Origin of the sequence: Gluconacetobacter aggeris (genome assembly GCF_014174395.1) — a bacterium.
GTDB classification, from domain to species: Bacteria; Pseudomonadota; Alphaproteobacteria; order Acetobacterales; family Acetobacteraceae; genus Gluconacetobacter; species Gluconacetobacter aggeris.
Genome location: NZ_JABEQD010000004.1, coordinates 1 through 57,531, shown reverse-complemented (window position 1 = coordinate 57,531; position 57,531 = coordinate 1). Strand labels below are relative to the sequence as shown.

Here is a 57,531-nt window from a genome sequence, read left to right as displayed (position 1 = left end):
CGGAATACCGAACAGCCCGATCAGCAGGGTCGCCAGGCTGGCACTGGCCACGGACACACCGGCGGCGCGGGCCAGGGCCGTGCGATCCACCCCCGACCAGTCCGCATCGCCCAGCCGCAGCAGGCCCGCGACGAACGGCGCCAGCAGCCACAGGCCGAGGAGACAGGCCAGAACCCTGACGGCACCGGGCATCCGCCGCATCGCCGGCCCGTCAGGAATGGATCAGCGGCCGCAGCAGCGCGGGCATCGCCGCGTCATCCCCAGCCAGGACCGGCGCCACCTTCTCCAGCCCATGCTGCCGCATGATCGCGCCCCCCGCCTCCCCCAGCAGGAAAGCGACGAACCGTGCCGCTCCCTCCGGGTTCGGCGCATTCCGCAGGATCGTGACCGAATAACGCGCCGCGAGCGAAAGCGCCGGCGGCAGGGCAATGGTGGGAATATGCAGGTCGGCGGTCTCCATCGCGTAGAAGAAACCGATATCGATCTGCCCGGATTGCAGGCGCCCGATCAGATTTTCTTCCGGCCGCACCTGCCCGGCCGCGCCGATACCCATGATCCGATCCGCAAGGCCGGGCTGGTGATAGAATTCCTCGGCCTGCCGGAGCATGCGCACCGTCAGCGCCCCTTTCGGGTCCAGCACCGGATCGGTCCGGCCGATGCGGATGCCGGGCTGTTGCAGGACCTCGTACCAGGGCCGCGTCCGCAACGCATCGACGAAGGAACTCCGTGGGTTGTAGCCGATCACCAGCGGCGAACGCGCAAACACGATATACCAGCGTACCCAGTTGCCCTGCGCCGCCCCCAGCCGGTCGTTCAGGGCCGGATCGGCGCTGATGAAGACATCGCCACGCCGCAGCCCGCCGCGGATCTGGTTGACCAAAGCCCCCGACCCGCCGGCATAGCCGCGAAAGATATCGTCACCGGTCGCATCGAAAGCCGGCCCGATCCCACGCTCCATCAGGTTCAGCAGCGATCCCGCATACAGCACGTCCACCGTTCGGCCGCCCCGTGCCCAGGCAGGCGCGGGCAGCATCGCCGCCCCCAGCAGCATCGTCCGACGTCGCATGCTCTCCCCCGCATTCTTGCAGGATACAGCATAGCACCCGGCATGGATTTGTCAGCGCATGGCGCCCGGCAGGTTCCAGCCATACCGCAGGGCCGCCAGCCGCAGGCCGAAGCAGACCAGCCCGCCCGCAACCGCCCCCCAGGCCACCGGCACCGCCAGCCGCCGGCAGGCGACGACCACCGCGGCACCAGCCAGGGCCGCCGTGGCATAGATGTCGGACACCAGGATCAGCGGCACGCGCGCCAGCAGCAGGTCGCGCATCACGCCGCCGCCCACGCCGGTCACCATGCCCATCAGGGCCGCGCCCAGCGGCCCGACCCCGCGCGACAGGGCCTTCTCGGCCCCCGCAACGGCAAACAGCGACAGGCCGGCGGCATCCAGCCCCGCCAGCACGGGTCCTCCCGGCGCAAGCCGCAGGGCCGGCGGCAGGACGAACACCACCAGACCGGCCAGGAAGGCCAGCGCCGGATAGCGCCAGTCCCGGATCGCGCTGGGCGGCACGGCGCCGATCAGCACGTCGCGGATCATGCCGCCGCCCAGCGCGACCACGCAGGCCAGCACCATGATGCCGAACAGGTCGAGATGCCGCGCCGAGGCGACCATCGCCCCCTCGGCGGCGAACACCACCGTACCCGTCAGGTCGGCAACCAGGACGACCGAAGCCAGGGTCGGGCGCATGTCAGGACCCGATCGCCCCAGACCGGGGCGGGAGACAGGAACGCACGCGCATCAGCACCTCGCCCACCAGATCCCGCCCCGGCTCTTCAGTGACGCGCCGCCAGGATATCGGCCAGCATGTCGGGCTTGCCCTCGATGCGCTCCAGATGCGGGTAGCGCAGCCCGCCATGATAGGGGACCGACACCGTCACGTAACGATCGCCTTCCTGCAACAGCAGCGCGATCGGCGCGGCATGTGCGTCCTTCGCCTCGACGACCGCATCACGCAGCACGTCGGGGTCATACGCCTCGCCATTCACTGCGACCAGCTTGGCATCGCGGGTCATCCCGGCCTGCCAGGCGGGGCTGCCCCATTCGACATTGGCCAGCGTGCCGCCCTTGCCGAGCATGATGCCCAGCGAGAAGCTGAAATCCGTCACATGGCGCATGGAGGCAACCGACGTGACATATTCGTTCGGCTTCTCGGTATAGACCAGCCGGTAGCCCCCGCGCGTCAATCCGTCCAGCGGCGCATGCTCCGACGTCCTGTCCAGCCGCTGGTGCAGGAACGTGGCCCAGTCATAAGGCTGGATGTCGTTCAGCGCCTTCACCACGTCGTCGAATTCATACGTGCTGGTCACGAAGCTGCCGTCATTGGTGCCGAAGAAGTGGCGGGCGACATCATCCAGCGAATGCCTGCCGCCCGAAAGCTGGCGGATCAGCGTATCGGCATCCAGCCAGACCAGTTGCCCTTCCGAATAATAATCCTCGCTCCGCTGCCAGCTCCGCCACGACAGCGGCGCGCGCCGTGCGATCACCGGGTCGTTCGTCGTGTCCAGCAGCGGCCGCCAGGTGCGTCCGCGCCTCGTGTCATACATCGCCGCCACCTCGGCCAGCGCCTCGGTCACCTGCGGCACCGTCATCAGGCCCGAACGCGCCGCCAGCACATAGCCCCAATACTGGGTCTGCCCTTCATAGACCCACAGGCCCGACCCGCGCTGGGGCGTGTTGAAGTTCGGCGCCCACAAATCGGCCGGCCGGCGATATTTGCCGTTCCACGAATGGGTATATTCATGCGCCAGCAGGTCGCGCGCCGCGAACGTCTTGTCCCAGTCCGTAAAATAGCCGCGCGGACCGCTGTTTTCGCTGGACTGGTGGTGCTCCAGCCCGATCCGCCCCAACTCCTCGGTCAGCGCCAGCAGGAAATCGTAATGGTCGTAATGGTGCGAGCCGTACAGCAGGTTCGCCTGCGTCACCAGCGCACGATGCACGCCGATCTGCGCCTCGGTCGCCTCCAGTTCCCCCGGCTTGTCCGCCACCAGGTTCAGCGTCACCGGCACGGCGGCCCCCGGCGCCAGGTCGATGCGGCGGAAATACCGCCCGGCGAACAGCGGGGAATCCACCAGCGTATTGAACGGCACCGGCTTGAAGGTCACGACATCGCCCGCCGCGGATTGCGCACGCAGCGCCGTCCCGTACTGCCAGCCACGGGGCAGGCGCAGGCTGGCTTCCACCGGAATCTGGCGCGTGAAATACCCGGCCGGGTACAGCGCCACCTGGTTCCACTGCACGTTCACGATCCCGGGCGTCATCACCACGCGCCCTTCCTCGGGCGAGACGGGCGACAGAAGCTGGAACGACACATCCAGCGCATGCACCCCCTTGGGCACATGCATATGGAACGCGCTGACCGTCACGCTGTCGCGCACCCAGTCGATCGTCGCACCGCCGGCCTTGACGACCAGGCCGCCGAACTGGTCGAGCGAGCCGGTCGGCGAATGGTCGCCCGGCAGCCACATCGGGTAGAACAGCGGCAGGTCCCCGCCGGTCGCCGCCAGCGCGGCCGGCACCGGCACGGTCTCATGCACGGTCATGATATGCCGCGCCAGGTCGGTGGCATCGACCGACAGCCGGATGGTGCCGCCGAACGGCACGTCACGCGGTGCCGGAATGGAATCCGGCAGTGCCAGAGGCTGCGGCTGGCTGTCGGCCGCCCGCGCGCGCGGCGAGAGCCCCGTCAGGCTGACGGTGGCCAGGGCCGTGGACAGGGAAAGGGCGAGAATGCGTTTGGAAAGCGGACGCAAATGGACAACCTTTCAGAATTTCGGGAAATCGCAGGCCGCGCCGGGACGCATTGCCCGGCAATCACATTCTGCAATGACATGAAATCCATCCTCCGTCACGCGGGCCTCCCGCGGCCGGCCGTATCGGGCGAAAGCCTTTTTCGGAAGATTACGGAAAAGGGATGTGAAATTTTCATGACAAATGCGGATTCCGCATTCTCTCGCGGAACAATATTAAATAACGATCATTTTGCTGTTATGTTTTTGAAAAAGTTTGTAATATTTATTCGACCGCCAGACTGCCTGTCGTGCCCGTCCCTCCTGGCCGCGCGCCTCGGCCGGATCGGCCCGAGCAAAAGCGAAAACCGTGCCTGACGTGATGCAGACAAATGTTTTTATGTCCTTTTTTTACTTCCCCCGCCCCAGATCCAAACCGGCCAGCAAGCCGTTCCGATGCCCGCCACCGGCCGCGCTTCACACCTGCCCGGACCTCACGCACCGACGACGCGGCCCTTGCCGCGCCCCCATGGACAATGATTCGGATCATCGCTAGTGGCTGCCCACGGTGTCGTGGCCCGATGGGCCCGGATCGCGCCATACGCCACGAGGATGCACGCCCTCCATCCCTGCACGCCCCCCGATCCGGTATCCGGCCAGGATGTCAGGAGACGCAACCGCCGGATCACCCCCTCCCGAAACGGCCCTCTTTTCCCCGTAATTCCATATTCTTGTACAGAAGCGGTCCCGGCCCGTTCCCCCTTCGAGGGATCAGCTCCCGCCTTCTCTGCCAAGATCTCAGGCTCAGGCCCATGCACCAGACCGCGCCCCTGATAAGAGACTGTCCGCCAAACCGCTCCACCTGGGTGCCGACGCGTGTTTCCGGTATCGTGGCCCCCACACGCCACCCGGCCGCGCACCTGGTCGCGGCGGGGGCCGTGATGTGTACCCTGCTTCTCGGGGCCGTCTCCTCCGCCATGGCTGTCGACGCCGCCATGGTCCGTAACGACCATGGCCAGTTGACGGTTGCGCCGGATTCTCCTCTGGCCGCGCGCCTGTCGGTAACGCCCGTGACGCTCGTATCGCCCAGCCGCACGATTCCCGTCCCGGGCGAGATCAGGGCCGAGCCGTCGCAGTCGCTTTCCGTGATGACGCCGGTGGCCGGCGCCATCGTCAGCCTGCCCGTGTCCGCCGGCGACCGCGTGACCCGCGGCCAGGTCCTGGCCGAACTGGCATCGGGCGACATGGCCCTGGCCACGGCCGATGCCGCGAAGGCCCGCGCCGCGCTGGACTATGCCCGCCGCGCCCTGGTCCGCGCGCAGGGCGTCGCCAGTGCCGGCGGGGCCGCCACGCGCGATGTGGAATCCGCCCGCAACGCCTGGCTCCAGGCCCAGGCGGAAGATGATCGTGCCACCGCACGCCTGGCCGCCCTGCACGCCCAGCCCGGAGAAGGCGGCGTGATCAGGCTGACCGCACCGATCGACGGCATGGTGTCGGCGGTCAATACCGGTGCCGGCGCGTTCGTCACCGACCCGACGGCGCCGCTGATGACGCTCACCGGCACGCAGCAGGTCTGGGCCGTCGCCGCCGTGCCGGAAAACCTGGCGGATGCGATCCATGTGGGGCAGCGGGTCGACATCGCCGTCCCTGCCCTGCCGGATCGGACGGCGCATGGCACCATCGCCGCGATCGAGCCCGTACTGCGTGCCGATACCCGCACGCTGCAGGCACGGGTGGTGCTGGCCAATGATGACGGCATGCTGAAGCCCGGCATGTTCGCAACCGTGACCATCCTGACCCCGCAGCCCCCGCGCATCATGGTCCCGCAATCGGCACTGCTGATGAACAACGATGCCGTTACGGTGTTCGTCGAGGTCGCGCCCCATGTCTACAGGCGGCGCGCGATCGAGATCATCTATGACGACGGCGATCTGTGCGGGGTCATCTCCGGCCTGTCGGCCGGCGATCGCGTCGTGACCCAGGGCGCGGTGCTGCTGAACGATGATTAACCGCTTTATCGCCACCTGCCTGCGGCAGCGACGCATCGTCTTTGCCGCCATGATGATCCTGACCGCCCTGGGGGCGATCGCGTGGCACCTGATCCCGGTCGAAGCCTATCCCGATCTGGGCGCGGTCAACGTCCAGGTCACGACCCAGGTCCCGGGCCTGGCGGCCGAGGAAATCGAGCAGGAAGTCACGATCCCGCTGGAACGGCTGCTGGCCAGCACGCCGGGACTGGTGGACAGCCGCTCCAGCTCGACCTTCGGCCTGTCGCTGATCACCCTGATCTTCCGTGACGGCACCGATGTCTACGCGGCGCGCCAGCATGTTTCGGAACAGCTTGCGCAGGCGACACTGCCCACTGGCGTCGTCCCCTCGCTGGGGCCGATCACCGGGCCGTCGGGCGAAATCTATCGCTACACGCTGGAATCCGACGGCCGGAATCTGATGGAACTGTCCGATATCCAGAAATGGATCGTCATTCCGGCACTGATGCAGGTCCCGGGCGTCGCGGCGGTCAACAATTTCGGCGGCTTCACCATCGAGTACCAGATCGTCCTCGATCCGCAGGCCCTGTTCCGCTACAGCGTCGGCGTCAACGACGTGATCGCGGCATTGCAGGCCAACAACGCCAATGCCGGCGGCGGCCGCGTCACGCGGGGCGACCAATCCTACATCGTGCGCGGCGTCGGCATGGTCCATACGCTCGCCGACATGGGCGCCATCGCCGTGACCCAGCGCAACGGCGTGCCGGTCCTGATCCGCGACCTGGGCGACCTGCAGCTCGGACACCAGGTGCGCGAGGGCATCCTGGGCCTGAACGGCAATCCGGACACGATCGAGGGCATCGTCACGATGCTCAGCGGGCAGAACCCGTCGCTGGTGCTGCACGATCTGCACGACACGGTCGCGCGGCTTCAGGCCCAGCTTGCCTCGTCCGGCGTCAGGATCGTGCCCATCATCGACCGCGACAGCCTGGTGCGGACCACGACCGACAAGGTCACGCACACGGTGATCGAGGGCGTGGGCCTGGTGTTCCTGATCCTGGTCCTGTTCCTGGGCAGCCCGCGCAGCGCCATCGTCGCCGCCGTCACCATTCCGCTGGCCCTGGCCACGGTCTTCGTGCTCATGCACCTGCTGCACATGCCGGCCAACCTGTTTTCGCTCGGCGCCATCGATTTCGGCGTGATCGTGGACGGCGCCATCGTGGTGACCGAGGCCATCCTGCGCATTCGCGAGGACCATCCCGACCACAGGATGGACGAGGGCGATATCCTCGCCGTGACCCGGCATGTCGGCCGCGCGATCGTCTTCGCGACCCTGATCATCGTCATCGCCTACGGCCCGCTCTTCGCCTTCGAAGGCGCCGAGGGCCGGCTGTTCCGGCCGATGGCCTTCACCGTCAGCTTCGCCCTGCTCGGCGCGCTGCTCTGCGCAACGACCCTGACACCCGCGCTGGCCTATCTGGCGATGCGCAAGCCGCACCGCCTGTATCACAACGTGCCGCTGGAAAAGCTGCACCATGCCTATCGCAGGGGGCTGGGCCACATGGTGGACCGGCCCTGGGCCGCCTACCTGGCCGGGGCGGTCGCCTTCTGCCTCGTGGTGTGGCTGGGTGCGCGCACGGGGCGCGAGTTCCTGCCGGACCTCGATGAAGGCTCGCTGTGGCTGCAGATCCAGCTTCCCTCGGGCCTGTCCCTGGAAAAGGCCAGCGCGATGGCCGACGAGATCCGCGACGCGATCCGCGCCTTCCCCGAGACCAGCTACGTGGCCACGCAGATCGGCCGCAACGATTCGGGCACCGATCCGTGGAGCCCCTCGCATATCGAGGCCCCGGTGGGCCTCACCCCCTATGCGACCTGGCCGCACAGCGAAACCCGCGTAAAATTCATCAGCCGCCTGCATGACCGGCTGGCGCAGATCCCCGGCATCAGCTTCGGCATCAGCCAGCCGATCGCCGACAACATGAACGATCTGGTCGGCGGCGCGCACAGCCCGCTGGTGCTGCGCGTCTATGGCGACGACCTGAAGGAACTGCGCCGGATCGGCACCCATATCGTGGACATCCTGCATCAGGTGCCCGGCACCGCCGACGCCTCGATCTTCCAGGAACCCGAAATCCCGCAACTGGACGTGACGGTCGACCGCGCGGCAGCGGCACGCTATGGCGTCAGCGGCACCGACATCATGAACGTGGTCCAGAACATGGTCGGCGACGCCCCGGTCGGACAGGTCTATGTGGGCGACCGCATCTACGCCATGACCGCGCACATGCAACGGCGGCTGAACAACAATCTGTCCGCCATCCGCCAGATTCCGCTGACGGGCCTGAACGGCGCACGCATCCCGCTCGGACTGGTCGCCCACGTCTCGCTCCAGACCGGCGAGGCCAATATCGCGCACGAGATGAACCATCGGCAGATCACGATCCGCGTCGATAACGGCCAGCGCCCGCTGTCGCAGTATCTCGCCGACGCCCAGGCCCGCATCGCAGGCCAGGTACATTTCGACGCCGCCCGATACCGGCTGGAATGGGCCGGCACCTTCCAGCAGGAAGAACGCGCCCAGGCCCGGCTGAGCATCGCGCTGGCCATCATGTTCGCGGTGATGCTGATATTGCTGTTCGGCCAGTTCGGATGCCTGCGCCAGGCGCTACTGGTGCTGGCGGTGGTGCCCATGGCAACCCTGGGCGGCCTGGTGGCCCTGAACCTGCGCGGCGAGACGCTGAACATCGCCACCGCCGTCGGCTTCATCGCCCTGTTCGGCGTCGCGATCCAGAACGGCATCATCATGATCTCGGCCATCAACCGGCTGCGCGACGAAGGCATGCCCCTGCGCGATGCGGTGCTGGAGGGGGCCGGCGAACGGTTCCGCCCCGTGCTGATGACGGCGACCGTCGCCAGCATGGGCATGCTGCCCGCGGCCCTGGCCACGGGCATCGGCACCGATGTCCAGCGCGGACTGGCCACGGTCGTCGTCGGCGGGTTGGGCATCGCCACCCTGCTGACGCTGTTCATCCTGCCCACCTATTATTGCGAGATGGAAGCCTGGTACGCCCGCCGCGCGCCACGCCGGAAGGGAGACCTGACATGACCGCCGCATCCAGCCGCCCGTGGCGGCACCTGCTGTGCGGTGCGAGCCTGCTCGCCATGCTGGCGGATCTGGGCGGATGCGCGGTCGGGCCGAACTTCCACCACCCGTCGGCCCCGGCCACGGATTTCGCGCAGGCCGGGCGCCCCACCCGCACCGACAGCGTGGCGGGCGCCGACGGGCAGGCCCAGATCTTCCATCCCGGCGCGGATATCCCCGCCCAATGGTGGGAACTGTTCCGCTCTCCGGCACTGGACCGGCTGGTCCGGCACGCGCTGGCCAACAGCCCGAACCTGGACGCCGCGCGCCATGCGTTGCGCGTGGCGCAGGAAAATCGCGCCGCCCAGGCGGGAGTCCTCTATCCGAGCATCTCGGCCAGCTTCAATCCGGCGCGCTTCAAGACATCGCGCACTTATTCGGCCGTGCCGAACAGCAATAGCTGGCTCTATACCGTTCACACGGCACAGTTGAACATCTCCTACCAGGCCGATATCTGGGGCGGATTGCGCCGCGGCATCGAGGCGTCGGGCGCCCAGCGCGACGCCGAACGCTACCAGCTCGAAGCCGCCTACCTGTCCCTGACCGGCGAGCTGGTCCAGGCGGCGATCGGCTATGCCGCCCTGCGCGCACAGGTCGACACGGTGCAGGAACTGATCGCCAGCCAGCACCAGATCCTGGACTCCGCAACGCGCCAGATGGCCCTGGGACAGATGGCCGAGGCCGATCTGGCGGTGCAGCGTGCCCAGCTTGCGCAGGACGAGGCGATGCTGGTCCCGCTGCGCCAGCAATTGTCGCAGCAGCATGACCAGATCGCGGCCCTGGCCGGCGACATGCCCGACGACCCGACGCCGGATTTCACGCTCGACGGCTTCACCCTGCCCCAGGACCTGCCCGTCAGCATCCCCGCCCGGCTGATCGACCAACGGCCGGACGTCAAGGTCGCCGAGGCCGGCTGGCACGCCGCCTGCGCGCAGGTCGGCGTCGCGATCGCCAACCGGCTGCCCAACCTGCAACTCAGCGCCACGCCGGGCCTGGCGGCGGCTTCGATCGGCCAGATGTTCGTCCCCGGCTACGGCCAGTGGATGATCGCGGGCATGGTCTCCCAGCCCCTCTTCCAGGGCGGCCAGTTGATGCATCAGGAACGCGCGGCCCGCGCGCAATATGAGCAGGCCGCCGCCCAATATCGCGCCGCCGTCGTCGCCGCCGTCCAGGACGTCACGGACAGCCTGAACGCCGTCAGCGCCGATGCCACCGCCCTGGTCGCCGACAGCAATGCCGAACGCGCGGCCACGCGCGGCCTCGACATCGCCCGGGCACGCGTGACCTATGGCGACGCCTCGCGGGTGGAGATGCTGATGGCCACCCAGACCACGCTCCAGGCCCGCCTCACCCTCGCCCAGGCCCGCGCGGCGCGCCTGTCCGACACGGCCGGCCTGTTCCAGTCACTCGGCGGCGGCTGGTGGAACCGCCATGACGCCCCACCTGCCCGAACCGGTTGGCCGCCATAAGGCACCCGCCGCCCCTCAACAGGTCAGAACACCGCCGATCTCCCGGCACACACCCTGGGTCGCACCTTCCCCGTCACGCACGATCCAGGCCCCCGGCCCGGTCGGCGTGACGGTCACGCCCCGGCGCTGCACCGCGATCCGCCGGTCGATGTCGTTCTGCAATGCCTGCTCGCGTCGCCATTGTTCCGGCGTCGCGGGGGACGACGCACCGCGCTGGCCCCGAGACGCATCCAGCGCCGCACGATCGCGCGCGATCGCCTGCTGCTGACGCGTCCGGGCGGCAAGGTCCTGCTGGCGGATCGCCGTCTCCGCCTCCATCCGCCGCCGCGCCCGATCGGCCGCCGATGCCACGCTGTCCCCCGGCACGATCCCACCCGGCAGGAATCCCCCCGGCGGAATACCGGGACGATATCCCTGCGCCCACGCAGCCGACCGCCAGGGCAGCAGCGCCAGCCCCACCATCAGGGCCAGCCCATACCGCCGCGACGGCTTCGCCCTCACGGCCGCGTCTCCGTGAAATGCGTCGCCAGCCAGCCGCGCATCAGCTCATAGGATCGCCGGGCCGCATCTTCATTATACCGGCACATGCCACTGGAGCCGGTCGCCTCGGTCTCGGTGAAGCAATGCACCGCGTGCCCGATCGCCACGAACTGCCACGCGGTGGGCGTCTGGCTCATTTCCCGCAGAAAAGCCGGCAGGTCGGGCATCGTCCACTGATCGTCCGCCCCGTTCATGACCAGCACCGAAGCCCGGATACCCCGCGCCAGAGACGGGTCGTCGGTGGCGAGATCGCCATGGAACGAGATCACCGCCCGCACATCCGCCCCGCTGCGCGCCAGGTCCAGCACCGCCGTGCCGCCGAAACAGAAGCCGATGGCCGCCAGACGCGAGAGATCGATCGGCGCCGATGCCGCCTGCCCCCGCAATTCCGCCAGCGCCCGCGCCATCCGTCGCCGCAGCAGCGCCCGGTCGGCCATCAGCGGCTTCACCGCCGCCTTGGCCTGCGCATCGTCGGCGGGGCGAATGGAGGCGCCATACAGGTCGGCCAGCAGGATGACATAATCATGCCCCGCGATCATCCGCGCCTTGTCGATGGCGATCGCATTCACCCCATGCCAGTTGGGCACCATGACCAGCCCCGGCCGATGGCCCGAAACCGCATCGTCATAGATCAGCACGCTATCGAACCGCACACCGTCCTGGGTCCAGGTAACGGGCCGCGTCACCATCCGCGCCACGGCCTCGCCCGGCCGTCCGCAGGCACCGGCCAGGACCAGACAGGCCAGCACAACAAATCCCCACCGGCACCGCATCGTTTTCCTCCCCATGCCAGGCCGTCACCGATCCGCGCGGCGGAAACCCTCGAATTTCCCAAGGCGCCGGCCATAAACGGCCTTGAGTCGAGCTTTCATGCGCATGGGGGCGCCGACGGAAACAGGATCGCGGCGGGCGGGATGTCCCGCCCGCCGCACGCACTCATTTCGCCGGCCCGACCACCGCGATCAACCGGTCCACGATCGTCGCGTCGGCCAGCGTCGACAGGTCGCCCAGCCCCTCCAGTTCATGGCAGGCGATCTTGCGCAGCAGCCGCCGCACGATCTTGCCCGATCGGGTCTTGGGCAGGTCGGGCACCAGATAGACCCGTTCGGGCACCGCATAGCGCCCGATCCCCTTGGTCACGGCCAGCGAAGCGGCCTCGGCCAGGTCCGGCACGGACGCATCGCGCGCCACCGCGAACACGACCAGCCCCTGCCCCTTGATATCGTGCGGCACGCCGACCGCCGCGCATTCGACGAAGCGATGGTCGGTCGCCACCACATCCTCGACCTCGGCGGTGCCGATCCGATGGCCCGAGACGTTGATCACGTCATCGATGCGCCCGGTGATCCAGTAATAGCCATCGGCATCCCGCCGCGCCCCGTCGCCCGAGAAATAATAGCCGGGGCTGAAGCTGAAATAGGTATGGCGGAACCGTTCGTGACCACCCCAGATAGTGCGCGCCTGGCCGGGCCAGGAGCGGGCGATGCACAGGCAGCCCTCCCCTTCGCCTTCGATCAGTTCGCCCTTGTCCGTCAGCAGCACGGCCTCCACGCCGGGCAGCGGCAGGGTGGCGGAACCGGGCTTCTGCGGCACCGCGCCGGGCACCGGGGCGATCAGGATGCCGCCCGTCTCGGTCTGCCACCAGGTATCGACGACCGGGCAGCGCCCCCGTCCGACAGCCTCGTGGAACCACACCCAGGCGTCGGGGCTGATCGGCTCGCCCACACTGCCCAGAAGGCGCAGGCTGTCCAGCGCATGGCGCTTCACCACCGCATCGTCGTCACGCATCAGCGAGCGAATCGCCGTGGGTGCGGTATAGAAGGTCGTGACCTTGTGGGTGTCGATCACCTCCCACCACCGCCCCGGCGCGGGATAGGACGGCAGGCCCTCGAACAGCAGGACCGTGCCGCCATTGGCCAGCGGCCCGTAGACCACATAAGTGTGCCCGGTGATCCAGCTGATATCGGCCGTGCACCAGAACACATCCCCCGCCCGATGGTCGAAGACCAGCTCGTGGGTGAACGAGGCCCAGACCATGTAACCACCGGTGGAGTGGACCATGCCCTTGGGCTTGCCGGTACTGCCGGAGGTATAGAGCAGGAACAGCGGGTCCTCGGCCTCCATCTCCGCCGCCGGGCAATCGGGCGCCGCCTGCGCCAGCAGCGGGGCCAGCGCCAGGTCGCGCCCCTCCTGCATCGGCACGTCCAGGCCGGTCACGGCCAGCACCAGCATATGGCGCACGCTGGGCACGCCCCGCGCCAGGGCCTCGTCCATCACCGTCTTCAACGCGATCCGCTTGGGCCCGCGCCGCGCCTCGTCGGCAGTGATCACCGCCACCGCCTCGCTATCGTTCAGCCGGTCGGCCAGCCCCTCGGCCGAAAACCCGCCGAACAGCACCACATGCAGGGCGCCGATCCGCGCGCAGGCCAGCATCGCCACCACGCCCTCGACCACCATGGGCAGATGGATCGCCACCCGGTCGCCCTTGCCGACTCCCAGCCCGCGCAGCACATTGGCCATCCGGCAGACGCGCTCGTGCAGCGCGCGATAGGTCAGGCGCTCGACCTGCGCCGCCTCCTGCCCCTGCCAGATCAGGGCGATCTGCTCGCCCCGCTCGGCCAGATGGCGGTCCAGGCAGTTGACGCTGGCATTCAGCCGGCCATCCGCGAACCAGCGGATCGACACATCGCCCGCGAAGGACGAGCCGGATGCGACCGTCGGGCGCTGCGTCCAGTCCAGACGCCCCGCCTCGCCGAGCCAGAATTGTTCCGGATCGCGCGCGGCGGCGCCGGTCATCTGACGCAGGCGGCCACCATCGACGCCGGCCTGCGCGGCGAAGGACGGTGGAATCTGGAAAATTTCTTTGTCTGACACTGTATTTTCAATCCGCCTGTCTGATCGGTTCGAATGCCGATTTCTTGGTTGGGGGAATGTACATTTCCCAATATAGAGAATTCATCTCCGCTGCACGAGCCCCATTTCAGAGCCAGACCGGAAATGTTGTCCGAGGAGTGGGTACAGGCTCTATCACCGTGAGCGCATCCGTTCCGTCGGGTCACCCTCCTCCGTTCGGGCGTTCCGGCCCGGTATCGAGCGTAAACGGCAGCGCATCCCGCCGGTTGATGTCCAGCGCCAGGCGATGATGCAGCGGCGGATGCGCGCGCGACCGGCATTCGGTCCAGTCGCATAGATGACAGGAAATGCCGACGGGAATGGCCGGCGCCTGCAGATTCAGCCGGTCGGAATACACGATTTCCGAGGCGCGGGTAATATCGCACCCCATGGCGATGGCATGGACCGGCTGCACGTCGTTCCAGCCGGTCGAAATGCCCGACACCGTCCGCGCGAAGCACAGGAACGTCCGCCCGTCGGTAAACTGGGCCACCTGCGCCTGCGTCACGCCGGGCGTGGCAAAACAGGTATTGGCATTCCATTGCGGGCAGGAATGTCCCTGCCGGGCCACCGGAAAACCGCAGGCGGAAAAGCTCTTGGTGATATTGCCGGCCGGATCGGTGCGCACGAAGAAGAACGGCACCCCCCGCTCGCCCGGCTTCTGCAATGTCGACAGGCGCTGCGCCGCCTGCTGGTACGACACGCCGAACCGCGCCGAAAGCAGGTCCAGGTCGTAGCGCAGCCCCGCCGCCGCCGCCAGAAAGGGCGAATAGGGCATCAACAAAGCGGCGGCGGCATAGTTCACCAGACCGATCTGGATCACGATGCGGGCATCCTGCGTGCTGGGCGCGATCTCGTGCAGCAGCGCCTCGATCACCTCCCGCCCTTCCAGCAGCATCAGTTGAAAGGCCAGTTGGAATCCCCGGCTTTCCCGAGGCAGCAGGTCGGACAGCAGCAGCAGCCGGCTGTCCGGGTCATAGCGGCGGAACGCCCCGTCCAGCGCCGTGATGCGCACCACGATGCCGTGATGCTGGCGCAACCGGGTCGCGATCATGTGGTTGCTTTCCGACGGCGCTACACCCTCGCCATCCGGCAGGCGGGCCGTCCGCGCCATGTCCGCGCGCACCTGCTCCGCCACCTCTTCCAGTTGGGGAAAATGGTTCAGCCGCTCGTCATAGACCAGCCGCGCCTCGTCCTGCGGCAGGATGACGCGCGTGCCCGTCGGCAGCATCAGCCTTGTTGCGTCATGATGGGCGGCCCGGAACGCCTGGTGCAGCGTCAGCACCGCGCGTGCCGCCTCGGGCTGCGCCGCCAGCGCCGCGATTTCCTGCGCCGGCACGCCATGCGCCCCCAGCAGCGGATCGGACAGCGCCTGGTGCAGCAGCCCCTCCATCCGCTGCTCGTCCACGCCCGACAGCGCCTCGATCGAGACATCCAGCGCCCGCGTCAGCTTGATCAGCAGCGACGCCGTCACGCTGCGCTGATCGTGCTCGATCAGGTTGAGATAGCTGGGCGAAATGCCCAGCCTTACCGCCAGCGCCTGCTGCGACAGGGACCGTTCGGTCCGAAGCCTGCGGATGATACGACCGATGCGGGTCGAGGACATGCTTATTTACCCGTTTTTACAAATACACAGATCAGTATGTAAATGGTTTTACACCATTCATGTCTTGGCGTCTTCTTTTGTCTGGCGTCGACTTCCCGGCTCTCCTTAACTGACGGCACAGGATGATCGAAGAGGAAGATTCGTCAATGCACGTCGAATCCATCGCCATGGCCAAGGCCGATCGGAACCACGCCACCGGCCTGCGGCCGATGCATGATGCCCGGGCGCCCCTTCGGTCCCGCGGCCCGCTCCATGTCCGCCCCCCAACCGGCATGACCGCATTCTGAACAGAGAACAAGCCGGGCCCGACCCGGTCCGAACCATCCTATCAAGGGGAACCGCCATGTCCCGCCGCACGATTGGTCAGATTCAAGTCGATCACGCCCTCGATGAATTCGTCACGAACGAGGTCCTGCCCGGGACCGGCATCGCCCCCGACCGGTTCTGGGCCGGCCTGTCCGACATCGTCGCGCAGTTCACGCCCAAGGTGCTGAACGCACTGGCGCGGCGCCGGCTGCTTCAACAGGCCGTGGACCAGTTGCTGACCGCCCCGGGTTTCGATCCGGCGGATATCGATGGCCAGATCCGCGTGCTGCGGACAACCGGTTACCTGGAGCCCCAGCCGTCCCATTTCGAGATCACGACCCGCGATGTCGATGCCGAAATCGCGCATGTCGCGGGTCCGCAACTGGTGGTCCCCGTCACCAATGCCCGCTACGCGCTCAACGCCGCCAACGCACGCTGGGGCAGCCTGTACGATGCGTTCTACGGCACGGATGCCGAGCCGTTCGGCCCGTCCGGCATACCGGCGCGCGGCTATGACGAACAGCGCGGCGCGCAGGTGATCCGGCGCGTGCGGCTGATTCTGGATGAAATCACGCCCCTGTCCCAGGGCAGCCATGCCGATGCCACCCGCTATCACGTCGCCGACGGGCGCCTGTTCGCGACCCTCGACGGCATTGCCCAGCCGGTCGAACTGCGCCGCCCCGCCCAGTTCGCGGGCTTCCAGGGCGCGGAAGAGGCGCCGGATGCGATCGTGCTGCGCAATCACGGGCTGCATATCGAACTGCGCTTCGATCCCGCATCGCCCATCGGCAGCCGCGATCGCGCCGGCATCGCGGACGTGATCGCGGAATCCGCGCTGACCACCATCATGGATTGCGAGGACAGCGTCTCGGCCGTCGACGTCGCGGACAAGATCCTGGTCTATCGCAACTGGCTGGGCCTGATGAAGGGCACGCTCACAGCCTCCTTCCCCAAGGGCGGGCGGATGGTGGAGCGGCAACTGGCGCCCGACCGCCGCTACACCGCGCCCGACGGCACGTCGCTGGTGCTGTCGGGGCGCAGCCTGATGCTGGTGCGCAATGTCGGGCACCACATGTTCACCGACGCGGTGGTGGACAGCACCGGCCACGCCATCCCCGAAGGCGTGCTGGACGCCGCGATCACCGCAGCCATCGCGCTGCACGATCTGCGCGGCAACGCGCCGACCATCAACAGCCGCACCGGCTCGATCTACATCGTCAAGCCGAAGATGCATGGCGGGGAGGAAGTCGCGCTGTCCAACGCCCTGTTCGATCGCGTCGAGCAATTGCTGGACCTGCCGCCCAACACGATCAAGATGGGCATCATGGACGAGGAACGGCGCACCAGCGCCAACCTGGCCTCCTGCATCCATGCCGCGCGCAACCGCGTGGTGTTCATCAATACCGGCTTCCTCGACCGCACGGGCGACGAGATCCATTACAGCATGCAGGCCGGCCCGGTGGTACGGAAGGGCGAAATGCGCGCCGAACCGTGGATGACCGCCTACGAGCAGCGCAACGTCGCCATCGGCCTGGCCTGCGGCCTGAAGGATCGCGCGCAGATCGGCAAGGGCATGTGGGCGATGCCGGACCGCATGGCCGACATGATGGACCAGAAGATCGCCCACCCCCGCGCGGGTGCGAACACGGCATGGGTGCCCTCGCCCACGGCGGCGACATTGCATGCCCTGCACTATCATTTTGTCGATGTCCGCGCGGTGCAGACGCGGCTGGAGAGCACGGCGCCGGCTTCATTGCAGTCGCTGCTGACGCTGCCGCTGGCCCGCCAGATCACCTGGTCGGCGGCCGAACGTCGGGCGGAGCTGGACAATAACCTGCAAGGCATCCTGGGCTATGTGGTGCGGTGGGTGGATATGGGGATCGGCTGCTCCAAGGTGCCGGACATCAACGATGTCGGCCTGATGGAAGACCGCGCGACGCTGCGCATCTCCTCGCAGCATGTCGCCAACTGGCTGCGCCACGGCGTGATCTCGGAAGAGGATGTCCGCACGTCGATGACGCGCATGGCCGCCATCGTCGACGCGCAGAACCGGGGCGAGGAAGGCTACCGCCCGCTGGCCGACAATCCCGACGGCCCGGCCTTCCGCGCGGCGGCCGAACTGGTCTTCACCGGCGCCACCCAGCCCAACGGCTATACCGAGCCGACCCTGCACCGCTGGCGCCGCGTCGCCAAGGCGCAGGCGGCGGAAAGCCAGGGCGCATCCGCTCTGGAACAGACGGGCGCCTGAACAATCCTACCTCTGCCCCGTCCGGATCTCTCATCGGGACGGGGCAGACCATTGGATCGGGGCCGCGCGATGGTTAGCCGTCGATCCCAGGGCATCCGGCATGACAGGCAAGCCCGCTCACGGGCCTCGAAACCCCTGAACATCCGGTCTTTTTCAAAAGGCCCTGCCGACCGGCGATCCCGGCCCCTCCAGGGCCGCCAGCAGCCCCGTTGAAGACGCCCGGCGATTATCCGCCTGGGCCTCAGGATGCCGCCCGTATGGCCGTCTCTTCAGTTGTCGCCAGATTTCAGCATCGCGATTGTAGAAATCCGGATGGAATTGCAAGACCCCGTCAGCATCCGGAAGCGCGGTCAGATAGACCACGAATACGGGCACGGGCACGGGTAGCGCATTGCGCGTGGTCGTGCCCTTCGCGATCCCCTGATTGATCACGTCGAGCGGCTGCCGCATCAGCAGGGCGGCGAAGTCGCGGGGGTTCTGTACCCGGATGCATCCATGGCTGATGCGACGGTTATCGCGCTTGAAGAGATCCTGATCCGGCGTATCGTGCAGATAGACATCGAACCGATTGGGCATGTCGAACATGATCAGTCCGAGCCCCGCATCGGGTCCCGCTCGCTGCTCTATTTCGCCATTGGCAAGCATGACCATCTTGTTCCGCGCCAGATAATCGGGGTCGCGGCGGATCTTCGGCAGAATCTCCCGTTCCACGATATCGCTCGGAACAACCCATGGCGGATTATACAGGCTTGCATCGATCAGGGCATGAAATTCAGGACTCTGGTTACGTTCCACATCCTGGCCGACAATGACCCGCGTGGAAAAGACCGGCCGATCGGCCCGATAAAGGACCAGTCTTTCCTCGGCCACATTGACCAGCACACGATCTGGCGGCAGGGATCGCGGCAGCCAGCGTTGACGTTCGAGATTCACCGCGATCTTGCGCAAGCACCCCGCCTCACCGCTGTCGCGGCCCGCGGGGGATCGGCGGCATGTGCGCAACGCCTGGCGCAACGCCCGATAGGTCGGTGTCGATGGCGCCAGCCCGTCAATGGCTGCCGCCGGATCGGGGCTGTCGATCGCGGCATCGAGCCTGGCGGCCACGTCAACCGGTTCCGGCGTCAGCGCCTCATCGTCTTTCCGGCGTTCCACGGGCACGGCCCCCCGGGCCAGGGCGTCGCCATATGACAGGAAAGCATCGGACAGTAGCAATTCGCGATCAAGCGGCGATAAATTTGTCCCCTGCCGCAGCAGACCGGCATGGAACAATTCAGGGTCGAGACCGTTCTCTCCGGCACGCAGCACGGCCTTCAGGAGTGAACTCGCCTCTGCCTGCCGAGCTGTCCATACGGGCTCGAAATCATGGCGCGCGTAGAAACGCCGCAGCAGCACGACATTCACCGGTTCTCCGGCGACAGTCAGTTGCGGCGTGCTATCGATCAGATTGCCGAGTTCGGTATTGGCATGCTCCGGATTCGTGCCACACGCCGCAAGCGCGCATGTCACGGCGAGGCCGAGCAGGCTGCGCACGACCGTGCCGCGGGTGGAGATCTGCGACCGAACGAGGGTCATTGACGTCTGCCGACCTGACCTGACCGTACACCATGGTACCCGCACGAAACATGACTCCAAAATCGTCGCGGATCACGCAAATAGTAGTTTGACTTTTTGTCAAGAGGTGCTGCTAATTACCCGTTATCTTCTGAAATTCCAATTGGGAGGTGCCTGATGTTCGCGGTTTCTGAAACATTGTCCCGTCGTAAGCGTCTGCGTGCGGTCGCTATGGTTGCCGCAGCGCTGCCTGTGGTGCTTCTGGCGGCGTGTGCCGAAGACAAGCCCCCGCCGCCGCCTGCGCCGGTCGAAGCTCCTCCTCCGCCGCCGCCACCTCCCCCGCCGCCGCCGCCCGTTCCGCCGGCACGCGGCTAAGCCTGTCATTTTCAACGATCTGGCTTGTCTGGGCTTCCGCCTCTCCACGGAGAGGCGGAAGCTTATCTCCATCCGGCATTCCAACGCAGAAACAAACCCGCAGGACTATTCGGTCAGCCAGCCGATAAGGCGGCCGCAGTAATGTGGCGGCATGGTAACGACCCTGCCGATAGATACAGATAATGCACGGATGGGTCAGGGCAAAGAAGCCCCCGCCGTGACAGGCCACCATCATGCGCGGCGGCCAACCTCTCCATTTCGTGAAAAACGTCCCTCCTGCAGGATGACGCGGCGCGTCCCATTTCCAATGGCGTCGCGCGATTTGGCACATGCCGGGCGCGCGGACCTCAATGGGGACGACATCCATGATCGTCGAACCGCCCTTTCACGCCACGGGCAGTCACAAGATCCCCGAGGCGCTCGTCACGGCCCTGCGTGAGCAATCGGAGCCCCTGCCCCCGCTGGAGGAGCCCGAGTCCTTCGGCGCGTTTTTCGATCGCTTCGCCGACGCCCGGGTCGTGCTGCTGGGCGAAGCCACCCATGGCACGTCGGAATTCTATCGCGCGCGGGCCGCCATCACCCGCAGGCTGATCGAACATCACGGCTTTACCATCGTCGCGGTCGAGGCCGACTGGCCCGACGGCAGCCGGATCGACGATTACGTGCGCCATCATGCGCCCCGTCCCTGGCGAAACCCGTCCTTTACACGCTTTCCCACATGGATGTGGCGCAACGAGGAGGTGGCGGCCTTCGTCCGCTGGCTCCATCATCATAACGAGCCCCTGCCTGGCGAAAGACGGGTCTCGTTCCATGGCCTCGATATCTACAGCCTGGATGAATCCATTCACGCCGTCCTGGCCTATCTCGACAAGGTCGACCCCGAGGCGGCCGCGTCGGCGCGGCAGCGCTATGCCCGTCTCGTGCAATGGCAGCATAATCCGGCCCTTTACGGCAGGGCGGCCGGCCGGCAGACGCACAGCGCCTCCGAAGACGCCGTGGTCGCGCAGTTGCGCGATCTGCTGCGCAACCGCCTCCGCTACCTTCAGCATGATGGAGAAGCCTGGTTCGATGCGGCGCAGAACGCGCGGATCGTGCGGGCGGCGGAGCAATATTACCGGATCATGTACCGAGGCGCGAACGAAAGCTGGAACCTGCGTGACCGGCATATGTTCGGAACGCTTCAGGCCCTGCTCGCCCATCGGGGCGATGCGGCCAAGGCGGTGGTATGGGCCCATAATTCGCACGTGGGCAATGCCGCCGCGACCACGATGGGATGGGAAGGACAATTCAATATCGGCGAACTCTGTCGCATGGCGCATGGCGACGAAGCCATCCTGCTCGGCTTCAGCACCGATCGCGGCACCGTAGCGGCTGCCAGCGACTGGGACGGCGAGCTGGAAATCAAGACCGTACGCCCGGCCCGGCCGGACAGTTACGAACATGCGTTCGTGCGCGCCGGATTGCCCCGGACGCTGACGGATTGGCGACACGGCCGTTCGACATTGCGCGGACATCTGCGCGCGCCTCTGCGCGAACGGGCGATCGGGGTGATCTATCGTCCGGAAAGCGAACTCTCCAGCCATTATTTCGAATCCTCCCTCGCCGAACAGTTCGATGCCTGGGTCTGGTTCGAACAGACAAGGGCCGTCACGCCTCTGGGCCACGCGCACCCGCAGGGCATTCCTGAAACATGGCCCTTCGGCCTCTAGAGACCTGAACCCGTTGCGAGCAAGAGGGCACCATGCCGTCAGATCGCTCCATACTCTTCAGAGACAGGCAGGAGGCCGGGCGGGCGCTGGGCGCGGCCCTTCTCCCCCTGGCCACCGCCCATCCCCTGGTTCTGGCGCTCCCGCGCGGCGGCGTGCCGGTCGCGTTCGAGGTCGCAAAGGCGCTGGATGCGGATATGGACCTGCTGTTCGTGCGCAAGATCGGCAGTCCGGGTCAGGAAGAATACGGTTTCGGCGCGGTCGTGGACGGCGCCGATCCACAAATCGTGCTCGATGAAGCCTATGTGCGGGTTTCGGGCATCAGCGCGGAAACGATCCGGGACATCGTGAACCGGCAATGTGCCGAAATCGACCGGCAACGTCGCCTGTATACGCCGGACCGGCAGCCGGTGCCGGTCACTGGCCGCGTCGTGATCGTGGTCGATGACGGGATCGCGACCGGCGGCACGATGCGGGCCGCCCTTCGCGCGCTGCGGAGAAATCACCCGGCCCGCCTGGTGCTGGCCGTACCCGTGGCGCCTGCCGACAGTATCGCGACACTCCGCCGCGAATGCGATCAGATCGTCTGCCTGCTGCAACCGCAATCGTTCTTTGCCGTGGGCGCCTATTATCAGGACTTCCCGCAGGTCGAGGATGCCGACATCATCCGGCTGCTCGCCCAGGCCCACGACCGCACCGGAACCGCCTGACAGGAGAAGCAAGCCGGCATTCCGATGCCATCTGATTTTCCATCAACCAAAATCATGAATTTTTCGAACCGCCCCTTGAGCATACCGCGTTCGGAACCAGCTCAGTCATACGCCCAACGCCCCAGGCGCTCCGGGCGCAATGCCTCAAGACGGGAAAAATGCAGCGAACAGGAGAATGATCATGGCAAGCCTCGAAAAAACGCAGGAAAAAACGGAAACGACAACAGGCGCGCCCGTAGCCCGCTCGCCTTCAGGCTCAGCACTGGATACGCTGCGATGGGAATTCGACCGTCTCTTCGACGATTTCCGCTCGACCGTATTGCGCCGTCCGGCAAGCCGCATCCCCGGTCTCGACCGTCTTTGGCCGCGCGAGGACGCATTCAATGTCGTTCCGGCGATCTCCGTGGTGGAAAAGGACGATGCCTATGACGTCGTCGCGGAATTGCCCGGCATAGACGAGAAGAATCTGGAAATTAAGCTTTCCGGAGGGGTCCTGAGCATTTGCGGCGAAAAATGCGAACAACGCGAGGACGAGCAAAAGAACTATCATTACTCGGAACGCCGCTTCGGCTCATTCATGAGGTCGTTGCCGATCCCCGAGGGCGTCGATACGACGAAGATCGACGCCACGTTCGATAATGGGCTCCTGACGATCACCATGCCCAAGACCCCCGAAGCCCAGAAGAACGAGCAGATCATCCCCGTCAAACATGCCTGACAGGGCAAGCCACGATGCGCGACCCGGCCTCCCCCACATCGCGGGACGACCGGGCCGCAGCCCTATCGGGACAGCGGAAGAGGCGATGCCGGACGGTTCTTGTCCCGCAGAATATGGATCGTCATGATCTCGCCTATATTCGCCCGGGAAATCAGGCCGATGAAACGTCCCTGCGCATCATTCACGCCGATCGCCGGCACCTGATTTTCCTCCAGCAGACGCAGCGCCTCATCCACCGTCTGGTAGGGGGGCAGGCAGGCAATATCGGGCACCATGACATCCGCGGCCATCGCGTCCGCCTTGCCGGCATGCATGGCCTGCAGGATGGTCGCGTGCGTCAGCAGGCCACGGAGCCTGCCCTGGCCATCCACAACCGGAAATTCCTGCTGTGGCGTATGAATCATCCTCAGCGCCGCCTCATCCATCCGGCTGTCGGGCGACAGCGTCTCCAGACGCGTGGTCATGACGTCAGCCACGATCATGCCATGCGCCAACTGCCGGAACAGCGCACCCTGCGCTTCGCCGGCGGCGCCCAGATAGACGAAAAGGGCAATGAACAGCAGCATCGGATTGCCCATCAGCCCCAGAAATCCAAACAGAAAGGCGATCCCCTGACCGACCGACGCGGCAAGCTGGGTCGCCCGCGCATAACCCATCCGATAGCCCAGCAAGGCCCGCAGAACCCGCCCGCCATCCATGGGAAAGGCCGGGATCAGGTTGAAGACGGCCAGAAACAGGTTGATGCTCGACAATCGGGGTATCAGCCCGACGCCCGGGTCCTGGAAATCGACACCGGACAGATGGGGCACGGTACGCGTGACCCCGAACAGGATCGCGGCGATCACGAGATTCACCGCCGGGCCCGCCAGGGCGATCGCCAGTTCCTGCGTCGGCTGTTCGGGAATGTGCGTCATCCGGGCGACCCCGCCGATGGGCAGGAGCGTTATGTCCGGCGTGCGCACGCCATACCGGCGCGCGACAAGCACATGGCCGAATTCATGCAGAACGACACAGGCGAACACGGCAAGAATGAGCAGAACGCCCTCAATCGCCGCCTGCATCCCGGATTGCATGCCATAGGCCGCACCAATCCAGACCAGAAAGAGCAGGAAGGTGACGTGAAGGCGAACGGTCGTACCGTAAAACCTGCCGATCGGGATGGACCAGGTCATACCATGCCCTCGATGCGCGACGCGTGCCGCACGCGCAGGGTTAACACGGGCGCGCGGCATAAGTTCGCCGGGGGGCCGCGCATGGGGCCGACACATCCCCCCGACCCGCCATCACAGAGTCCGGAGGCCTATTGTTCCCCCACCCGCCTGTCCGCATGTCTCGCAGGGCACGGGCCCGCTTTCATGAGGATCGAAGAAAATGACCGCCAGGCATGGTACTCTTATCGTCATCGCGGATGGGGAGCATGCCCGTTTCGTGCAACCGGCCGAAAATCATGCTCTGCATACCGTCGCATCCTTCGATGCGCTCACCGCCCATCAGCGAACGTCCGACCTGGGCGATGACGCACCGGGGGCCACGTACCACACCGGTTCGACCGCCCATCATGCCCTCAATCCACACCATGACCGCCACAGGCTGGAAATGGAGTCCTTCGGGAAGTTTGTCGCCAGACAGATCAACGAATGGGATCAGGCCTATGAAAAGCTTCTGGTCATCGCCCCATCGCACAGCAATGCCAGCATCACCAGCCACCTGAAACCGGAGACGAAGGCGAAGATCATCGGGGTCATCAGAAAAGATCTCACAAAAACGCCGGACAGCGCCCTGAAGGATCACATCGAATACATTGTCTGATTTGTCTTTATATCGTCGGAGAACATGACCCGGCCCGTTCTTCCGGCAGCCAATGCCCCCAAAACAACAAACCCCGCCACATGGGCGGGGTTCGTCGGCAATCCGGGCCGCCCCTTGCGGGGCGGCCATTCGTCCAATCCGGTCGAAATCAGGCCGACTTGGCCACGATCTCTTCGGCCACGTTGCGCGGCACCGGGTCGTAGTGATGGAACTGCATCGTGAAGGACGCACGGCCCTTCGTGATCGAACGCAGGTGCGAGATGTAGCCGAACATTTCCTTCAGCGGCACCAGCGCGCGGACCATGACGGTCGAGCCCGAGCTCTCCTGATTCTGGATCATGCCGCGACGACGGTTCAGGTCGCCCACCACGTCGCCGACATGGTCGTTCGGCGTCGTGATCTCGACATCCATGATCGGCTCCAGGATCACCGGGCCGGCCTTCTTCATGCCTTCGCGGAAGCAGGCCTTGGCGGCGATTTCGAACGCCAGCGCCGAGGAGTCGACGTCATGGTACTTGCCGTCCAGCAGCGTGAACTTGAAGTCCACGGTCGGGAAGCCCGCCAGCACGCCCGTGCTGGACTGCATGCGGATGCCCTTTTCGACCGCCGGAATATATTCCTTCGGCACGGTGCCGCCGACGACCTTGTTCTCGAACTGGATCTCCTCGTTCCGCTCCAGCGGCGCGAACTCGATCTTCACTTCGGCGAACTGGCCCGAACCACCCGACTGCTTCTTGTGGGTGTAGGTCTCGACATGCGTCTGGGTGATCGTCTCGCGATAGGCCACCTGCGGCGCGCCGATATTCGCGTCCACGCCATATTCGCGGCGCAGGCGGTCGATGATGATGTCCAGATGCAGCTCGCCCATGCCCGACAGGATGGTCTGGCCGGTTTCCTGGTCGGTCTTCAGACGCAGCGAGGGATCTTCACCCGCCAGCTTCTGCAGCGCCAGGGTCATCTTCTCGACCCCGTCCTTCGTCTTCGGCTCGACCGAAATGTCGATCACCGGCACCGGGAAGCTCATGCGCTCCAGCACCACCGGATCGGCCGGGTCGGCCAGCGTGTCACCCGTCTGCGTGTCCTTCAGGCCCACGAACGCGGCGATATCACCGGCGTGGACTTCCTTCACTTCCTGACGCTTGTCGGCGTGCATCTGGAAGATACGGCCGATACGCTCCTTGTGGTCCTTCGTGGTGTTCAGGACGCTGTCGCCCGAACGCAGCACGCCACGATAGACGCGCACGAAGGTCAGGGTGCCGTACTTGTCGTTGATGATCTTGAACGCCAGGCCGGCGAACTTGCCGTCCGGATCGACCGGGATGATCGGCAGCGCGTTCTCGTCGACATCCTCACCCTCGGGCGGCGCGATACGAATGCCCTCGACGTCGTCCGGCGCCGGCAGGTAGTCGATCACCGCGTCCAGCAGCGGCTGCACGCCCTTGTTCTTGAAGGCCGTGCCGCACAGCACGGGGCGGAATTCGCCAGAGATCGTGCCCTTCTTGATGCAGCGCTTCAGGGTGGCGACGTCGACTTCACCCTTCTCGAAATATTCTTCCATCGCCGCGTTGTCGACGGCCAGCGCCGTGTCCAGCAGCTCCTGGCGGGCCTCGTCGGCCTTTTCCTTCAACTCGGCCGGGATCTCGGCATAATGGAACTTCGCCCCCAGCTCGCCGCCTTCCCAGATGATCGCACGCATCTCGACCAGGTCGACGACACCGATGAAGTTTTCCTCGGTCCCGATCGGCAACTGCAGCGGGATCGCGACGATGTCCAGCTTCTCCTTCAGCGTGTCGAACGCGCGGTAGAAGTCGGCGCCGGTGCGGTCCAGCTTGTTGATGAAGATGATGCGCGGCACGTTGTAGCGGTCGGCCAGGCGCCAGTTCGTCTCGGACTGCGGCTGCACGCCGGCCACGCCCTCGATGATGAACACCGCACCGTCGAGCACGCGCAGCGAGCGGTTCACCTCGATGTTGAAGTCGATGTGGCCCGGGGTGTCGATGATGTTGATGCGGTGGTCGTTCCACTCGCAGGTCACGGCGGCCGAGGTGATCGTGATGCCGCGCTCACGCTCCTGGTCCATATAGTCGGTCGTGGTGTTGCCCTCGTGGACTTCACCGATCTTGTGCGACACGCCGGTGTAATACAGGATCCGCTCGGTGGTCGTGGTCTTGCCGGCATCGATATGCGCGGTGATGCCGATATTACGGATCAGTGAAAGATCGGACTTTTCAGACACGGGGGAACCTCCACAAAACAATTCAGGCGCGAACGGAACCTTTCCCCTCGCGCCTGTCGGAGCCGGAAGCCCCCCACCCCATCACCGGGGTCGAGGAAGATGCGGACCGGCTGAATAGACAGATGGCCCTGACATGCGTCAGGCACCTGAGACATGCAAGCCCGGCCCGACCGAAAAACCCGGCCGGACCGGCACAGGACCTTCAGGCTGCCGTCGCGGCCTTCTTTTCCTGGGCACGCAGGATGCGGCGCTTCAGCGCCTGCGCCTCGACGGGCAGCTTGCGGTTCGGCGTCGACAGCAGGAACGCGTCCAGGCCACCGTTATGCTCGACCGTGCGGATGCCGTTGGTGCTCAGGCGCAGGCGCACCGCGCTGCCCAGGATATCGGACAGCAGGGACGTCTCCTGCAGGTTCGGCAGGTAGCGGCGGCGGCTCTTGTTGTTGGCGTGGCTGACGTTATTTCCCGTCAGCACGCCCTTGCCCGTGATCTGGCAACGGCGAGACATGGTATCATCCTCGGATAACTGGGGCCGAGGCATAATGCCCGGCAACGATCGTCAAGATTAGGCGCGGCTTATGGCCAAGGTACCGCGCCCAGTCAAGCCGAAAGGCACGATTCGTGGCGTTTTCGCCCGAATCCCCTTCCGGCCCTTCCCCTTACTCGGGGCGCGCGACCTTGTCACGGTCGGGGTGCAGGTCGCCGGAACGCACGCTGTGGATGGCGTTTTCCAGCATCGCCAGCATCGTCCCCTGGTCCATGGTGCGCGACAGCAGGCCCAGCGAGCCGCCCAGCAGCGCCGACGCGATGGCGATCGGCGGCAGCTTCTCGCCCAGCATGTATTCGATGGCCTTGTCGACCACCGCCCCGCAATGGCTCAGTTCCTCGGGCACCGATCCGTCCTGGCCCAGCGCGGGTCCTTCGCCGTCCGTCTCCGCCATCTCATCCTCTCCCTCGTCATGCGCGTCTCAAGCCGCGCCTGTCACTGCGCCCCGGGGGACGCGGCCGGGCCGCACCGTGCCCCCGTTCAGGCCGGAAGACCAGCCCCCACCGCCGCGTGGCCGGCATCCTCGCCACGCTCCTCGGCCTGGGCGGCCCACATGCCGGCATAGAGTCCGTCGCGGGCCAGCAGGCTGCGATGGGTGCCGCGCTCCTTGATCACGCCATCCCCCATCACAAGGATTTCATCCGCGTCGATCACGGTGGAGAGCCGATGGGCGATGATCACGGTCGTCCGCTCCGCCGAAACCGTGCGCAGCGCCACCTGGATCTCCTGCTCGGTATGGGTGTCCAGCGCGCTGGTGGCCTCGTCCAGGATCAGGATGCGCGGATTCTTCAGGATGGTCCGGGCAATGGCCACGCGCTGCTTCTCGCCGCCCGACAGTTTCAGCCCCCGCTCGCCCACCCGGGTCGCATAGCCGTCCGGCAGGCTGACGATGAAATCATGGATCTGCGCCAGCCGCGCCGCATGCTCGATCTCGTCCTGCGACGCCCCGCGCCGGCCATAGGCGATATTGTAGCCGATCGTGTCGTTGAACAGCACCGTATCCTGCGGCACCACGCCGATCGCGGCCCGCAGCGCGGCCTGGTGATAGTCGCGCACGTCATGCCCGTCGACCACGACCCGCCCCGACGTCACGTCATAGAAGCGGAACAGCAGCCGGCTGATGGTCGATTTGCCAGCCCCGGTCGGGCCGACAATGGCCACCCGCCCGCCGGCCGGCACGCTGAAGCTGACATCGTGCAGGATCTCGCGATCGGCCCGATAGCCGAACCGCACATGCTCGAAGCGGATCGCCGCCGCCGGCGCCTCGTCCAGCCGCGCCGGCAGGCCGATGGCATCCGGCCGGTCCTTCACGTCGGGCGCCTCCTCCATCAGCCGGAACATCTGCTCCAGATCCACCAGCGAGGTACGCAGCGACGAATAGATGCTGCCGAGGAAATTGAGCGGCAGGTAGAGCTGCATCAGATAGGTGTTGACCAGCACGAACCGCCCCACCGTCAGGCGCCCCTGCCCCACATCATGCGCCGCCAGCAGCATCACCACCGTCAGCGTCACGGCGATGATCGCCGCCTGGCCGAAATTCAGCCCGTTGAGCGAAAGCTGGGTCTTGACCGCCGCGCGTTCGTAGCGGCTCTGCGTCTCTTCATACCGGCGGCTCTCATGCTCCTCATTGCCGAAATACTTGACCGTCTCGTAGTTCAGCAGACTGTCCAGCGCCTTCCAGCTCGCCTCGCTGTTGATCTCGTTCATCTCGCGGCGAATGCCGATCCGCCAGGAGGTGAAGCTGATCGTGAAGGCGACATAGGCGACGACAGCCAGCAGCATGATCGCCGCATAGCGCCAGTCGAACAGGCGCCAGATCACCACAATCACCATCAGCGCCTCGATCAGCGTCGGCACGATGTTGAACACGCCCACCCGCAGGATGGTCTCGATCGCCTCGGTTCCCCGCGCGATCGCCCGCGTCACGCCGCCAGACTGGCGGTCGAGGTGAAAGCGCAGCGACAGCGCATGCATGTGGCGGAAACTGCGCACCGCCGCCACGCTGCTGATATGAAAGCGCACCGGGGCGAACAGCGCATCGCGCCACTCCCCCATCCCCGCCGACATCAGCCGCAGCGTCCCGTATCCCACGATCAGCGCCATCGGCACCGTCATTTCATTCATGCCGCCGGAACCATCCGCGCCGCCGGGGGAACGATGCAGCGCATCGACCACCAGGCTGTAGACATAAGGCACGGCGATCGTCGCGATCTTGGCGGCGACCAGCAGCAGGCAGGCGCCCACCACCCGCGCACGGGTGCCGAAATCGTGACGAGGCCAGAGATAAGGCAGCAGGGCGCGCAGGGTCGCATGCACGGGGCGCTCCAGCGCGGCCCGGGCGGAGGATGAGGGCGGTGTCATGCCACTGGATGTGGCATGCGAGGACGAATTTGCAAACCGCCAGCCCCGCTCGCACCGCTGGCGCGGCAGGATTGTCACACTCTTTGCCACCCGGTATGCCATCCCCACGCACAAGGAGCAGACCGGCATGTCATCGGACGCCGCCCCCTTCATCCGGCATCTCGATTCCTGCAACACCGCGCGCCTGCCCGGCGACCGCACCCCCTTCCGCCTTGGGAATGCCCGGGCCGGCTGGATCGCGCCCGCCCTGGTGCCCGAGCTGGAACGGCGCGGCCTGCACCGGCAGGACGGCGCGCTGGTGCTGGACGACCCCACCCGGCTGGAAGGGCTGGGCGAGGCGCTGGCCGCCGACGGCGTCTACCGCTCCCACCACGAACTGTTCGACGTCGCCCCCACCGCGGAGGGGCCGCCCATCGCACGCATCGACCGGGGCGCCCTGCCCCTGTTCGGGCTGATCGCCCATGGCGTGCACATGAACGGGCTGGTCCGGCGCCCGGACGGGCTGCATCTGTGGGTGGGCCGCCGCGCCATGAACAAGCGCCTGGACCCGGGCAAGCTGGACCATCTGGTCGCCGGCGGCATTCCCGCCGGCCACACGCCCCGCCAGGCGCTGGAAAAGGAGGCGGCCGAGGAAGCCGGCATCGCCCCCGCCCTCATCGCCCGCGCCACGCCGACGGCCACCATCCGCTACGCCATGGAGCGGCCCGAAGGGCTGCGCCGCGACGTGCTGCATTGCTACGAGCTGGACCTGCCGCCCGATTTCAAGCCCGTCCCCACCGATGGCGAGGTCGAATTCTTCACGCTGATGCCCCTGCATGAAGCCTGGCGGATCGTGCGGGAAGGCGACGCGTTCAAGTTCAACGTCAATCTGGTGCTGATCGACCTGTTCCTCCGCCACGGGCTGATCGATCCCGACAGTCCGGATGGGCACCGCCTGCGCGCGGGACTGTCCGGGCTGGACAATCCGGCCTTCGCCTGATGCGGGCAGCGGCGGCAGGCCTTCTGGCGGCATCGCTCACGCTGGCCGCCTGCGCGCCGGCACCCCCTGACAGGCTGGCGACCGGCGCCCCGGCGTGCGCGCGATTCGGCGCCCGGCCGGGGATCGAAATCTCGCTGCTGTTCGGCCGGACCCGCCCTGACGGAAGCCCGGTCACCGATGCGCAATGGCACGATTTCCTGGCCCGGTCGGTCACGCCACGCTTTCCCGACGGGCTGAGCGTGTTCCAGGCCAGCGGCCAATGGCGGGACCGGACCAGCCAGCAGGTCACCTCCGAACCATCGCGCATCGTCTGGATTGCCGCCGAGGCCGATACCCCGGACCTCGCCGTCAGACTGGACGCCATCCGCGCGGAGTATCGCCGCGCCTTCCAGCAGCAATCCGTCGGACTGGTCATCCGCGCCGACTGCCAGGCTTTCTGAGAACCTGCCTGGACATGCGCGCTGGTGGCGATCCGGCGGGCCACATTTCCGGGCAGGTTCTGACGGTCCCGCGCGACGCCCGCCAGCGGCAATGCACCCGTCTGTCGCGTCCCCCTCTGTCCCTTCCACAGGCGGTCTTGTATGGTCGCGGCTGGTCCCGGCTTCCGGTCGGACAGCGATGGAGAGAGACGATGACCACCGCCCCGGTCGCCCGCAAGGAGCCCCAGACGATCACCCAGCTCGGCCGCGTGCGCGTGGACGAATATGGCTGGATGAAGGACGAGAACTGGCAGGCCGTGCTGCGCGACCCATCCCTGCTGCGCGCGGACATCGCCACCCACCTGCGGGCCGAAAACGCCTATACCGCCGCCATCCTGGCGCCGACCGAGGCCTTGCAGGCCACCATCGTCGCCGAGATGCGCGGCCGCATCCGCGAGGACGAAACCTATCCCGCCCTGCCGCACGGCCCCTGGCGCTATTACATGCGCTACAATACCGGCGCCCAGCACCCCATCCACGCCCGCCATCCGGCCGGGCGGCCGGATGAGGAGATCATCCTGCTCGATGTCGAGCGCGCGGCACAGGGCCACGATTATTTCGCCGTCGCCGCCGCGACGCACAGCCCCGACCACCGCCTGTTCGCCCATGCGGAAGACAATCAGGGCTCCGAAGTCTATCGCGTCATCATCCGCGACATCGCCAGCGGCGCGCCGGTCGGGCCGGCCATCGAAAGCTGCAGCGGCAATTTCGCCTTCTCGCCCGATGCGCAATACCTGTTCTGGACCTGGCGCGACGCGCACGGCCGTCCGACGCGGATCTATCGCCGCCGCATCGGCTCCGACGCGGACGTGCTGGTCTATCAGGAATCCGATCCGGGCTTCTTCATCGGGGTCGAGGCCAGCCGCTCCGGACGGTGGATCGTCATCTCCGCCAGCAACCAGGACACGTCCGAATCCTGGCTGATCCCCGGCGCACGCCCCGAGGCCGAACCCGCCTGCGTCGCGCCCCGCCGCAGCGGCGTCCTCTATACGCTCAGCCACTGGGGCGACCGGTTCGCGATCCTGACCAACGCCGACGGCGCGGTCGATTTCAAGCTGATGGAAACGCCCGACACCGCCCTGTCACGGGAAAACTGGCGCGACCTGGTGCCCCACGAGCCCGGCCGCTACATCACCGACTGCGTCGCCTTCGCCGGCCACCTGGTCTGGCGCGAGCGCCGCGATGCCAATACGGCACTGGTGATCCGCCCCACGGACGGCGTGGACCATGTGCTCTCCTCCGACGAGGACGCCTATGTGCTGTCCTTCTCGGGCTCCTACGAATACGACACGACCGAACTGCGCTACGTCTACCAGTCGCCGACCACGCCACGGCAATGGTACGCCTACGACATGCACAGCCGGAGCCGCCACCTGCTGAAAAGCCAGGAGATCCCGTCGGGCCATGATCCCGCGCAGTATCGAAGCTGGCGCCTGACCGCCACCGCCCCCGACGGCACCGAAATCCCCATTACCGTGCTGGGGCGACACGACACGGCGCTGGACAGCGCCGCCCCGCTGCTGCTCTACGGCTATGGCTCCTATGGCCATGCGATCGAGCCCACCTTCTCCACCGGTGTCTTCAGCCTGGTGGACCGGGGCTGGTTCTACGCCATCGCCCATGTGCGGGGCGGGTCGGAGAAAGGCTGGAACTGGTTCCTCGGCGGACGCGGGCGCAACAAGCCCAACAGCTTCACCGATTTCATCGCCTGCGCCGAACATCTGGTCGCCACCGGCTTCACCCGCGCCGGGCGGATCGTCGGCGACGGCCGCTCGGCCGGCGGCATGGTCATGGGCGCGATCGCCAACATGCGCCCCGACCTGTTCGCCGGCATCGTGGCGGTGGTACCCTTCGTGGACGAACTGAACACCATGTCGGACACCAGCCTGCCCCTGACACCGCCGGAATGGCCGGAATGGGGCAATCCGCTGGAGGACCCGGAAGCCTATGACCTGATCGCCGGCTACGCCGCCTACGAACAGGTGGGCCCGCGCCCCTACCCCGCCATCCTGGCCATCGGCGGCCTGTCGGACCCGCGCGTGACCTATTGGGAGCCGGCCAAATGGGTGGCCCGCCTGCGGGACCATACCCTTTCTCCCCGCCCCATCATGCTGCGCATCAATATGGAAGCCGGCCATGGCGGCGCGTCGGGCCGCTTCGACGCGCTGAAGGAGGCCGCCCTGATTCAGGCCTTCGCCATCTGGGCAGCGGATGGCACGAAGCTGCCGTGACGCCCGAGCAAAGGATCATGATGACGGACCACGCCAGCCCCGCGATCGTCCCCCCCATGGACCGGTCGCCGTTCCGCCAGATGCGCGAACGCCACAAGGTGCAGCGCATCGCCCGCGGGCTGCTGGCCACATCCTTCGTTGCCCTGGGGCTCTATACGGTCCGGGGGTTCCTGCCGTCGCTGATCTGGGGCGTCATCTTCGCCATCGCGGCATGGCCGCCCTATGTCACCATCCGCGATCGCTGGAAGTTCCGGCCCGGCGGCATCACCCTGCCGCTACTGTTCACCACCGCAATCGCCCTCATCTTCCTGATCCCGATGGGCCTGTTCGCGCTGGAGGCCGGGCGCGAGGCCCAGGGCGTCCTGAACTGGGCCGACATCGCGCGCCATTCGGGCGTGCCGGTGCCGGGCTGGCTCCGCCGCCTGCCCGCCGGCGCCTCGGCCATCACCAACTGGTGGCAGCAGCATCTGCAGGACCCGGAGGATGTCTCGGAACTGCTGCATTCGTTCAATATCGGACGCAGCGTGCGCATGACGCAGCAGGTGGGGACGCAGGTCTTCCATCGCGGCCTGCTGTTCATCTTCACCATCCTCACCCTGTTCTTCCTGCTGAAGGATGGCGACGTGGTGACCCGCCAATGCCTGGTGGTCTCGCGCCGGGCCTTCGGCAAGCGGGGCGAGACCATCGCCGAGCAGATCGTGGCCTCGATCCACGGCACGGTCGCCGGGCTGGTGCTGGTGGGTCTGGGCGAAGGCGCGCTGATGGGCGTCGCCTACCTGATCGCCGGCGCCCAGCACCCGTTCCTGTTCGGCGTCTTCACCGCCGTGGCGGCCATGATCCCGTTCTGCGCCGTCATCGCCGTCACGCTGGTCGCGCTGGCCCTGCTGGTCAAAGGGACGGTCATCGCCGCCCTCGTCATCTTCTGCCTGGGCATGGCCGTCATCTTCTTCGCCGACCATTTCGTCCGGCCCGCGCTGATCGGCGGATCGACCCAGATGCCCTTCCTGTGGGTCCTGGTCAGCATTCTGGGCGGGGTGGAGAGCTGGAGCCTGCTGGGCCTGTTCATCGGGCCCGCCATCATGTCGGTCCTGCACCTGATCTGGCGCAACTGGACGCGCGACCGCATCCAGGACCCCACGCGCGCCGAGCGCGAGGAGATCGACGACCTGCCGGACCCAAGCCTGGGCTGAACCGGCCGGCGCCAAGCCGGCGTAAATCGGCCCCGCGCCATCTATCCATCGATTTTACAAAGGGAAATGGTCGCAGACGGGAATATCGGGCAGGCGGGATTCGAACCCACGACCCCCAGTCCCCCAGACTGATGCGCTACCAGGCTGCGCTACTGCCCGTCCGTCTGCGACGACACGCCGTGTAGCAGCGCGCGCCATACTCCGCAACCCATGAGTGCCACCAATCTGGCACCAAATCCGGTTCAGACCGGAATCAGCCGCCTCAGGGCCTGCAATTCCACCAGAATCCCGCGCAGACTGTCCTTCAGGATCAGGTTCTCGCGATGGATTCGCTCGATCTCCGAAGAGTCTGCGGCCGTTTCCTCAACCGGAATCGCAGGAGCCGGCTCAGCCGATTCGGCCTCCGCCGTCACGACCACGACCGATTCGACCACGCTTTCCACCACAATGCCGGCATCCACCGGCTCCACCGCCACAGGCGCGGCGTCAGCTACCGGCTCCCCGGCGGCGACCGGCGAATCGTGAGGCACCAGATCAAGCTCTTCCGCCGCCTCGGCGGGCGTCGCGCCATAGGGTGCACCGCCGTCTCCGCCCTCGCGCAGCATGCGCTGCACCCCCTTGATCGTGTAGCCCTGCACATAGAGCAGGTCCGAGATCCGGCGCAGCAATTCGATATCGTCAGGACGATAATAGCGCCTGCCACCGCCCCGCTTCAGCGGGCGAACCTGGCTGAACCGCGTCTCCCAGAAGCGCAGCACATGCTGCGGCACATGCAGCTCGTCCGCCACTTCGCTGATGGTGCGGAACGCATGGGGCGCCTTCTTCAGGCGGCCGGCACCGGCCGCGTCATCGAGCACGTGGGGATCGGCCCCCTCGCCGGGCTCCGGCATGCCGGAATCCGGCCACTCCTCCTGCCCGGTGCCGAGAATGCTCATTCACCGTCATCCTCGATGCCATCGACCTGCCGGCCATTCACGCGCGCCCGCAGAAGCTGGCTGGGGCGGAAGACCAGGACCGATCGCGGCAGGATCGGCACTTCCACGCCCGTCTTCGGATTACGGCCGGTCCGGCGCCCCTTCTGGCGGACGGAGAACGTCCCGAATCCGCTGATTTTGACGGTATTCCCGCCCTCAAGTTCCTTCGCGACGCGCTCGAGCACATGTTCGAGAAGGTCGGCCGACTCATTACGGGAGAGTCCGACCTGACTATAAATATGCTCTGCCAGACTGGCGCGGGTCACGGTGCTCATGCCGCAAAACTATGGCATGCGACGAGGACGCGTCAATTCAATGCGTTAAGCCGCACTATTTTTTCACGTTCGGTGCCCGGCAAGCCATCATAGGGGCCCCCTCCCCGATAGCGTGGGGGCCGTGGAGGCAGACCGGGAAACGCGCGCCGGATCGCCGCCGGCACGCATTCCCGGCCAGCCTCCTAGATCCGCGCCAGAGCCGATCCCCAGGTCAGGCCGCCACCCAGCGCTTCCATCAGCACCAGGTCGCCCTTGCGGATGCGCCCGTCGCGCACGGCCTCGTTCATCGCCAGCGGGATCGACGCCGCCGAGGTATTGGCATGCTTGTCGACCGTCACCACCACGCGCTCGGGCGGCAGTTCCAGCTTGCGGGCGACAGCCTCGATAATCCGCAGATTGGCCTGATGCGGCACCAGCCACGACACGTCGGCATAGGCCAGGCCATTGGCCTGCAGCACCTCGTCCACCGAGGATGACAGCTTGGCCACCGCGTGGCGGAACACGTCGCGCCCCTGCATGCGCAGGAAACCGGACTGCTCCCGCAGCCCCACCGCGCCATCGACATAGAGCAGGTCGCCCGTCGTGCCGTCCGAATGCAGATGCGTGGACAGAATGCCGGCCGGCTGCGCGGCATCCCCGGCCTTCAGCAGCACCGCGCCCGCGCCGTCGCCGAACAGCACGCAGGTGCCGCGATCCGACCAGTCGAGAATGCGCGAATAGACTTCGCTGCCGATCACCAGGACCGAATCCGTCTGGCCGCTGCGGATCAGCGAGTCGGCCACGGTCAGCGCATAGATAAAGCCCGAACACGCCGCCGCGATATCGAAGCCGAAGCCGCCGCGCATTCCCAGCTCGGCCTGCACCCGGACAGCAGTGGCTGGAAAGGCCTGGTCCGGCGTACTGGTCGCAACGATGACGGCACCGACATCCGCCGCCGCCATGCCGGCATAATCCAGCGCCTGCCTCGCGGCGGCCGCCGCCATGCTGACGGCAGTATCCTGCGGCCCGGCAATATGACGCTGGCCGATCCCGGTACGGGCCCGGATCCATTCATCCGAAGTCTCGAGGCGAGCCGCCAGCTCGTCATTGGTCACGATCCGGTCCGGCAGATACCCGCCAAACCCGACCATCAGCGAACGTCTCGCCATCATTCCCATCATTCCAAGCCCGGCCCTCGCCCCCCGATGGAGACACACCGCCCCGGCGGGGCGGGTCAGCTTACGGCTGCGACCGCCGGCTGTTCCTTTTCCATGCCCGGCCGCATGACGGACAGCGTCTCCAATCGGGAGATCTGGTCCCTTATGCTCTCGTTGAACCGGTGCGACACCATATCCATGGCAACATCCACCGCCGATGCAAAGCCTTCGGCGTCAGTCCCGCCATGCGATTTGACCACGACACCATTGAGGCCGACGAATACCGCGCCATTATACCGGCGCGGGTCCAGCCATTCGCGCATGCGCTCCAGTCCCGGACGCACCAGCAGGTAGCCCAGCTTGGCCAGCAGGCCCGAGCGGAAGACCTGGCGCAGCAGGACGAACGCCATCTTCAGCGCGCCCTCGCCGGTCTTCAGCGCGACATTGCCGGTAAAACCGTCGGTCACCACCACATCGGTGGTGCCGGCGGTGATGTCATGTCCTTCGACGAAGCCATGGAACTGCGCCGCCAGGGGGCTGTTGCGCAGGATCTCGGCTGCCTGGCGCAGCTTTTCGTCGCCCTTCACCTCTTCGGACCCGACATTCAGCAGGCCGATGGTCGGCGCGGGCAGGCCCAGCACCGCCTTGGCGAAGGCTTCGCCCATCACCGCGAATTCGACGAGGTTGCGCGCGTCGCAGGCGACATTGGCGCCCAGGTCCAGCATCACGACATCGCCCTTCAGCGTCGGGCTGATGGCCGCCATCGCAGGACGGGAGACACCGGGAAGGGTCTTGATGACAATCTTGGCCAGCGCCAGCATCGCGCCGCTGTTGCCGGCCGATACCACGCCCAGGGCCTCGCCCTGCGCCACGGCATCCATTGCCAGCCGCATCGACGAATCCCGCACGCGCAGCGCGGCCGTCGGCTTCATGTCCATGGGGATGGCACTGCCGGCAGGCCGCACCGTGCAGATCGCGGCGGCCTTGGGGTGGCGGGCCAGCGTCTCGGCCAGACGGCGCTCGTCCCCGATCAGCAGAACCCGTGTGCCGGGGTGCCTGTCGGCAGCAATCGCCAGGCCGGCCACCACAACTTCCGGACCGCCGTCCCCCCCCATGCCGTCAATCGCCAGCGTGAAGGGCTCTGCCCCGGAAAAAGAGGAACCTGTCTCGCTCATGCCTGCCTTCTGCCGGGTGAACACCAAATTCGCAAGGCCGTCACGGGATCGTGTCGCAGGAAAGCGCGGCCCGCCACCCGGCGGGCCACGCTATCGCATCCGCACGGCCATGCGCCGCGGGTCAGGCCCGGACGGCGGTCTTCAGCGTCTTGCCAGCCGCAACGACCTCACGGCCGTCATAATGGCCGCAATGGCTGCAAACATGATGCGGGCGCTTCAGTTCGCCGCAATTCGCGCATTCGGCATATGCCTGCACGCTCAGCGCCTCGTGGCTGCGGCGCATGCCGCGACGGGACGGCGAGGTTTTTCTTTTGGGTACAGCCATGGGCCCGGGCCCCTCCGATCTGAGATCTTAACCGGGCCCGGCTGGAACCCGATCAGTTATCGATAATGAGGGGGCGCCTCTAGCAGGAAGAAAGCGAACTCGCAAGATATCTTCTCATCGCGGTACCCCCGGCACGCACCTTGATGCCTCCGTTATGCATTGCCCCTGCGCAGTGCGGCCAGCCCGGCGAAAGGGGACGGACGCCCCTCTTCCGCCTCTTCCGCCGCCTCGGGACTCGCGGGCGGCACGTCCACATGCCCGATCTCGTCGGGCAGCATGGCCCCCGGGCTGCGCGGATAGGGATCGAGCGCCAGCGACAGCTCCTCCGCCGTCAGTTCGCCCAGGTCGATCGTATCGTTCTCATAGGGGATCTCGTCCACCGCCTCGGGGTCCAGTTCCTCATCCTCGCGAAACCGCTCGGCGGGCACCAGGCGGGCGATGACCTCCGTGGTCAGCACGCTCACGAACGGCTCGGCCGTCAGCACGCATACCTGCTCCACCTCGGCCGCCAGCCAGCCTTCGGCCAGCACCTCCTCCCGCCGGCCCACCGTCAGGCGATAGCGGCAGGACAGTGCGTGGATGGCCGGCAGCCCGAAACGGCGGGCCAGGGCCGCGCGCTCCGCCGCATCGGCCTCGATCTCCATCTCGCGACCCGCCGCGCCGATTCGCCCAACCGCGAGCTTGCGGGAAAATTCCGTCTTCATCCTGTCCTGCTCCCGCATCCTGTCCTGCTGCCGCCCCGGTGGCGGCCCGGTAATCCGCGCGCCCGATGCCGATAATGCTTCCTGTATGGCGATGAAGAATTGACTTCGCCACCCCAATCGGGCACCGGACGGAAGAGTTTTTCCCGGATCAGGACGCCCCACAGGCCATGCGGTCATCTTCGGACACGACCATCCGCCCGATCGGGCGTCTTCTTCCTTGCGCGGTCGTGGGACTGGGCCTGCTGCTATCCGGCTGCTCGATCTTCTCGCCCCGGCCGAGCCAGCGCGGCTCGCTGATCGAGCCCGACGATTACAAGCAGCTCAAGCCCGGCGTCAGCACCCGCGCCGAAGCGATGGACCTGCTGGGCTCGCCCACCACCCATGCGACGTTCGACGACAACACATGGATCTACATCTCCATGCGAACGGTGCCGGCGCCTCTGGATTTTCCGGCCGTCCGCTCGCAGGACGTCGTGGTGCTGAGCTTCGACGACAAGGGCGTGCTGCGCACGCTGCAGACCCTGGACAAGAGCAACGCGCGCTTCACCAGCATGGCGCCCGGTGCAACCCCGACCCCGGGCACCAAGATCAATGTCCTGCAGCAGATCCTGGGCAATGTCGGCCGCTACAACCCGCTGAGCAACATGAACAGCACATTCGGCGGCAGCAGCGGGCCGATGAGTTCCAACAGCGGTCCGGGTCATGCCGGCTCGGGTAACACCCTCCCCTAAAAATCTGCCTGCAAAGCCGGCCTGCCGGCGATCCGACGCGCATTTCCCGCGCGTCGGTGTCCACGGCCGTCACGGCCGCTCCGCTCGATCAGCGTCTGACCGACCTTACGCCGGCAGCACGATCCGGACCTGCAGGCCGCCAAGGCGGCTCCGCCGCAGGGCGATGTCACCGCCATGGGCGCGCACGATATCGCGCGCGATGGTCAGGCCCAGCCCGGTCCCACCGTCCTGCCCGCTCTCGAACGGGCGGAAGACCGCCTCCATCCTGTCGCGCGGGATGCCCGGCCCGTCATCATCGACGCAGATCACCACACCACGCTCGTCCTGGCTGGCACTCAGGGCCACGCGTGCCCCATGCCGCCGCGCATTCTGCAGCAGATTGTCCAGCACGCGGCGGATCGCACCCGGCCGCAGGACAGCCTCGATCGCCTCGGGCACCGAAACGGAGAGGATCGTCCCGCCCGCCCGGCGAAAGGCGGATGCCACCTCGTCCAGCATCTGGCCGATATCGACCCCGACCGGCGTCTCCGCCCCCTCGCCCCGGGCGAAGGACAGATAGCTTTCGATCATGCCCTCCATTTCCGCGATGTCGCCGACCATGTCGGTCACCTCGGCCTGAAACTGCGCGGCATCTATGGAGCCCTGCGGCGGGATCATCGCCAGCGACAGGCGCAGGCGGGTCAGCGGCGTCCGCAGATCGTGCGACACGCCGGCCAGCACCGCCGTGCGCTGCGCCACGAAACGGAAGATACGCTCCTGCATGCGGTTGAACGCGACCGCCGCCTTGCGCACCTCCTGCGCGCCCTCGGGCCGGATGGGCCCGATATCGCGCCCCAGGCCGAACAGCTCCGCCGCCCGGGCCAGGCGGCGGATCGCGCGGATCTGGTTGCGCATGAACAGGCTGGCGATCGTGAACAGCAGGAACGTGCTCCCTACCGCCCAGGCCACGAACAGCCAGATGGGCGCCACGGCCAGCCGCTTGCGCGGCGCGCCGACATCCAGCACGCCGTCGGGCATCTGGATACGAATATGTACGGTCTGCGGATCGCCGATCCAGTCGACATGGAACGGCCGGCCGATCGAATTGTCCAGCGCATAGGCCAGGTCGTCATCCATGGGGCCCAGCACATGGGTCGACCCGGTGCGCGCCAGGCGCTGTCCGGGGTCCCAATCCATGTCCAACTGGGTGCGCACCCGGGCCTGGTTCATGATCCAGGCCCTGTCCCCCGGCGCCTGATAGCGTTTCAGCAGGTCCAGGGTCAGGACGATATCCGCCGCGACACTGCCCGACATGCGGCGCGACACGACCTTGAGGTAATTGCCGTAGAACAGCTCCAGCGAAATCCCCTGCGTGACCAGGAGCGGGATCAGCACGATCAGCAGCATCCGCCCAAGCAGCGAGCGCGGCAGGACCCGGCGCACCGGCCGATCCATCCGGCGATACAGCCCCGCCATGGAGCGGGACCGTCCCGCCTGCCGCGGCCTGTCATCCACCGCCATGGATGGCCTCCTTCCCGCCTGCCCTCACATGCCCGGCTTCAGCACATATCCCTTGCCGCGGACGGTCTGGAGAAAACGCGGCTCGCGCGGGTCGGGCTCGATCCGGCGGCGCAGGCGCGTCACCTGCACGTCCACCGCGCGTTCGCCGATTTCCTCCATGTCCAGCAGGCGGGCGATCTCGTCCCGGCCCAGCACTTCATTGGGGCGGCGCGCCAGCGCGCTCAGCAGCGCGACCTCTCCACCCGTCAGGTGCACGCTGCCTTCCGGGCCGGACAGCAGGCCGCGCGCCGGGTCGAATTCCAGGCCGCCCAGCCGCACCACCCGCAGATTGTCCGACGGCGCGGGCGGCGCGAAACGCCGCAGATGCGCCTTCAGCCGCAGCAGCAATTCGCGCGGCTCGAACGGCTTGCCCAGATAATCGTCGGCCCCCGCCTCCAGCCCCGTGATCCGGTCTTCGGGCTCGCCGCGCGCGGTCAGCAGCAGAATCGGCAAATCCTGCCCCTCCTGCCGCAGGGCACGGGTCAGCGCCAGCCCGTTCTCGCCGGGCATCGTCACGTCCAGCACCATCGCGTCGGGCTGCATGAAGCCCAGCACCTGTCGCGCCTCGGCGGCCGACGAAGCCGCACTGATACGAAACCCATGCTCGGTCAGGTAGCGTTGCAACAGACGCCGCAGGCGCGGATCGTCATCTACCACCAGAATATGCGCTCCCGCCACCGATCCGTCCCGCCCGTCAAGTCCCATCATCGTCCGTCCCGGCTTATGCTCCGCCACGATGCGCCCGCTCCGCCGCCGCAGCCACGTCCTCGAGTATCAGGCGCGTCCGATCGTCCATAAGCCCCTGCACGACCCGGCGAAACCCATCGATCGCCGAAGCCCCCACGTCGCGATACACACCCATCAGTTTTTCCCGCTGCAGGTCGAAAAGCTGCCGCTCCACCGCCGCCCCGTTCTCCGTCAGCGACAGCAGGCGCAGCCGTCGGTCCCGCCGCCCCACTTCCTGCACCACATAGCCCCGCAACTGCAGGTCGGTCAGCGCGCGCCCGAGGCTCTGCTTGGTGATGCCCAGCAGATCGATCAGCGCGCCGACGGCAATACCCGGGTGATGGCCGACGAGCTGCAGGATGCGATGATGGGCCCGCCCCAGGCCCAGCGTCTCCAGCACCGGATCGACCACTCCGCCGAAATCCCGCCACGCCAGCATCATCAGCTCCTGCGCCTGCCGCATTTCCTCCTCGCGCAGGAACAGCAGGCCGGCGCCCGCGGCATGGCGCCGGCCCGGCGCCTTCTGTTCGCTCACGCGGCCTGGGTCCGTCCGGGCCGCAGCCGCGCCAGCAGGGCCTGCTTCGCCCGGCCCAGGCGCACGACCCCGGCCAGCCGCCGGTCCAGGAAATCCGCTACCGCCTCGCTGTCATCCCCCCGCGCCAGCCAGAACAGCAGCACCTGGCCGTAGATCGTGCCCAGGCTCATCCGCTTGGTCTGCCGGGTCATGCCGGTCGCATGGTCCCCCGCGGCTTCCCAGATCGCATCGACCGTCCGGCCCATGACCCGGGCCAGCAGGCCCGCATGGCCCGGAGCGAGCAGCACGGCAAGCGCCCGGCGCACCGCATCGCGATCCGGCGCGATCACCCCCAGCCGCAACAGGATGACCGCGCGCACCCGCCGCCCCAGGCGCGGCTCGTCCAGCCCCCGCGCGGCATCGATCATGATCCGATCGCCAAGATCGCACCAGGCTTCGACCAGTTCGGCCGACCCGCCGGGAAACAGCAGGTCGGCATCCGGACCGGCGACATCCCGCAGGACATCCAGTCCCCATCCGCGCGCGCCCGCCACCGCGCCCAGGCGGCTCACCGCCTCATCCCGCGCCAGGCTGCGCTCCGGCCGTCCCGGCCGCCCGCAGCCGACAGCGCATCCGGCCAGCCGGCCCGCCAGCGTCGCGATAGCGCCTATCCCGTTCATCCCCGCACCCCGTAGCGCCCGATTTCCTCGTCGAATCCCATCTGGCCCAGATCCTTCATCCGCATCGGGTACAGGATGCCGTCCAGATGATCGTATTCATGTTGTAACACGTTGGCCAGAAAACCGGTCGCCACGCCCTGCACCGGCCGGCCGGCCCGGTCCACGCCCGAATAGGCGACACGCAGATGGCGCGGCACCATGCCCCGCAGGCCGGGAATCGACAGGCAGCCCTCGGGCCGCAGCACCATCTCGTCACCGACCGGCCGCAGCACCGGGTTGATCAGCACACTGGCCTCGCGCGGCGGGTCGTCCTCCCCCGCACTGCGCTCGGCCGGCACCCGATAGACGAACAGCCGCTGCGAGACATGGACCTGCGGCGCCGCCAGGCCGGCGCCGCGCGCATCTTCCATCGTCTCGATCATGTCGTCGATCAGCCGGCCGATCTCCGGCGCAGTGGGGTCCGGCACGTCGTCCGCGCGACGCAGCAGGACGGGATGGCCCATCCGGGCGATCTTGAGCAAGGTCACGGTCTCTGCCTATCCTCCGTCCAGCCTCATCACGGCCCGGAATCCTCACGGAATCATCCACCCCCGCGCCTGGCGCGAGGCGGACCTGTAAAATAGTCCGCCCCCGCCCCACAGGAAACGGGCGGAATGATTTGTATTTCGCGCAAGGCCCATGTTATAGCTCCGCGCCATTCGGGAATCGCATGCAGGGCCGGGCCTTGGGCGGTTATCCCATCCATGGTTTTCGTGGTTAACCCCAAGGCAGCCACAAACAGGAGTTAGCGACCAAGTGCAGGTTCTCGTTCGCGACAATAATGTCGACCAGGCTCTCAAGGCACTCAAGAAGAAGATGCAGCGTGAAGGCATCTTCCGCGAGATGAAGCTGCGTCGCCACTACGAAAAGCCCTCCGAGCGCAAGGCGCGCGAGGCTGCCGAGGCCGTGCGCCGCGCCCGCAAGATGGAGCGCAAGCGCCTGGAGCGCGAAGGGTTCTGATCCGCCATCAGGCGTCGATCCCCGCAGGAAAGCCGGTTTCCCCTCGGGAAGCCGGCTTTTTTCATGCCTGATTCAGATGCGGCTCCTCCTCGCCCCCGTCAGCTCGGATCGTCCGGCGGCATCGGCGCATCGAGCAGCCGCAGAAGCTCCTCCGGGATGGGCTCGTCCGCTACCGATCCCGCCATCCTGGAGAGTGCGTCCTTCAACCATGCCGCCAGCACGATCTCTTCTCCCGATCGCCTGGTCCCGGCCGGCCGCTTGCCGCTCCGCTCCCCCCGGATCTCCTTCCATTGCAGATGCTCGACCTGGTTGCGCACCCGTAGCCAGAACTCGAGATCGTCGATCAGATTGTCCTCAAGACAGCGCGCGATATGGCGCCGGACTGCGCCGAGGGCGTTTTCGCCATAGACCCGCACCATGGCCGACGCCATCGCCTGAGCCGTCATAACCGATTCGCCTGGTTCGTCCTGCACCACGTGGCCATCCCGATCCGCATGCGTTCCGCAACGACAGCGTAACGGCAAGGGCACACCTCCCCGACCGCTCCTGGCGTCGGGCGGGTAGAAACGTGTTCCAGAAGGGCGAAAAGCACGCCCTGCCTATCTCCATGACGATAAACAGCACGACCCGTTCACCGCTGGACATGGTCCGGGTGTTATATTCGGCAGGCCATCCGACAGGGATGGCCACCCCTTTTGGAAAAAGCGTTGCTACACGCCATTCTCACGATATCACGCGGGTTTTTCCGGCGCCACCCTGAAGGGTGATCACCCCTGGCGTGCAAGCACCTGCTCCGAAAGCAACTTTCGCGAGATGAAGCGGCGTCATCACGACGCAAAGCTCCCCGCGCTCTCAGGCGCCGAACCCGGCAAGAAAGCCGACTTGCCTCGGAAGACCGGCTTTCTTCATGCCGTGGCCCGATCCCGGGACGGCGTCCCGGACGGCCCCGTCACTCCGGATCGCCTTCGGGAATCGGCAGTCCGACCAGCCGTAGAAGCGCCTCCGGAATCGGCTCATCCACCGCCGATCCCGCCATCCGGCACAGCGTCTCCTTCAGCCACGCCTCCAGCACGACCTCCTCGCCCGGCCGCCCGTCCCCGGCGGCAGGCCGCCTCCGGTCCTGCCCCGCCCACGTCGCGCTCCATTGCAGACATTCGATCTGATCGCGGACCCGCAGCCAGAATTCGACATCGTCGACCAGATTATCTTCCAGGCTGCGCGCGATATGACGCCGGACGACGGCAATGGCGTCCTTGCCATGGGTCCGCACCATGGCCGAAGCCATGGCAGGGGCCATCATAGGCGACTCGCCTGGTTCATCCTGCACCACGTACCCATCCCGTTCGCATTCATTCCGAACGCCATCGCAACGGTAAGGGCACGCCTCCGCGTGCCGCTCCTGGCGTCGGGCGGGTAGCAACGTGTTCCAAAAAGGGCAAAAGCACGCCCTGCCTATTTCCGTGACGATAAACAGCATAACCCGTTCACCGCTGGACATAGTCCGGGTGTTATATTCGGCAGGCCACCCGACAAGGAGGCCACCCCTTTGGAAAAAGCGTTGCTACACGCCATGTTCACGATATCACACAGGATTTTCCGACGCCACCCCGAAGGGTGACCAGCCCTTGCGCGCAAGCATCTGGAGCGCCAAGGATTCTGCGATCCGCTCTCACGCGTCGATCCCCGCAGGAAAGCCGGATTCCCTCGACAGGCCGACTTTCTTCATGCCGGCTTTCAGGTCTGGACGCTTCCCCGGATCGTCCCGTGGAATCGGCGTCCCGGCCGCTCCTGGCGTCGGGCGGTTAGCAACGTGTTTGCATGAGGCATAGGCACGTCCCGCCTATTCCCGCTACGGTAACAGGTCTCCCTGTTCACCGCTGGACAAAGTCCGGGTGTTATATTTGGCAGGCCGCCCGACAGAGAGGCCGCCCCAATGCAAAAGAGCGTTGCTACACGCCACTCTCAGCGTATCACGCAGAACTTTCCCACGCCACCTGATGTGCGATTATTTCTGCGACCAGAAACACTCGCCTCAGTGGCCCCGATCCATCAGGCGGCTCAGATACACTGCCTCCAGCGCGCGCTCGCGCGCGACCTCGCTCGCATTCACCGTCCCGGAATGGCCGCCTTCGGTATCCTCGTAATACAGAAAGGGTACCCCGAGCGCCTGGAGCCGCGCCGCGAACAGCCGCGCGTGCACCGGGCCCACCCGGTCATCGAGGGTCGAGGTAAAGATGAACGGCTCGGGATAGTGCACCCCGGGACGCAGCGCCCGCAGGGGCGAAATCCGTTCCAGGAACGTCCGCTGCTCCGGTACCGCCATGCTGCCATACTCCCCGGCCCACGAGGCCCCGGCAGCCATGGTCTCGAAATGCTCCATGTCCAGCAATGGCACCCCCACGATCACCGCCCCCCACAGATCGGGATGCTGGGTGAATTCCACCCCCATCAACAGCCCGCCATTCGAACGCCCGCGAATCCCCAGATGGGCGGGCACGGTGATCTTTCGCGCGATCAGGTCGCGCGCCACGGCGGCGAAATCGTCGAAGACATGCTGGCGGCCGGCCATCCGTCCCGCCTCGTGCCAGGCCGGCCCGAACTCGCCGCCGCCCCGGATATTGGCCACGACATAGACACCACCCCGATCCAGCCACAGCCTGCCCGCCACCGGGTCGTAATCGGGCAATGACGAGAGCTGGAATCCGCCATAAGCGGTCAACAGGGTCGGATTGCTGCCATCGGACCGCATATCCGCCCGATGCACGATGAAATAGGGAATCCGCGTCCCATCGCTCGAAACCGCCCATTCCTGCCCGACCACCAGCCCGGCCGAATCGAACTGGGGAGGCAGTTCCATGATCTTCCGCGCGCTGCCGTCGGTGCTGTCGGCCAGCCAGAGCTGCTGCGGCGTCAGGAAGCCCGAGACCGAGAGAAACGCCCGCCCCGAACGACGGTCGGCATCCATGATATGGACCGACATCATGTCGGGCAGCTTCAGCCGCGTACCATGCCAGCCACCGGCTGCATCGGGCCGGTAGACCCACCCCTGGCCGCGCACCGAGTCGAGCACCGTCATCACCACGCCCGTCCCCGTCACCGCGACTTCATCGACCGCCTGACGCGCGCCGGGCGTAAACAGGAGCTGGACCGGCATGCGCCCATCCGGATCGACGGCGATGACGCTGCCGGCCGGAATCTTCACGCCGCCCGACTGCCAATCCTGATTGGCCGACAGAATCAGCCGCCCGGCCAGCAGGCCATGCAGGTCCATGCGCGCGGGCAGGTCGAGCGCCCGCGTGCCCCCGTCGGTCACGAGGCTATAGCGATCCTCGAAGAACGTCACGGCGCGACGGATCAGCACCAGCCGGTGCCCCTCCCCGTCGGCCAGCGCAACCGGCGCCACCAGCACGTCATCGCGCTGGCCGCGCATCACCTCCACCGCGCTATCCAGCGCCTGCCCCCGGTGCAGGCGGCGCACCACGAACGGATACCCCGCACGGGTCATCGCCCCGCCAGAGACGCCACGCGGGCCATCACCCCAGTCGCGCGCCACCAGCAGCGTGTCCCGATCTTCCCATGCCACGGTCTGCTTGGAGTGGGGCAACAGGAAACCATCGGGCGTGAACCCGCCAGACAGAGGGGCGAATTCACGCAGGGTCGTCGCGTCCTCGCCCCCTTCCGAAAGCTGGATCAGACAGGGCGAATCGTCGGGCGCCAGACAGTCCGCGCCCTGAAACACCCAGTTGCGATGCTCGCGCCGGGCCAGTTCGTCGACATCCAGCCGGGTGGTCCACAGCGGATGCCCGGCCACGAAGCGCTCCGGCGCCGTTTCGCGCCAGATCCCGCGCGGATGGGCCGCGTCCTGCCAAAAATTGAAGATTTCCCCGCCCAGGAAGGTCGGCATCGGTATGCGGTGCGCATCCTGCCGGATCCGCAGCACGGAATCATGAAAGACGCGATAGCGTGGATCGGCTTCCAGCCCCGCGAAGGTCCGCCGGTTCTGCTCATCCACCCACGACAAGGCGGCCTTGCCGCGCACTTCGGACAAGGCATCGGGGGGCGGCGCGGAAGAAGAAGAGGCGACAGCCGGCATGGTGGCCAGCATCGCAAATCCAGCGATGATGATTCGAAACGAGCGCATGGCCGGAAGCATTCCAGATGTTCCAGCCCGTGGGAAGCCCGGCACTCGTCCCCCCGAGCGGGGGGACGAGTGCCGGATCGGATCAGCCGTTCAGCTTGTCCAGTTCGCGCACCACGGCCTCGCCCATCACGGTGGTACCGACCTGGGCCATGCCGGGGCTCATGATATCGGCGGTGCGCAGGCCGCTGGCCAGCACATTGGCCACCGCCTGTTCGATCAGCGCAGCTTCGGCTTCCATTGCGAAGGAGTAGCGCAGCAGCATCGCAAACGAGAGGATCTGCGCCAGCGGGTTCGCGATTCCCTTGCCGGCGATATCGGGCGCGCTGCCATGGATCGGTTCATACAGCGCCGGACGCCGCCCCTCCTCATCCACCGCGCCCAGCGTGGCCGAGGGCAGCATGCCCAGGCTGCCGGTCAGCATCGACGCCAGGTCGGACAGCAGGTCGCCGAACAGATTGCCGGTCACAATGACGTCGAACTGGCGCGGATTGCGCACCAGCTGCATGGCGCAATTGTCGGCCAGCATGTGGGTCAGCTCCACATCCGCATAGTCGCGTGCATGCAGCGCGGTCACGACCTCCTTCCACAGCAGGCCGCTTTCCATCACGTTGCATTTCTCGACCGAACAGACGCGGTTGCCGCGCTGCCGCGCCAGGTCGAAGGCGACCCGCGCCACGCGCTCGATCTCGGACGTGGTGTAGATTTCGGTATTGATGCCGCGCTTGCTGCCATCGGGCAGCGTCTCGATCCCGCGCGGCGTGCCGAAATAGATCCCGCCCACGGATTCACGCACGATCATGATGTCCAGCCCGGCCACCACTTCGGGCTTCAGCGTGCTGGCCTCGGCCAGCGCGTCGAACAGCTTCGCGGGGCGCAGGTTGGCAAACAGCCCCAGTTCCTGCCGCAGCTTCAGGATCGCGACCTCCGGCCGCAGATCGAAGCCGACCGACGCCCATTTCGGATCGCCGACCGAGCCGAACAGCACCGCGTCCGCGGCCTTGGCCGCCGTGATCACCTCGTCACGGATCGGCACCCCATGCACCGCAAGCGACGCGCCACCAACCAGATCCTCGGAAATATCGAAGGCGACGCCGCGCTTGCGGCCCATCCACGCCACGATCCGCGCGACCTCGTTCATCACCTCGGGGCCGATCCCGTCGCCGGGCAGGACAAGGAGCTTCTTGGTAACGGTCATTTCTCGTTTCCTGTCGTGACAAATAGACGGCGCAGGGCGCGATAGTCAGTCGATGACGATTTGCGTCTGCCAGGGCTGGGCCTGACCGCGCGTGGCCTCGAACGTGCTGATCGCGCCTTCGTGCTGCAGGGTCTGGCCGATATCGTCCAGCCCTTCCAGCAGCAGATGCTTGCGTAGCGGATCGATCTCGAACCCGATCTCTTCGCCATCGGGCCGCACGACCACCTGCCGCTCCAGATCGACCGTCAGCCGGCCATTGGCGCCCAGCCGCGCATCGTCCATCAGCGCATCGCAGATCTCGCGCGGCAGGCGGATCGGCAGAATCCCGTTCTTGAAGCAGTTATTGAAGAAGATATCGGCGAATGACGGCGCGATCACGCAGCGGATGCCGAAATCCAGCAGCGCCCAGGGCGCATGCTCCCGCGACGAACCACAGCCCAGATTGTCATGGGTGATCAGGATGCCGGCCTTGCGATAGGGCTCCCGGTTCAGCACGAAATCCGGCTTCTCCGACCCGTCTTGATTGTAGCGCATGCCATCGAACGCATGCACGCCCAGGCCGGATCGCTTGGTGGTCTTGAGGAACCGCGCCGGAATGATCTTGTCGGTGTCGATATTCGCTTCCGGCAGAGGCGCCGCGATCGCGGTCAGGACAGTGAATTTATCCATGGCTCAGATCAGCTCCCGCACGTCCGTCAGATGTCCCGTCACCGCCGCCGCCGCCGCCATCGCGGGCGAAAGCAGGTGGGTACGCCCGCCCGGCCCCTGGCGCCCCTCGAAATTGCGGTTGGAGGTCGAAGCGCAGCGCTGCCCCGGCGTCAGCCGGTCGGGGTTCATGCCCAGGCACATCGAACATCCCGCCTCGCGCCATTCGAAACCGGCATCGAGAAAGACCCGGTCCAGCCCCTCGCGTTCGGCCTGCGCCTTCACGATGCCCGATCCGGGCACCACCATGGCCCGCACGCCCGGCGCCACATGCCGCCCCGCCACGATCGACGCCGCCGAGCGCAGATCCTCGATCCGGCTGTTGGTGCAGGAGCCGATGAAGACGACATCGACCGGCACGCCGGCGATCTTCTGCCCGGCTTCCAGCCCCATATAGTCGAGCATGCGCTGCAACTGCGCGCGCTTCGCCCCGTCGCTTTCCGCCGCCGGGTCGGGCACGGTGCCGGAGACCGGGATCACCGTCTCGGGGCTGGTGCCCCAGGTCAGGACCGGCGGAATATCCTCGGCCCGCAGTTCCACGACCTTGTCGTAATGGGCACCGTCATCGGCCACCAGCGTCTTCCAGTAGGCCACCGCCTGCTCGAACGCCTCGCCCTGCGGCGCGAAGGGCCGGCCGCGCACGTAGTCGAACGTCGTCTCGTCCGGCGCCACCAGCCCGGCGCGCGCTCCCGCCTCGATCGACATGTTGCAGATCGTCATCCGTCCGGCCATGTCCAGCCCGCGAATCGTCGAACCCGCGAATTCGATCACATAGCCGGTGCCGCCGGCGGTGCCGATGGTGCCGATGATGGCCAGCATCACATCCTTGGCGGTCACCCCCGCGCCCAGCGTGCCCTCGACCACCACCTTCATGTTGCGGGCGGGCTTCTGCAGCAGGGTCTGGGTCGCCATCACATGCTCGACCTCGGACGTGCCGATGCCGAACGCCAGCGCGCCCATCGCGCCGTGGGTCGAGGTATGGCTGTCGCCGCAGACGATGGTCATGCCGGGCAGCGAAATCCCCTGCTCCGGCCCCACCACATGCACGATGCCCTGCCGTTCCGACAGAAGCGGGAAATACGGCACGCCGAATTCGCGGACATTGCGCTCCAGCGTCTCGATCTGGTTGCGGCTTTCCGGCTCCTCGATCGGCAGGGTGCGGTCGGAGGTCGGCACGTTATGGTCCACCACCGCGATGGTGGCGTCCGGCCGGCGCAGGCGGCGACCGCTGATACGCAGCCCCTCGAACGCCTGCGGGCTCGTCACCTCATGCACGAGGTGCCGGTCGATATAGAGAATGGCCGTGCCGTCCTCGAGCCGCTCCACGACATGACTGTCCCAGATCTTGTCGAACAGCGTGCGTGCGGCCATCGGTCTTTCCCCTTCGGAACGGCATGGCGTGGAACGGCCCCGCCATCCGCGAAGCCACGCGGACGGCGAAGGAACGAACCCGTAGGATCAGGACGATGCGCCACCCATCGGCCGTGGCCGGAGGCGACGCATCGCGGTATCGGATGGTGATCAGGCCGTGGCCGTCACCGTCTCGCGGGCGCGCTCGGCGATACGCGCCGACTTGCCGCGGCGGCCGCGCAGATAATACAGCTTCGCACGACGCACGGCACCACGGCGCACGACCTTGATCTCGGCGATCGTGGGGGCATAGAGCGGGAACACGCGCTCCACGCCTTCGCCGTTCGAGATCTTGCGCACGGTGAAGTTGCTGTTCAGCCCCTTGTTCGAACGGGCGATCACCACGCCTTCATAGGCCTGGACGCGCTTGCGCTCGCCTTCGACGACGCGGACCGACACGCGGACCGTGTCGCCGGGGCCGAATTCGGGGACCGCACGCTCGGCGGAGAGGCGGGCAATCTCACCGGCCTCGTACTGCTGGATAATGTTCATGATCGGGTTCCTCGTTTCAAAACAGTCTAGTCAGTGCAGCCGGTCGGGATCAGCCGCATGGCTGACCGGATCGGACGTGTCTTGGCCGGTGCGGCGCCGATACGCGGCCCAGAGGTCGGGCCGGCGGACGCGGGTCGCCGTCTCGGATTCAGTCTGCCGCCAGCTTGCGATGGCGGCGTGATGACCGGACAGCAGGATGTCGGGCACGTCGCGCCCCTCCCAGCTCGCCGGCTTGGTGTAATGCGGATATTCCAGCAGCCCGTCGGAGAAGCTTTCCTCCGTGCCGCTGGCGTCCGAGCCCATGACGCCGGGGATCAGCCGGACGCAGGAATCCAGCAGCACCAGGGCCGCCATCTCCCCGCCGGAGAGGACATAATCGCCGATCGAGACCTGCTCGACGGCGCATGCCTCCAGCACCCGCTCATCCACCCCTTCGTAGCGCCCGCACAGCACCACCACGCCGGGGCCGCCGGTCAGGCGACGGACATCGTCCTGGCGCAGCAACCGCCCACGGGGCGTCGGATAGATCACCGGGCGCCCGGCGGCCGCCACGTCGCGGATCGCGGCTGACACCACATCCGGACGCATGACCATGCCCGCCCCGCCGCCGAAGGGCGTATCGTCCACCGTCCGATGCCGCCCCAGGCCATAGTCCCGCAGGTCGCGCAGATCGAGCGACCACAGCCCGTCCTCCAGCGCCCGCCCGGCCAGAGACTGGCCAAGCGGACCGGGAAACATGCCGGGGAAGAGGGTCAGGATCGTGGCCTGCCAGGTCATGACGCCCCCCCGACGGCAGGGGAGACATCGCCCCCCTCCGGCGACAGGTCGCCCTGCACCTCGACCTCGTCCGGCAGGACCGCTTCGATCCGGCCGGCAGCGACGTCGATCACCGGGAAACAGGCCTGGGTAAAGGGCAGGATCAGGGGCGCATGCCCCTCCCCGCCGATCTCCAGGCTGACCCCGGCACCATAATCATGGACGACCAGGACACGCCCCAGCGACCTGCCATCCTGCTCGTGAACCGCCAGGCCGATCAGGTCGGCAAAATAGAATTCGTCCTGGTCGGGCTCCGGCAGGCTGGCCCGCGCGACATACAGGCGGCGGTTGACCAGCGCCTGGGCGGCTTCTCGCCCTGCCACAGGCTGGCCCGCCCCGTCGCGGAGTTCGGCAATGCCGTCACCGCGCCAGCGCAGGGTCCAGACCTGTCCCCGGTCGTCGGTCAGCGTTCCATAGGACGTCAGGTCTTCCGGCACGGCGGCGTAGCTGTGCACGCGCACCAGCCCCCGCACGCCATGCGGCCGCCCCACCACACCCATCAGGATACGATCGCGATCCACCGGTTCAGCCCACCTGTGCCCTTATCCGCGCGTCGGCTCAGGCCGTGGCGGCAGCGGCGGCGGCAGCAGCGGCACGCTCCTGCGCGCGCTTCTTCGGCGCGGACTTCTTCGGCTGCTCGGTATAGACCGGCTTCGCGATCAGGCCGGCATTGCCCAGGAAGCGGGCAACGCGGTCGGTCGGCAGGGCGCCCTGCGACAGCCAGTGCGTGATGCGCTCGTTCACCAGGCGGATGCGGTCAGCATGCTCGGACGGCAGCATCGGGTTGTAGGCGCCCACCTTCTCGATGAAGCGGCCGTCGCGCGGCGAACGGCTGTCGGCCACCACGATGTGGTAGTAGGGGCGCTTCTTCGCGCCGGCGCGGGCGAGGCGGATCTTCAGGCTCATTGAGGCAATTCTCCGAAATAAAAACGTGCGGAATGCGGACAGGGACGAAACGATCTGGTCGATCGCGTCAGCCGAACGGACGGCCGCCGGGCGGTTTCGGCCCCTTGGGCATGAGAGCGGACATTCCCTGGCGCATGAGACCTTTCATGCCGAGCTTGTTGATCCGCTTCATCATCGTGGACATGTCATCGAACTGCTTCAGCAGCCGGTTGACGTCCTGAACAGTGCTGCCCGACCCGGCGGCGATGCGCTTCTTGCGCGACGCCTTGATGATGGCGGGCGTCTTGCGCTCCGCCCGGGTCATGGACGAAATGATGGCCTGGTGGCGCTTCAGGACCGAGGTATCCAGGTCCTTGTCGCCCAGCGCCTGCTTGACCTTGCCCATGCCGGGCAGCATGTCGAGAATCCCCGACAGCGAGCCCATCTTCGCGATCTGGCGGATCTGCGCGGCATAGTCGTCCAGGTCGAACTTGCCCTGCATCATCTTGAGGGCGATCTTCTCGCTCTCTTCATGATCCAGGGTATCGGCGGCCTTCTCGACCAGGCCGGCGATATCGCCCAGGCCCAGGATACGGCCGGCCACACGCTCGGGATGGAATTCCTCCAGCGCGTCCAGCTTCTCGCCCGAACCGGTCAGCTTGATCGGCGCGCCGGTCACGGCCCGCATCGACAGCGCGGCGCCGCCTCTTGCATCGCCGTCCATCCGGGTCATGACCACGCCGGTCACGCCCACGGCCTCGTTGAAGGCACGGGCGGTATTGACGGCATCCTGGCCGGTCATCGCATCGACGACCAGCAGGGTTTCGGCCGGTGACGTCTCGGCGCGGATCTCCCGCACCTCGTTCATCAGCGCCTCGTCGATCGACAGGCGGCCGGCGGTATCCAGGATAACGACGTCGAACCCTTCGCGCCGCCCGGTATCCATGGCCCGCCGCGCGATCTCGACCGGCGTCTGGCCGGGCACGATCGGCAGCGAGGGCACGCCGGCGCGCTCGGCAAGCTGCTGCAACTGCAACTGGGCGGCCGGGCGCTGGGTATCCAGGCTGGCCAGCAGCACCTTCCTGCGCTCGCGGGTCGCCAGCCGCAGGGCGATCTTGCCCGAGGTCGTGGTCTTGCCCGAGCCCTGCAGGCCGACCATCAGGATCGGCACCGGCGGGACGGCATTCAGGTTCAGCGGTACCGCGCCCGCGCCGCCCAGCGCGTCGATCAGCGCGTCATTGACGATCTTGGCGACGGCCTGGCCGGGCGAGATGCTGTCCAGCACCTCATGCCCCACGGCACGCTCGCGGACCTTGTTGACGAAGTCCTTGACGACCGGCAGCGCCACGTCGGCGTCCAGCATCGCCAGACGCACCTCGCGCATCGCCTCGGCCACATCGGCCTCGGACAGTGCGCCGCGCTTGGCGAGGCCGTCGAACACACCGGAAAGCTTACCTGACAGCGCCTCGAACAAAGGACGTTCACCCCAAAAGATATCGCGCCACTGCGCGAACACTCGCGAGGCGGCGGTCCTGATTTCGGGGCAGGCTTTACGCCCCTCCCCTCCCGATGTCAACGATTCCGGTCCGGAGCGGCCAGGGAGTGGCCACCCCGGTGGAATCGCGACTGTCTGGCCGTCTTATTCCGGGCGCCTCATTCCTCGCCGTCTTCCTTGGACGCCCCCTTGGCCGGCGGCGGGGGCAGTGCCGTCAGCTCGTCCAGCTGCTCGTGCAGCGAACGAATCTTGTCCTCGCGTGCCTTCGCATCAGCCAGTTGCTCCGGCGTCAGGATGTCATGGATCTTCACCGCCACGTCCAGCCGGCTGTCGATGGCGGCCTGATGCAGGGCTTCGATCTGCTGGGTCAGCGACGTCAGCTTCGCCCGGTCGACCGGGCCGGGCGTCAGCAGCAGGTCGCGGATCTGCTCATGCAGCGCGCCTTCCTGCTTCCAGTCCGCGCGCTTGTCCTTGCGCGCGGCGGCCAAAATCGCATGGATCTGCTTGTGCTGCGCCGGGGTCAGCTTCAGTCCGGCCAGGACCTCCAGCCCATGATGCGCTCTCCAGCCGCCATGGAAACCCGGGCCGGAAGGCGGCGGCGACATATCATGGGCCCGGGCCCCCGTTGCCGACAGGCCGGCCAGGACCGTCACCGCCAGGATCGTCTTCTTGAACATGTGTGCGCCTCTATTTCCGTAACCGGCCCGGGGTCGCCCCCCGGCCCAACCATGAAATCTAACCATGCAAAGCCGGTTCGAAATCAGGCGTTTGTGCTACGAAATGTAAGCATGCCAGCCCCCGCCATCCGACATGCAGGCGGGTCGTCCGCTAACGGACGGAGGCACCCCCGCGCGGCCTTTCCGTCGGCAGCATCTCACCCGTGGCGGCGTAATAGACGCGCTCGGCGATATTGGTGGCGTGGTCGCCGATCCGCTCCAGGTTCTTGGCGATGAACAGCAGATGGGTGCAGGAGCGGATCGTACGCGGGTCCTCCATCATGTAGGTCACCAGCTCGCGGAACATGGCGGTATACAGCTCGTCCACCGCCGCGTCCGACTGCCAGACCTCGACCGCGCGCGCGCTGTCCTGCTGGCTCATGGCATCGACCGCCCGGCGCAGATTCTCCTGCACCAGCCGCCCCATGCTGCGCAGGGCCCCGGCCGGGACATCGGTCGGCACGGTATCGACCTTCAGCGCGCGCTTGGCCACGCTGGCCGCGCAATCGCCGATCCGCTCCAGGTCGCCCGAAATCTTCATCGCCGCCACGATCTCGCGCAGGTCGCCCGCCATCGGCGCCCGCAGCGCCAGCAGGCGGATCGCCAGCGTCTCGATATCGCGCTCCAACTGGTCCACCTGCGGGTCGAGCGCCTGCGCCGTCCGGCCGGCCTCGGTATCGCCCTCCACCACGGCGGCAACCGCCTGTTCGGTCTGCTGTGTGACCAGCCGCCCCATGGCGACCATCATTCCGCGCAACTGCGAGAGCTGCTGCTCGTAGCTGCTGACGGTGTGCGCCTGTTCCTTGACCATGGTGCCTCTCCCCTGCCCGCCGAACTCAGCCGAACCGGCCGGTGATGTAATCCTGGGTGCGCCGCTCGCGCGGGGCGGTGAACATGCGGTCGGCACTGTCCACCTCGACCAGTTCGCCCATGTAGAAGAACGCCACCCGATCCGCGCAGCGCGCCGCCTGCTGCATGTTATGCGTCACGATCGCGATCGTGAACTCGCCTTTCAGCTCGTCCAGCAATTCCTCG

The 57,531-nt window shown here is 66.8% G+C and carries 52 protein-coding genes, 1 tRNA gene and 1 pseudogene (1 of these 54 only partly in view); 14 read left to right on the top strand and 40 right to left on the bottom strand.

What is annotated here, in order from left to right:
• The 4 genes from HLH36_RS07595 to HLH36_RS07580 form a co-directional block, all read right to left on the bottom strand.
• Window positions 1–201 carry the start of an ABC transporter ATP-binding protein/permease gene (locus HLH36_RS07595; RefSeq protein WP_182985815.1) on the bottom strand. It extends 1,629 nt beyond the left edge of the window, so only the first 201 of its 1,830 coding nucleotides appear in the window; its start codon is at window positions 199–201; its stop codon lies off the left edge, out of view.
• Window positions 202–211: 10 nt separating this feature from the next.
• Entirely contained in the window at window positions 212–1,066 is an 855-nt protein-coding gene (locus tag HLH36_RS07590; protein ID WP_182985814.1) for an extracellular solute-binding protein, read from the bottom strand.
• 51 nt (window positions 1,067–1,117) lie between these two features.
• Window positions 1,118–1,744 carry a trimeric intracellular cation channel family protein gene (locus tag HLH36_RS07585; protein WP_182985813.1) on the bottom strand — a complete coding sequence of 209 codons (627 nt, stop codon included), beginning with the start codon at window positions 1,742–1,744 and terminating at the stop codon, window positions 1,118–1,120.
• 86 nt (window positions 1,745–1,830) lie between these two features.
• Entirely contained in the window at window positions 1,831–3,807 is a 1,977-nt protein-coding gene (locus tag HLH36_RS07580; protein WP_182985812.1) for a M61 family metallopeptidase, read from the bottom strand.
• 842 nt (window positions 3,808–4,649) lie between these two features.
• On the opposite strand from HLH36_RS07580, the gene HLH36_RS07575 reads away from it, so the two are divergent.
• From HLH36_RS07575 to HLH36_RS07565, 3 genes are read left to right on the top strand one after another with little or no spacing between them, the layout of a single operon-like run.
• Complete coding sequence (locus HLH36_RS07575) at window positions 4,650–5,792, top strand: efflux RND transporter periplasmic adaptor subunit (RefSeq protein ID WP_338030414.1); 1,143 nt, start codon at window positions 4,650–4,652, stop codon at window positions 5,790–5,792.
• Window positions 5,785–8,877, top strand: a complete 3,093-nt coding sequence (locus HLH36_RS07570; RefSeq protein ID WP_182985811.1) for an efflux RND transporter permease subunit — start codon at window positions 5,785–5,787, stop codon at window positions 8,875–8,877. Before HLH36_RS07575 ends, HLH36_RS07570 begins: the two co-directional genes overlap by 8 nt.
• Window positions 8,874–10,382, top strand: coding sequence for an efflux transporter outer membrane subunit (locus HLH36_RS07565; RefSeq protein ID WP_182985810.1), 1,509 nt, complete (start codon window positions 8,874–8,876; stop codon window positions 10,380–10,382). The genes HLH36_RS07570 and HLH36_RS07565 overlap by 4 nt, the downstream gene beginning before the upstream one ends.
• Before the next feature lie 15 nt (window positions 10,383–10,397).
• On the opposite strand, the gene HLH36_RS07560 is transcribed toward HLH36_RS07565, so the two are convergent.
• The 4 genes from HLH36_RS07560 to HLH36_RS07545 all read right to left on the bottom strand — a co-directional run bounded on the left by HLH36_RS07560 (window position 10,398) and on the right by HLH36_RS07545 (window position 15,420).
• A complete protein-coding gene (locus HLH36_RS07560; RefSeq protein ID WP_182985809.1) occupies window positions 10,398–10,883 on the bottom strand; it encodes a hypothetical protein in 486 nt (161 codons plus the stop codon).
• Entirely contained in the window at window positions 10,880–11,671 is a 792-nt protein-coding gene (locus HLH36_RS07555; protein ID WP_338030413.1) for a dienelactone hydrolase family protein, read from the bottom strand. Before HLH36_RS07555 ends, HLH36_RS07560 begins: the two co-directional genes overlap by 4 nt.
• Window positions 11,672–11,858: 187 nt before the next feature.
• Window positions 11,859–13,796 carry an acetate--CoA ligase gene (gene acs, locus HLH36_RS07550; protein ID WP_182985807.1) on the bottom strand — a complete coding sequence of 646 codons (1,938 nt, stop codon included), beginning with the start codon at window positions 13,794–13,796 and terminating at the stop codon, window positions 11,859–11,861.
• Window positions 13,797–13,977: 181 nt separating this feature from the next.
• Window positions 13,978–15,420 (bottom strand): helix-turn-helix domain-containing protein, encoded by a 1,443-nt coding sequence (locus HLH36_RS07545; RefSeq protein ID WP_182985806.1) that lies wholly within the window; start codon window positions 15,418–15,420, stop codon window positions 13,978–13,980.
• A gap of 343 nt (window positions 15,421–15,763) precedes the next feature.
• Here HLH36_RS07545 and HLH36_RS07540 point away from each other — a divergent pair, with 343 nt between their 5' ends.
• Complete coding sequence (locus tag HLH36_RS07540) at window positions 15,764–17,974, top strand: malate synthase G (protein ID WP_182985805.1); 2,211 nt, start codon at window positions 15,764–15,766, stop codon at window positions 17,972–17,974.
• A gap of 153 nt (window positions 17,975–18,127) precedes the next feature.
• On the opposite strand, the gene HLH36_RS07535 is transcribed toward HLH36_RS07540, so the two are convergent.
• Entirely contained in the window at window positions 18,128–19,546 is a 1,419-nt protein-coding gene (locus HLH36_RS07535; RefSeq protein WP_182985804.1) for a L,D-transpeptidase scaffold domain-containing protein, read from the bottom strand.
• Between the two features lie 719 nt (window positions 19,547–20,265).
• Between HLH36_RS07535 and HLH36_RS07530 the strand changes: the two genes are divergently transcribed.
• From HLH36_RS07530 to HLH36_RS07520, 3 genes are all read left to right on the top strand, one after another.
• Window positions 20,266–21,609, top strand: a complete 1,344-nt coding sequence (locus tag HLH36_RS07530; protein ID WP_220792747.1) for an erythromycin esterase family protein — start codon at window positions 20,266–20,268, stop codon at window positions 21,607–21,609.
• A 32-nt stretch (window positions 21,610–21,641) separates the two neighbouring features.
• Entirely contained in the window at window positions 21,642–22,316 is a 675-nt protein-coding gene (locus HLH36_RS07525) for a phosphoribosyltransferase (RefSeq protein ID WP_182985802.1), read from the top strand.
• A 181-nt stretch (window positions 22,317–22,497) separates the two neighbouring features.
• Window positions 22,498–23,034 carry an Hsp20/alpha crystallin family protein gene (locus HLH36_RS07520; RefSeq protein WP_182985801.1) on the top strand — a complete coding sequence of 179 codons (537 nt, stop codon included), beginning with the start codon at window positions 22,498–22,500 and terminating at the stop codon, window positions 23,032–23,034.
• A gap of 62 nt (window positions 23,035–23,096) precedes the next feature.
• Here the strand turns inward: HLH36_RS07520 and HLH36_RS07515 are convergent, their stop codons facing one another.
• Window positions 23,097–24,206, bottom strand: coding sequence for a site-2 protease family protein (locus HLH36_RS07515; RefSeq protein WP_182985800.1), 1,110 nt, complete (start codon window positions 24,204–24,206; stop codon window positions 23,097–23,099).
• Between the two features lie 199 nt (window positions 24,207–24,405).
• On the opposite strand from HLH36_RS07515, the gene HLH36_RS07510 reads away from it, so the two are divergent.
• The gene (locus tag HLH36_RS07510; RefSeq protein WP_182985799.1) at window positions 24,406–24,843 is read left to right on the top strand and encodes a host attachment protein; all 438 of its coding nucleotides are present in this window, start codon (window positions 24,406–24,408) and stop codon (window positions 24,841–24,843) included.
• Between the two features lie 148 nt (window positions 24,844–24,991).
• Here HLH36_RS07510 and fusA read toward each other — a convergent pair whose 3' ends face one another.
• From fusA to HLH36_RS07490, 4 genes are all read right to left on the bottom strand, one after another.
• Window positions 24,992–27,079, bottom strand: a complete 2,088-nt coding sequence (gene fusA / locus HLH36_RS07505; RefSeq protein ID WP_182985798.1) for an elongation factor G — start codon at window positions 27,077–27,079, stop codon at window positions 24,992–24,994.
• Between the two features lie 202 nt (window positions 27,080–27,281).
• The gene (gene rpmB, locus HLH36_RS07500) at window positions 27,282–27,584 is read right to left on the bottom strand and encodes a 50S ribosomal protein L28 (RefSeq protein ID WP_182974127.1); all 303 of its coding nucleotides are present in this window, start codon (window positions 27,582–27,584) and stop codon (window positions 27,282–27,284) included.
• A gap of 151 nt (window positions 27,585–27,735) precedes the next feature.
• Window positions 27,736–28,017: a hypothetical protein gene (locus HLH36_RS07495; RefSeq protein ID WP_182985797.1), complete on the bottom strand. Its 282-nt coding sequence runs from the start codon at window positions 28,015–28,017 to the stop codon at window positions 27,736–27,738.
• Between the two features lie 86 nt (window positions 28,018–28,103).
• Window positions 28,104–29,984 carry an ABCB family ABC transporter ATP-binding protein/permease gene (locus HLH36_RS07490; protein WP_182985796.1) on the bottom strand — a complete coding sequence of 627 codons (1,881 nt, stop codon included), beginning with the start codon at window positions 29,982–29,984 and terminating at the stop codon, window positions 28,104–28,106.
• A gap of 127 nt (window positions 29,985–30,111) precedes the next feature.
• Between HLH36_RS07490 and HLH36_RS07485 the strand changes: the two genes are divergently transcribed.
• The 4 genes from HLH36_RS07485 to HLH36_RS07470 all read left to right on the top strand — a co-directional run bounded on the left by HLH36_RS07485 (window position 30,112) and on the right by HLH36_RS07470 (window position 34,863).
• Window positions 30,112–30,963: an NUDIX hydrolase gene (locus tag HLH36_RS07485; RefSeq protein ID WP_182986016.1), complete on the top strand. Its 852-nt coding sequence runs from the start codon at window positions 30,112–30,114 to the stop codon at window positions 30,961–30,963.
• Entirely contained in the window at window positions 30,963–31,403 is a 441-nt protein-coding gene (locus HLH36_RS07480; protein ID WP_182985795.1) for a DUF3574 domain-containing protein, read from the top strand. Before HLH36_RS07485 ends, HLH36_RS07480 begins: the two co-directional genes overlap by 1 nt.
• Window positions 31,404–31,594: 191 nt before the next feature.
• Window positions 31,595–33,673, top strand: a complete 2,079-nt coding sequence (locus tag HLH36_RS07475) for a S9 family peptidase (protein ID WP_182985794.1) — start codon at window positions 31,595–31,597, stop codon at window positions 33,671–33,673.
• A gap of 20 nt (window positions 33,674–33,693) precedes the next feature.
• A complete protein-coding gene (locus tag HLH36_RS07470; protein ID WP_182986015.1) occupies window positions 33,694–34,863 on the top strand; it encodes an AI-2E family transporter in 1,170 nt (389 codons plus the stop codon).
• A gap of 85 nt (window positions 34,864–34,948) precedes the next feature.
• Here the strand turns inward: HLH36_RS07470 and HLH36_RS07465 are convergent.
• The 7 genes from HLH36_RS07465 to HLH36_RS07435 form a co-directional block, all read right to left on the bottom strand.
• Window positions 34,949–35,022: transfer RNA gene (locus HLH36_RS07465), tRNA-Pro, on the bottom strand.
• 83 nt (window positions 35,023–35,105) lie between these two features.
• Entirely contained in the window at window positions 35,106–35,798 is a 693-nt protein-coding gene (locus HLH36_RS07460) for a MerR family transcriptional regulator (protein WP_182985793.1), read from the bottom strand.
• A complete protein-coding gene (locus HLH36_RS07455; protein WP_182966490.1) occupies window positions 35,795–36,112 on the bottom strand; it encodes an integration host factor subunit alpha in 318 nt (105 codons plus the stop codon). Before HLH36_RS07455 ends, HLH36_RS07460 begins: the two co-directional genes overlap by 4 nt.
• Window positions 36,113–36,294: 182 nt before the next feature.
• Window positions 36,295–37,263, bottom strand: coding sequence for a beta-ketoacyl-ACP synthase III (locus HLH36_RS07450; protein WP_182985792.1), 969 nt, complete (start codon window positions 37,261–37,263; stop codon window positions 36,295–36,297).
• 62 nt (window positions 37,264–37,325) lie between these two features.
• Window positions 37,326–38,423: a phosphate acyltransferase PlsX gene (gene plsX, locus HLH36_RS07445; protein WP_182985791.1), complete on the bottom strand. Its 1,098-nt coding sequence runs from the start codon at window positions 38,421–38,423 to the stop codon at window positions 37,326–37,328.
• A gap of 121 nt (window positions 38,424–38,544) precedes the next feature.
• Window positions 38,545–38,748: a 50S ribosomal protein L32 gene (rpmF, locus tag HLH36_RS07440; protein WP_182985790.1), complete on the bottom strand. Its 204-nt coding sequence runs from the start codon at window positions 38,746–38,748 to the stop codon at window positions 38,545–38,547.
• Between the two features lie 152 nt (window positions 38,749–38,900).
• Entirely contained in the window at window positions 38,901–39,452 is a 552-nt protein-coding gene (locus HLH36_RS07435; RefSeq protein WP_182985789.1) for a YceD family protein, read from the bottom strand.
• Between the two features lie 167 nt (window positions 39,453–39,619).
• Here HLH36_RS07435 and HLH36_RS07430 point away from each other — a divergent pair, with 167 nt between their 5' ends.
• Complete coding sequence (locus tag HLH36_RS07430; protein ID WP_182985788.1) at window positions 39,620–40,183, top strand: outer membrane protein assembly factor BamE; 564 nt, start codon at window positions 39,620–39,622, stop codon at window positions 40,181–40,183.
• Between the two features lie 105 nt (window positions 40,184–40,288).
• On the opposite strand, the gene HLH36_RS07425 is transcribed toward HLH36_RS07430, so the two are convergent.
• The 5 genes from HLH36_RS07425 to def are packed head-to-tail and all read right to left on the bottom strand — an operon-like array spanning window position 40,289 to window position 44,169.
• On the bottom strand, window positions 40,289–41,683 hold the full coding sequence (locus tag HLH36_RS07425) for an ATP-binding protein (RefSeq protein WP_408871858.1): 1,395 nt from the start codon (window positions 41,681–41,683) through the stop codon (window positions 40,289–40,291).
• 24 nt (window positions 41,684–41,707) lie between these two features.
• The gene (locus HLH36_RS07420; protein ID WP_408871857.1) at window positions 41,708–42,430 is read right to left on the bottom strand and encodes a response regulator; all 723 of its coding nucleotides are present in this window, start codon (window positions 42,428–42,430) and stop codon (window positions 41,708–41,710) included.
• Window positions 42,431–42,443: 13 nt separating this feature from the next.
• Complete coding sequence (locus tag HLH36_RS07415) at window positions 42,444–42,983, bottom strand: MarR family transcriptional regulator (protein ID WP_182985787.1); 540 nt, start codon at window positions 42,981–42,983, stop codon at window positions 42,444–42,446.
• Entirely contained in the window at window positions 42,980–43,642 is a 663-nt protein-coding gene (locus HLH36_RS07410) for a ubiquinone biosynthesis protein COQ9 (RefSeq protein ID WP_182985786.1), read from the bottom strand. The genes HLH36_RS07415 and HLH36_RS07410 overlap by 4 nt, the downstream gene beginning before the upstream one ends.
• Entirely contained in the window at window positions 43,639–44,169 is a 531-nt protein-coding gene (gene def, locus HLH36_RS07405) for a peptide deformylase (RefSeq protein ID WP_182985785.1), read from the bottom strand. The genes HLH36_RS07410 and def overlap by 4 nt, the downstream gene beginning before the upstream one ends.
• Window positions 44,170–44,437: 268 nt before the next feature.
• Between def and rpsU the strand changes: the two genes are divergently transcribed.
• Complete coding sequence (gene rpsU / locus HLH36_RS07400) at window positions 44,438–44,641, top strand: 30S ribosomal protein S21 (RefSeq protein WP_010506446.1); 204 nt, start codon at window positions 44,438–44,440, stop codon at window positions 44,639–44,641.
• A 98-nt stretch (window positions 44,642–44,739) separates the two neighbouring features.
• Here rpsU and HLH36_RS07395 read toward each other — a convergent pair whose 3' ends face one another.
• From HLH36_RS07395 to HLH36_RS07330, 14 genes and pseudogenes are all read right to left on the bottom strand, one after another.
• Window positions 44,740–45,117 carry a hypothetical protein gene (locus HLH36_RS07395; protein ID WP_182985784.1) on the bottom strand — a complete coding sequence of 126 codons (378 nt, stop codon included), beginning with the start codon at window positions 45,115–45,117 and terminating at the stop codon, window positions 44,740–44,742.
• Window positions 45,118–45,590: 473 nt separating this feature from the next.
• Window positions 45,591–45,941: a hypothetical protein gene (locus tag HLH36_RS07390; protein ID WP_182985783.1), complete on the bottom strand. Its 351-nt coding sequence runs from the start codon at window positions 45,939–45,941 to the stop codon at window positions 45,591–45,593.
• Window positions 45,942–46,673: 732 nt separating this feature from the next.
• On the bottom strand, window positions 46,674–48,794 hold the full coding sequence (locus HLH36_RS07385; protein ID WP_182985782.1) for a prolyl oligopeptidase family serine peptidase: 2,121 nt from the start codon (window positions 48,792–48,794) through the stop codon (window positions 46,674–46,676).
• Between the two features lie 70 nt (window positions 48,795–48,864).
• Window positions 48,865–49,977, bottom strand: a complete 1,113-nt coding sequence (gene leuB / locus HLH36_RS07380; RefSeq protein WP_182985781.1) for a 3-isopropylmalate dehydrogenase — start codon at window positions 49,975–49,977, stop codon at window positions 48,865–48,867.
• A 45-nt stretch (window positions 49,978–50,022) separates the two neighbouring features.
• The gene (leuD, locus tag HLH36_RS07375) at window positions 50,023–50,646 is read right to left on the bottom strand and encodes a 3-isopropylmalate dehydratase small subunit (RefSeq protein ID WP_182980415.1); all 624 of its coding nucleotides are present in this window, start codon (window positions 50,644–50,646) and stop codon (window positions 50,023–50,025) included.
• A gap of 3 nt (window positions 50,647–50,649) precedes the next feature.
• The gene (gene leuC, locus HLH36_RS07370; RefSeq protein ID WP_182985780.1) at window positions 50,650–52,053 is read right to left on the bottom strand and encodes a 3-isopropylmalate dehydratase large subunit; all 1,404 of its coding nucleotides are present in this window, start codon (window positions 52,051–52,053) and stop codon (window positions 50,650–50,652) included.
• Window positions 52,054–52,203: 150 nt separating this feature from the next.
• Entirely contained in the window at window positions 52,204–52,584 is a 381-nt protein-coding gene (gene rplS, locus HLH36_RS07365) for a 50S ribosomal protein L19 (protein ID WP_114729415.1), read from the bottom strand.
• Between the two features lie 30 nt (window positions 52,585–52,614).
• Window positions 52,615–53,361: a tRNA (guanosine(37)-N1)-methyltransferase TrmD gene (gene trmD, locus HLH36_RS07360; RefSeq protein ID WP_182985779.1), complete on the bottom strand. Its 747-nt coding sequence runs from the start codon at window positions 53,359–53,361 to the stop codon at window positions 52,615–52,617.
• Window positions 53,358–53,921, bottom strand: a complete 564-nt coding sequence (rimM, locus tag HLH36_RS07355) for a ribosome maturation factor RimM (RefSeq protein WP_182985778.1) — start codon at window positions 53,919–53,921, stop codon at window positions 53,358–53,360. Before rimM ends, trmD begins: the two co-directional genes overlap by 4 nt.
• A 37-nt stretch (window positions 53,922–53,958) precedes the next feature.
• Window positions 53,959–54,306, bottom strand: a complete 348-nt coding sequence (gene rpsP / locus HLH36_RS07350; RefSeq protein WP_182985777.1) for a 30S ribosomal protein S16 — start codon at window positions 54,304–54,306, stop codon at window positions 53,959–53,961.
• Between the two features lie 67 nt (window positions 54,307–54,373).
• Window positions 54,374–55,759: a signal recognition particle protein gene (gene ffh / locus HLH36_RS07345; RefSeq protein ID WP_182985776.1), complete on the bottom strand. Its 1,386-nt coding sequence runs from the start codon at window positions 55,757–55,759 to the stop codon at window positions 54,374–54,376.
• Window positions 55,760–55,938: 179 nt separating this feature from the next.
• Window positions 55,939–56,457 carry a Spy/CpxP family protein refolding chaperone gene (locus tag HLH36_RS07340; RefSeq protein ID WP_182985775.1) on the bottom strand — a complete coding sequence of 173 codons (519 nt, stop codon included), beginning with the start codon at window positions 56,455–56,457 and terminating at the stop codon, window positions 55,939–55,941.
• Between the two features lie 151 nt (window positions 56,458–56,608).
• Complete coding sequence (gene phoU / locus HLH36_RS07335) at window positions 56,609–57,307, bottom strand: phosphate signaling complex protein PhoU (RefSeq protein WP_182985774.1); 699 nt, start codon at window positions 57,305–57,307, stop codon at window positions 56,609–56,611.
• 25 nt (window positions 57,308–57,332) lie between these two features.
• Window positions 57,333–57,531: pseudogene (locus tag HLH36_RS07330) on the bottom strand (phosphate ABC transporter ATP-binding protein); the annotation flags it as partial.

Bases quoted from the DNA above. Each gene is read 5' to 3' on its own strand.
- HLH36_RS07590 (WP_182985814.1), bottom strand. From the start codon at position 1,066: ATGCGACGTCGGACGATGCTGCTGGGGGCGGCGATGCTGCCCGCGCCT.
- HLH36_RS07585 (WP_182985813.1), bottom strand. From the start codon at position 1,744: ATGCGCCCGACCCTGGCTTCGGTCGTCCTGGTTGCCGACCTGACGGGT.
- HLH36_RS07570 (WP_182985811.1), top strand. From the start codon at position 5,785: ATGATTAACCGCTTTATCGCCACCTGCCTGCGGCAGCGACGCATCGTC.
- HLH36_RS07565 (WP_182985810.1), top strand. From the start codon at position 8,874: ATGACCGCCGCATCCAGCCGCCCGTGGCGGCACCTGCTGTGCGGTGCG.
- HLH36_RS07545 (WP_182985806.1), bottom strand. From the start codon at position 15,420: ATGTCCTCGACCCGCATCGGTCGTATCATCCGCAGGCTTCGGACCGAA.
- HLH36_RS07540 (WP_182985805.1), top strand. From the start codon at position 15,764: ATGTCCCGCCGCACGATTGGTCAGATTCAAGTCGATCACGCCCTCGAT.
- HLH36_RS07535 (WP_182985804.1), bottom strand. From the start codon at position 19,546: ATGACCCTCGTTCGGTCGCAGATCTCCACCCGCGGCACGGTCGTGCGC.
- HLH36_RS07530 (WP_220792747.1), top strand. From the start codon at position 20,266: ATGATCGTCGAACCGCCCTTTCACGCCACGGGCAGTCACAAGATCCCC.
- HLH36_RS07525 (WP_182985802.1), top strand. From the start codon at position 21,642: ATGCCGTCAGATCGCTCCATACTCTTCAGAGACAGGCAGGAGGCCGGG.
- HLH36_RS07520 (WP_182985801.1), top strand. From the start codon at position 22,498: ATGGCAAGCCTCGAAAAAACGCAGGAAAAAACGGAAACGACAACAGGC.
- HLH36_RS07515 (WP_182985800.1), bottom strand. From the start codon at position 24,206: ATGACCTGGTCCATCCCGATCGGCAGGTTTTACGGTACGACCGTTCGC.
- HLH36_RS07510 (WP_182985799.1), top strand. From the start codon at position 24,406: ATGACCGCCAGGCATGGTACTCTTATCGTCATCGCGGATGGGGAGCAT.
- rpmB (WP_182974127.1), bottom strand. From the start codon at position 27,584: ATGTCTCGCCGTTGCCAGATCACGGGCAAGGGCGTGCTGACGGGAAAT.
- HLH36_RS07495 (WP_182985797.1), bottom strand. From the start codon at position 28,017: ATGGCGGAGACGGACGGCGAAGGACCCGCGCTGGGCCAGGACGGATCG.
- HLH36_RS07490 (WP_182985796.1), bottom strand. From the start codon at position 29,984: ATGACACCGCCCTCATCCTCCGCCCGGGCCGCGCTGGAGCGCCCCGTG.
- HLH36_RS07485 (WP_182986016.1), top strand. From the start codon at position 30,112: ATGTCATCGGACGCCGCCCCCTTCATCCGGCATCTCGATTCCTGCAAC.
- HLH36_RS07480 (WP_182985795.1), top strand. From the start codon at position 30,963: ATGCGGGCAGCGGCGGCAGGCCTTCTGGCGGCATCGCTCACGCTGGCC.
- HLH36_RS07475 (WP_182985794.1), top strand. From the start codon at position 31,595: ATGACCACCGCCCCGGTCGCCCGCAAGGAGCCCCAGACGATCACCCAG.
- HLH36_RS07470 (WP_182986015.1), top strand. From the start codon at position 33,694: ATGACGGACCACGCCAGCCCCGCGATCGTCCCCCCCATGGACCGGTCG.
- HLH36_RS07460 (WP_182985793.1), bottom strand. From the start codon at position 35,798: ATGAGCATTCTCGGCACCGGGCAGGAGGAGTGGCCGGATTCCGGCATG.
- HLH36_RS07455 (WP_182966490.1), bottom strand. From the start codon at position 36,112: ATGAGCACCGTGACCCGCGCCAGTCTGGCAGAGCATATTTATAGTCAG.
- HLH36_RS07450 (WP_182985792.1), bottom strand. From the start codon at position 37,263: ATGATGGCGAGACGTTCGCTGATGGTCGGGTTTGGCGGGTATCTGCCG.
- plsX (WP_182985791.1), bottom strand. From the start codon at position 38,423: ATGAGCGAGACAGGTTCCTCTTTTTCCGGGGCAGAGCCCTTCACGCTG.
- rpmF (WP_182985790.1), bottom strand. From the start codon at position 38,748: ATGGCTGTACCCAAAAGAAAAACCTCGCCGTCCCGTCGCGGCATGCGC.
- HLH36_RS07435 (WP_182985789.1), bottom strand. From the start codon at position 39,452: ATGAAGACGGAATTTTCCCGCAAGCTCGCGGTTGGGCGAATCGGCGCG.
- HLH36_RS07430 (WP_182985788.1), top strand. From the start codon at position 39,620: ATGCGGTCATCTTCGGACACGACCATCCGCCCGATCGGGCGTCTTCTT.
- HLH36_RS07425 (WP_408871858.1), bottom strand. From the start codon at position 41,683: ATGGCGGTGGATGACAGGCCGCGGCAGGCGGGACGGTCCCGCTCCATG.
- HLH36_RS07420 (WP_408871857.1), bottom strand. From the start codon at position 42,430: ATGATGGGACTTGACGGGCGGGACGGATCGGTGGCGGGAGCGCATATT.
- HLH36_RS07410 (WP_182985786.1), bottom strand. From the start codon at position 43,642: ATGAACGGGATAGGCGCTATCGCGACGCTGGCGGGCCGGCTGGCCGGA.
- HLH36_RS07390 (WP_182985783.1), bottom strand. From the start codon at position 45,941: ATGATGGCCCCTGCCATGGCTTCGGCCATGGTGCGGACCCATGGCAAG.
- HLH36_RS07385 (WP_182985782.1), bottom strand. From the start codon at position 48,794: ATGCTTCCGGCCATGCGCTCGTTTCGAATCATCATCGCTGGATTTGCG.
- leuB (WP_182985781.1), bottom strand. From the start codon at position 49,977: ATGACCGTTACCAAGAAGCTCCTTGTCCTGCCCGGCGACGGGATCGGC.
- leuD (WP_182980415.1), bottom strand. From the start codon at position 50,646: ATGGATAAATTCACTGTCCTGACCGCGATCGCGGCGCCTCTGCCGGAA.
- leuC (WP_182985780.1), bottom strand. From the start codon at position 52,053: ATGGCCGCACGCACGCTGTTCGACAAGATCTGGGACAGTCATGTCGTG.
- rplS (WP_114729415.1), bottom strand. From the start codon at position 52,584: ATGAACATTATCCAGCAGTACGAGGCCGGTGAGATTGCCCGCCTCTCC.
- trmD (WP_182985779.1), bottom strand. From the start codon at position 53,361: ATGACCTGGCAGGCCACGATCCTGACCCTCTTCCCCGGCATGTTTCCC.
- rpsP (WP_182985777.1), bottom strand. From the start codon at position 54,306: ATGAGCCTGAAGATCCGCCTCGCCCGCGCCGGCGCGAAGAAGCGCCCC.
- HLH36_RS07340 (WP_182985775.1), bottom strand. From the start codon at position 56,457: ATGTTCAAGAAGACGATCCTGGCGGTGACGGTCCTGGCCGGCCTGTCG.
- phoU (WP_182985774.1), bottom strand. From the start codon at position 57,307: ATGGTCAAGGAACAGGCGCACACCGTCAGCAGCTACGAGCAGCAGCTC.